The organism is Streptomyces sp. NPDC046308 (assembly GCF_055588065.1).
Window position 1 is genome coordinate 248,022 of sequence record NZ_JBVJFB010000008.1, and the last position, 55,228, is coordinate 303,249.

Sequence of the window (55,228 nt, forward strand, 5' to 3'; positions counted from 1 at the left end):
TGCTCACCGTGTTCCTGACGGGCTGCGGGGCGTCCGGGACGCGCGTGGACGGTGCCCGCGATGCCGGCCGCGCCTTCGAGCAGGCGCTCGCCTCCCGGAACTACGGGGCAGCGTGCGACCTGCTGGCCCCTGAGACCCGCACGCAGGTGGAAGAGGACGAGAAGCAAGCGTGCGGGAAGGCGCTGGAGGGGCAGGACCTCCCGGCCTCGGCAGCGGTGAACGGCGCCGAGGTCTACGGGCGGCAGGCTCTCGTCCACGCCGGCGGCGAGACGCTGTTCCTGTCGCAGTTCACCGGCGGATGGCGGGTCGTGGCGGCAGGCTGCACCCCGCAGGAGGACAAGCCCTACCAGTGCGTCGTGAAGGGCGGATGAGCGTGCGAGGACTTTTCGTTGCCTGCCTGGTCGTGATCCTGGGCGGGCTCGGCTACTTCATCGCGATCGGAGCGATGCAGCGATGAGCGGAAGCCGACAGGGGAGCCGGCAGGACGGGAGCTTCTGGAGGGACAACAGCCTCACTCTCGCCTTCGGTTCGGCGTTCCTGCTGGTCCTGCTCGGACAGGCGCTGGCCGGACACGCCGACTTCAACGCCCAGCTCGCCGACGACGGCCTCCAGCAGATCAGTCTGGGCGAGTACATGACGTCCTCGGACTTCGCCGTGGACGTCACGGAGAACTGGCAGTCGGAGTTCCTGCAGTTCTTCCTGTTCATCTTCGGCACCGTCTGGCTCGTGCAGCGGGGCTCACCGGAATCGAAGGAGCTCCACAAGATCGGTTCCGAGTCCGATCACGAGCAGCGGGTGGGCGATCACGCCGGGAAGGACTCGCCGCGCTGGGCCGGCACCAAGGACTGGCGGCAGCTGGTGTACTCCCGCTCGCTGGGCCTCGTCATGGGCGCTCTGTTCGTCCTGTCCTGGCTGGCCCAGTCCATCACGGGAGTGGCCGCCTACGACGAGCAGCAGCTACGCCAACTCCAGGACCCCATCGGCTGGGGCGCCTACCTGATCGCACCGGACTTCTGGAGCAGGACGCTGCAGAACTGGCAGTCGGAACTCCTGGCCGTGGCCGCCATGGTCATCCTGTCCGTCTACCTGCGCCAGCGGGGATCGCCGGAGTCCAAGCCGGTGGGCGCCGCCCACACCTCCACCGGCGTGGAAGGCTGAGGGCCCGAACGGGCCACGCGCAACCGCCTCGGCCGGCCGGACCCGGGCAGGCCGCGAAGGGCGACCGGCTGGTCGGGGTGGCCTCCTTCTCCCCTTCGCGCACGCTACGGAAGATGCGCTGGACCACCACCTTGGTCAGGACCCTGTCACCGCGGATCCCGACGAGCGCGTGATCTCCGGGACGGGAGCCCGCCGTTCGAGGACGGTGGCCAGCGCCTCGACCACCTGGCCGACGGTGATGCGCAGGAGCCGGGCATCGGGCAGCGACGCGTGTGCGTCGCCCGGCCGCAAGGGGTCCTCGCCCGCGCGGGGACACCACAGCACCCGGTGCTTCGGGTGAGGGGGCGGGCCCCACAGGCAGGGGGCCACCGGGCCGAAGAGGACGACGGACGGGGTACCCAGGGCCGTCGCGAGGTGTGCCAGACCCGTGTCGCCGACCAGGACACAGCGCGCACCGGCCACCAGCGCGCAGAGCTCGTGGAAGGGCACGTCCCCGGAGCCGCCGAACACCGCCTCCTGTGGCAGGCCGGCCTCCCTCGCCACCCGCCGCGCCAGCGCCCCCTCCCCCGCGCCCGCTGTGACGACCACGTCCTCGCCCGCTCGGCGCAGGGCCCGTACGACCGCCGCGAACCGTTCCGGGGGCCACCGGCGCGAGCCGGCGTCCGCGCCGGGGTGGACGACGACCGCGCCCGGGGCGGGCGAGGCGCAGGCCGGGGCGGCGATCGAGAGGTCCGCGGGGTCGGCCTCGATGCCGTACCAGCGCAGCAGACGGCACCAGCGTTCCCGCTCGTGCTCGTCGTCGCGCCACTCGGGTCCGATGATGTCGGGGGTCTCGGCGTGCCGGTAGGCGAGGAGACGGCGCGGCCGCAGCCGCTGGAGGAGCAGGTGGCTGGGTGGCCCGTTCCCGTGCAGGTCCACGGCCAGCTCCGGCGGCGGTCCCTGCCAGCCCAGTTCGGCGGGCACGCCGCGTCCGCGCGCGGTCGTGGGCAGGACACGGTCGACGAGGCCGGTGGCGACCGCGACGGTGGCCAGCCGGCCGGGGGCGGCCAGGACGATGTCGCGGTCCGGCATGCTCCGGCGCAGCGCCCGCAGGCAGGGCACCGCCGTCAGCAGGTCGCCGAGGCCCAAGGCCCGCAGGACCAGTACCCGGGGGCGGCCGCCCGCCGACACCTGGTCGGCCGGAGCGTGGCCTGCCCGCTTGTGCGCACTCATGCCCTCCACTGTCCCGAGGACGGTCCCGGGGGGCACGCCGGGTTGCGCCGCACGGTGTTCGGCCTGTTGCGGGCAGCCGCTGTGAGCAAACACACCGGCTGCCCCGTCGGCCTTGGCGGGCCAGGGCCGAGGGCCCTGTCGGCGGGCCGGCGGGCGCCTCGGGTCACCGATCCGGCCGGGAGGTTCTGCCACCATGGACGGGGCCGTTCCTCCCCCCTTCTACCGCCGGACGTCGCCGTGCGCGTCGGCGGTGCGGAGCGCCCGCTCCCGCCCGCCTGCCGCCTCTCGCGCTTCGCGCTCCGTCCTGGGTCCTTCCTGTGTCTGCCACTGTCTCCGCGCCCTCTTCCGCCCCGACCCCCGACCGCTCTCCGTGGCGGTCCCTCCGCTACCCCAGCATGCGCTGGTGGGCCGTCGCCAACTTCGTGTCCAACGCGGGCACGTGGATGCAGCTGACGGTGCAGAACCTCATGGTCCTCCAGATCACGGGATCGGCAGCCGCCACCGGTTTGTCCGTGTCCATCCAGATGGCGCCCGGTCTGCTCCTGGGTCTGGTGGGCGGCGCGGCCGTCGATCGCCTGCCCCGCAAGCTGACCGCCGCCGTCGCACAGGCCCTGCTGGGTGCCGTGGCCCTGGTCACGGCCGTGCTGGTCGCGCTGGACGGCCTCAACCTCCCGGTGCTGCTCGCGCTGGCGGCGGTGACCGGTCTGATCGCCACCGTCGACGGGCCCGCGTGCGCGCTGCTCGGCAACGATCTCGTCCGCGCCCCGGACGTACCCTCCGCCATCGGAGTGGGCTCGCTCGTGCACAGCGCCGGGCGGCTCGCGGGTGCCGCCCTCGCCGGCGTGGCCGTCGGCTTCCTGGGCACGGCGGCGGCCTACGCCGCCAACGGCCTGTCGTTCCTGTTCGTGGCCGGCGTGATCCCGTTCCTGAAGGCAGCCGACCCCTCCCCGGAAACCCGCCGGGCATCCGCTCCCGCTGTGCGGCCGGCGCCCGAACCGGCCGCGGTGAAGAGCACGAGCGCCCGGGAGGGACTCGCTTTCTTCATGCGGCGCCCGCGGCTGGTCGCCCTCGCCGCCCTCAACGGGGTGAGTGCGCTGTTCGGCCGCAACTACTCCCTCACCCTGGTGGTCCTGGTCACCGGGCCCCTCGCCGGTGACGCCGCTTCCTTCAGCAAGGTCTCCACGGTCCTGGCCGTCGGCGGGATCGTCGGCGCGGTCCTGGGCGCCCGGCTGCGCAGGCCGGGCGTGCGCGTGGTGGCCGCCCTGACCCTGGCCGGGGCCCTCCTGCAGGTCCTCGCCGGGCTGGCCCCCTCCCTCCTGGTGCTCCTGGTCCTCGTCCTGCCCATGGCGGTGGCGGAATCCGTCGGGGACACCGCCCAGTCCACCGTGCTCCAGACCGACCCGCCCGCCCACATGAGGGGCCGGGTGCTCGGTGCCTGGTCCAGCATCCGCACCGTCTGGGGCCTGGCGGCGCCGCCCATGCTCGGAGTGTTCATGGAGCTGGCCGGGGTACGGGTCACGCTGATCGTGGGCGGGCTGGCCATCGCGACGTTCGTGACCACGGGGTACCTGCTGAAGGGCCGGGGGCCCCGCAGCGCGGCGCTCGTCCCGGTGCGCGAGGTGGCCCTGCCCGCCCGGGCCCGGCTGAGCACCGCCGCCTGATCGGCGCGGGCGGGTTACGACACACGCATCGCGTCCCGGTCGCGGCCGCGGCACCCCGCGCACCGGCTTGGTCCGGTCACGGCGAGGGCCGGGCACTCGAGGCCGCCCGGGCGGCGCGACCGGCCAGGCCGGTCGTGGAGCGGCCGTCGAGGTAGGGCAGGACGACGGCCTGGCCGCCCCAGGCGCGCAGCGCCCGCGCTTCCGGGAGATCGTCGGCCGAGTAGTCGCCGCCCTTGACCCAGACGTCCGGTCGCAGCCGGCCCAGCAGGGTCTCCGGCGTGTCCTCCTCGAAGGCCACCACGGCGTCGACGCTGCCGAGCGCCGCCAGCACCCGTACGCGGTCCTCCAGCGGGTTCAGTGGGCGGCCCGGCCCCTTGAGCCGCCGCAGCGAGGCGTCCGAGTTCACGCAGACGATCAGGCAGTCACCGATCCGCCGGGCACTGTCCAGCAAGCCGACGTGCCCGGCGTGGAGCAGGTCGAAGCAGCCGCCCGTGGCGACCACCGTTCCGCCGCGAGCCCGAACGCTCTCAGCCGTCGCGAACGCGTCGCCACCCGCCGGCCGGGTGAAGTCGGGGGCGCGGGACGCCTCCCAGAGGGCGGGGTCGCAGGCGCCGCCCGCCGCCACGAAAGCCGCGGCGGCGGCCACCGCCAGCTGTACCGCCTCCTCCGGCAGGCTTCCGTCCGCGAGTGCGCAGGCCACCCCGGCGGCGAAGCAGTCGCCCGCTCCGCAGGGATCACCCACGGCCCGGTACGGGGACGGGACGAGCATCGGCGCTGCGGACAGCGGCCGGGTCAGCAGAACCCCCCGCTCCCCGAGGGTGACGGCCACCGCAGCGGCGCCCCAGCGCTCCGCCAGCTCCGCGCCGCGCCGGGCGTGCGCCGCCAGGGAGTCCCCCTCGTCGGGGCACAGCGCGGCCGCCTCCGCCGCGTTCGGTGTCACCAGACGGGCTCCGGGCACCGGTGGTCCGCCGCGCGGGTGCGGGTCCCACACCATCGGTACGCGGCGCGCGGTGTCGGCCAGCAGGGGCCGCAGCGCCTGCGCCGTTCCCCTGCCGTAGTCCGCTACCAGGACGGCGTGCGCACCGGAAAGCGCCCGGCACACGGCCGCGTCGGCGGGGCCGACCTCGCCGCCACCCCGGTCGATCCGCACCAGGGGACGTCCGTCCGCCAGGACCCGTGTCTTGACCGGGAGGGAGCCTTCCAGCGGGAGCTCCACCAACCGGACACGGCCGTCCAGCGCCTCCCGCACGCGGTTGCTCGCACGGTCCTCCCCCAATGCCGTGACCAGGACGACTTCCCGGCCGGAACGGGCGGCCAGCACGGCGGCCAATCCGGCGCCTCCGGGCCGTGAGAGGTCGTCCGTGACGTCGACGACGGGCGCCGGGGCGTCCGGAGCGAGACGGGACGCGACCCCGCGGATGTCCCGGTCCAGCAGCACGTCACCGACCACGACCAGCGGTTCGCGGCCGGTCACCTGGTCCTCCTGACAGCGGCGACGGCGGGTCGGGACGCCGGCCTGTTGAGGGCGGCGGCGGAGGCGCCGGAGGACGCGAGGGCCGCGTCGAAGGACTCGCACAGCAGGTGCACGGCCACCAGATGGGCCTCCTGCACGGTCGCCGTCGAGGCGGCATCGATGCACACGGCCTGGTCGGCGGCCTCCGCCAGCGGGTTGGGGGCGGCTCCGGTCAGGGCCCAGACCTCCACGCCCGCGGCGCGGGCCGTCATCGCGGCCGACAGCAGGTTGCCGCTGCGACCCGACGTCGACAGCAGGACCAGGACGTCACCGTCCCGGCCGTGCGCCGCGACCTGCCGTGCGAAGACCTGCTCGAATCCGTAGTCGTTGCCGATCGCGGTGACGCTCGAGGTGTCCGCGTGCAGGGCGATGGCCGAGTAGGCCGGTCGCTCCTCGCGGTAGCGGCCGACGAGCTCCGCGGTCAGGTGCTGTGCCTGGGCGGCGCTGCCGCCGTTGCCTGCGGCGAGGAGGCGCCCGCCGGCCGGCAGCACCGCGGCGAGCCGGTGACCCCAGTGGGTGAGCTGGTCCAGACCGTGGACGCGCAGCCGCCTCAGCGCGTCCTCCAGCGACCGGCAGTGCTCCTGGGCTCCTGTTGTTGCGGGAAATCGGCTCATGGCGTCGGTGCGGCCGCTCGGGGAAGAGGGCGCACCCCACCTCCTTCAGGCGATCGGTACTGAGCGGGGGCCGGCCCGGCCGGGCCGGCCGGAGGCGTGCGTCGGACGGAAGCCGTACGGAGCGATCAGCGCGGGGCTCACGTCCTCGCCCCGGCGGCCACGAGCCGCCCGGCGAGCACCGAACGGTAGGACCGTTCCGTCGCGGCGGCGACCTGGGCCCAGCCGTAACGGCTCAGGACCCGCCGCCGCCCGGCAGCCCCGTACGCCCGGCGTGCGGTGTCGTCGGCCAGCAGTTCGGCGGTGGCCTCCGCGAGGGCGAGCGCGTCTCCGGGCGGCACGAGACGTCCGGTCTCCCGGTCGGCGACGGTGTCCAGCTGACCGCCGACGGCGCTGGCCACGACCGGCCGGCCGCAGGCCATGGCCTCCAGCGGCACGATGCCGAACGGCTCGTAGTCCGCCGGGCAGAGCACGACGTCGGCGCTGCGCAGCAGGGCCGGCACGGCCTCGCAGGTCACCGCGCCGACGAAGCACACGCGGTCGAGGACGCCCGCCGCCCGGGCGACGGCGCGCAGCCGCCGCACCTCGGGGTCGGCGTCGAGGAGGTCGGGCGCGGGGCCGCCCGCGATCAGGAGCTCGGCCTCCGGCAGGTGGGCGAGAGCGGCGATGGACAGGGCCGCCCCCTTGCGCGGGACGAGCCGGCCCAGCTGGAGCAGCCGGTGGCGCCGGGCGGTCCCGCGCTCGGCGACCGGCCCGTCCGGCCGGAACCGCTCGGCGTCCACGCCGCACGGCACGACGTCGGCCTTGTCCTCCGGGATGCCCAACCGGACGAGTTCGGTGACCTCGTCACGGCAGGTCGCCACGATCCGGTCGCAGCCGAACCCCACCTCCCGCTCGCAGCCGATGCGTGAGGGCGGACTCGTGTCGTCGGCGCCCTGGAACCGCCGCTTGACGGTTCCCAGCGCGTGGTAGGTGTGCAGCATCGGCAGACCCAGCTCCTGCGCCGCGGCCAGCGAGGCGAGCCCGGACATCCAGTAGTGCGAGTGGAGCAGGTCGGGCGCACCGGTCTCCTGCCAGTGGCGCATCAGGTAGTACGCGAACTCCCGCATGTGCGGCAGCAGTTCGTCCTTGGGTAGCTGTTCGGCCGGTCCGGCCGGCACGTGGTGGACCGTCACGCCCGGCCGCAGTCGGCTGATCGTGGGCAGGTCCTGGGAATCCCTCCGCGTGTACACCGTGACGCGGTGACCGCGGTCGGCCAGGGCTCCGGCAAGGCAGGCCACGTGCACGTTCTGCCCGCCGGCGTCGACACCGCCGAGTGTCGCGAGGGGGCTCGCGTGCTCCGAGACCAGGGCCAGCGACAGGGGCCGGAGCCGGTTGGGCGACCGTATCGGGCGGGCGGTGGGGGGTGTCATGACCGTACCTCCGTCATCAGGCGCTCCCAGTCGTCCAGGAAGCGTTTGAGGCCGTACCGTTCGAGCGCGGCCTGCCGGGCCCGCCCGCCGTCCTCGGCAGCCGCCTCGGGTTCGTTGAGGTAGTGGACGAGCGCTCGGGCCAGCACCTCCGGCCGGGTGGAGAGGACCCCGGTGCCGGGCAGGACGGCCTCGACGGCCTCCGTGGCGGCCAGCGCCACGACGGGCATGCCCAGGTGCATGGCCTCCAGGAGCGACAGTCCCAGCGAGGTCCAGCGCACGGGGTGCAGGTACACGCGGCGCTCGGCCATCGCCCGGTGCAGCTCACGCTGGGGCAGCTCGTGGGCACGGCAGCGCTCTTCGGGCAGGCCCAAGTGCGCGGCGATGCCCTGGGTGCGCATGCCGAAGACGTCCAGCGGCGCCGCCCGGGCCAGCTCGGGCAGGAGGTCCGTTCCGGTGTGCCGGCCCCGCCTGATGGGTTCGTTCGTCACCACCGCCGCGCGGGGGAGCACGCCGGTGTAGAGGTGCCCGGGGTCCACGATGCCGTGTTCGATGACTTCGGTGCGGGTGGCACCGTTGTCCCAGAACAGCCGGTTGAAGTGGGTGACGTGGACGAGCGTCAGGTCCTCGCGGTCGGCGCAGGGGTGACGGGTGCGCGGTACGTCGCCGTCCGGTGCGTTGTGTTCCAGGTACACGGCGGGGACGTCGCGTCCGGGGCGGCGGCCCAGCCAGCGCTCGGCCAGCTCCAGTTCGTGGGGCCGCTGGAGCACGACGAGGTCCACCGGCGCGTCGGCCAGTTCGGCCGCAGTCACCTCCCGCACCGACTCGGGCCAGTCGAAGGTGCGGGCGCGGCCCAGTCCGTCGGGCCCCCGGTCCGGGGTGACCGGTACGAGGTAGGTGTGCGGCCCCTGGACGAACGCGGTGGTCCAGGAACCGTGCACGTGCCACAGCAGGATGTTCATACGGTCACTCCTCCGTCGGTCCGGCTCGGCTCGGGCGGTCGCGGTCTGCGGCCGCCCGGCGGGCCGGCCGTGAGGAGTGCGGCGACCGCCGCGAGCACCTGGTCGTCGTCCACCGAGTCCAGGCACGGATGCCCCTCGACGGGGCAGACCCTCGCCCTGCTGCCGGCGCACGAGGCCCGCTGATCGCCGAGCAGCACGTGCGGCACCCGGTACGGCCGCCACCGGCCGGCCGGCACCACGGGTGCGAACAGGCACACCACGGGCGTGCCCACGGCGGCGGCCAGATGGGCCGGACCGGTGTTGCCCGCGACCACGACCCGTGCGGCGGCCAGGACCCCGGCCAGCTCGTGCAGGTCGGCCGTGCCGCCGCCCAGGTCGAGCCCGTGACGGCCGGCCACCTCGGCGGTCAGTTCCTTCTCCGCGGGGCTGCCGGTGACCACCACCCGGTGCCCCGCCTCGTGCAGGGCGGCCGCGGCGCGCGTCGCCCTGGCCGGGCTCCAGGCTCGGGCGGCCACCGCGGCTCCGGGATGCAGCACCACGTACGGTTCGGGACCCGTCAACCGCGTCGTGTCGGGCGGGACGGACACGCGCAGGCTGCCGTCGTCGCCGTCGGGCAGCGCGAAACCGAAGTCGCGCACCAGGTCGAGGGCCGCTTCCGCCTCGTGGCGGTCCGGCAGCCGGTGGTGGCGCAGCGCGAGCAGGGATCCCGGGTATTCCTCGCAGTCGGCAGCGACCTGCTCCACTCCCGCGAGCGCGAGCAGCAGCGCCGCCGGCAACGGGCTCTGGTGGTGGGACACCAGGATCACGCCGCGGTCGAAGCGGCCGGCTGCCAGGGCGTCGACCAGCAGGCCGCACTCCTCGCGCGAGGTGCGGCCCGGCTCCAGCCCCACCCAGGGGGCCTCGTACACCAGCACCTGGTCCACGCCGGGCAGCAGCCGCGCCGCGGCAACGCCCTGGGGCCCGCAGAGCAGCGTGGTGTGCGACGAGCCGGCCGCCACCGCGCGCACGGCGGGACCGGCCAGCAGTACGTCCCCGGCGCTGTCGAGGCGTACGACGAGACTGCGCGGGGCGTTCATCCGGCACCGCCGACGCCGCGGAGGCTGCGCCCGCGCCCCCGCAGCGGTCCGGGTGGCGGCACGGTGTCGGGGCCGTCGGCCACAGGGCCGGCCACCGGGTACGAGACGAGCCGGACGGCGGTGAGGAGATCGCGTGCCGTCTCGCCGGCAGCCGCGACCTCCTCGGGACGGGTCACGGGCGTCGGCACCAGCACCCCGCGCGCGCCCGCGGCGAAGGCGGCCCGCACGTCGGCTCCGATGTCCCCGACGACGACGGTGCGTGCGGGGGCGGCGCCCAGCCGCCGGCACGCGGCGAGGATCAGGCCCGGAGCGGGCTTGCGGCACCCGCAGCCGTCCCCAGGGCCGTGGGGGCACACGGCCCACACGTCGAACGGACCGAACAGGTCGTCCACGCGTCGGCGTACCGCCTCCACTTGCTCCTGTGTCAGGAGCCCGCGGGCGACGCCCGACTGGTTGCTCACGACGCCGACCGGAACCCCGAGCTCGCGCAGCGCGGTCACCGCGGCCCGCGCGGTGGGCATGGGAGAGACCCGGGCGGGGTCGCCGTTGTACGGGACGTCGACGACGAGCGTGCCGTCACGGTCGAAGAGGACCGCATCCGGGAGCCGGCCGGCCGGCCCCGGCCGGTGCGGGGTCCTGGCCGCACCGGGGCGGTCCCACAGCCAGGGGACGGCTGCGGACGGGGCCCCGGCGCGGGACGTGCCGGCGACGGGACGGGGCCTCACGACCGCACCTGCTCGCGGGGAGCCGCCTCGGCGGCCGCCGGGAGCCTCCCGGGAGGCTCCGCCGGATCGGCCCGGCGGACGCGGCGGTGTACGACCGTCCCGCGCAGCCAGTGCCAGACCGCCACCGCGGGGATGACCGCACTCGTGACCGCCATGGTGACGGCCTCGTCCCGGGTGCGCGGCCCGGGTGCGATCCGGGCCGCGGCGAATTCGGCGGCGCCCGCCACCCAGCCGGCCGCGCACCACGCGGCGGCGCCCCTCCTGCCCGCGAGCGCACAGCCCACGGCCGCGGCCCCGGCCGCGGTCACCGCGGCATGGCGCGGCAGGCGTCCGCGAGGGGCGCCCGCCCTGCCCCACCAGTCGTGTCCGTGCAGTCGGCCCATGAGGACGTCGTCGGCGTTGCCCGCCTGGAGCCGGACGGAGATCCAGCGATCGGCGGGGCGGACCGGATGAGTGGTGCGGCGGCTTCCGGGGGCCAGCACCCAGCCGCCCCCGATCAGGCGCAGGGCCAGCTCGGCGTCCTCGCGGAAGGCGCGCCGAAAGCGCTCGTCGAAGCCGCCGGCGGCGTCCAACGCCTCCCTGCGGAAGGCCATGTCCGCGGTGATCCAGCGGGCGGTGGCCAGACCGGCGGTGTTGCGCTCCCAGTCCGTGGGACGGCGGCCGGGCGGGAGGGGCACCTCGATCCGGGCCGTGACGGCCGCGGTGTCCCGGGACGCCGAGGCCAGATCACGCGCCAGGTCCTCTCCCCAGTCCTGTCCCGGCACCACGTCGTCGTCGAGGAAGACGATCCAGGGCACCTGACCCGCCGCCCGCGTTCCCGTGTTGCGGGCGGCAGCGGGGCCCCGGGCCCGGCCGGCCACGACGGTGGTGATCGGCCGGAGCGCCGGGGGGACGTCCAGAGCCGGTGGGGTTCCGTCGGGGCCGGGACGGTCGTGTACGAGGACGATCCGTGCGGGGCCGCACCCGGAGGCCGTCGCGGCGGCCACGGCGTCCAGGCAGGCCCTGAGGCTGGGTCGGCCGAGGGTGGGGACGACGATCGCGTACGAAGGCGAGGGCACGGACGCGTGGAGCATCATGGTCAACCTTCCTCGGCGGCCCGGAAGATGGCGCCGCGGCGCACGGCGTACGGCCCGATGGCCAGCAGGTCCACGGGCGACGAGCCGAAGCACTCCAGGGCGTCCCGGGGGTCGTCGACCATCGGCCGGCCGGCGGTGTTCAGGCTGGTGTTGACGACGACCGGCAGTCCGGTGCGCCGTTCGAACTCGGTGAGCATCCGCGCCACCAGCGGCTCACGCTCCGGATCCACGGTCTGGATGCGGGCCGTGCCGTCGACGTGGACCACCGCCGGGATGCGCTCGCGCCATGCGGCGGCCACGTCGTGCACGAACAGCATGTACGGGCTCGGCAGCGGCCCGTCGAAGATCTCGGACGCCCGCTCGGCGATCACCATGGGGGCCACGGGGCGGAACTGTTCACGGCCCTTCACGTCGTTGAGGCGTTCCAGGTTCCCCGCGTGCCCCGGATGCGCCAGCAGCGAGCGGTGCCCCAGGGCCCGCGGCCCGAACTCCGAACGCCCCTGGAACCAGGCCACGATGGCGTTGTCGGCGAGCGCCTCGGCGACGGTGGCCGCGATGTCCGGGGACCGTTCGAAGGGGACTCCCGCCGTCTTGAGCCAGGCGCCCAGTTCCGCGTCCGACCAGTCACGGCCCAGATCCGCGCCGCCCATGGGCTCGGGGGTGTCCCCGGCCCCGGCGGCGAGGAGCAGCGCGGAACCCAGCGCGGTTCCCGCGTCTCCGGCGGCCGGCTGGACCCATACCCGGGAGAAGGGACCCTCGCGCGCGATGCGGGAGTTGGCCACGCAGTTCAACGCGACGCCTCCGGCCAGGGTGAGGACGTCGTCGTGGGTACGGCCGTGGAGCCAGCGGACCAGGTCCAGCAGCGTCTCTTCCAGGACGGCCTGGGCACTGGCGGCGAGATCGGCGTGGGCCCCGGTCCAGGGCTCGTCCGGGCCGCGGGGCGGGCAGAACTCGCTCCAGGGGACGCCGGTGGCGTGGAAGCCGCCGTCACCCGTGGGGTACACGTAGCGGCGCAGCTCGGCCAGCATCCGCGGACTCCCGTAGGAGGCGAGGGCCATCACCTTGAACTCGTCGGAGGACCTCAGGAACCCCAGGTGCTCGGTGAGTTCCTCGTAGACGAGTCCGAGCGAGTGCGGAAGGTCCTGCGCGTACAGCGGCTCCAGCCTGTCGCCGATCCGGCGCGCCGCCAGGTGCGAAGCGCGCTCTCCGCGTCCGTCCAGCACCAGGACGGAACTGCGGTCCGCGCCGTCCGCCGCGAACGCGCCGGACGCGGCATGGGCCATGTGGTGTGCGACGAAGCGCACGAGAGCGGGGTCGAGGCCGGGCAGGGCGGTCGCCAGGAACCCCGGCGCCTCACGCGCGTACGTCTGACGAAGGTGGTCCCACGGGTCGTCCAGACCCATGGCGTCGGCCGGCCGCGCCAGAGCGGGGTCATAGGCGTACGCCACGGCGTCGAGGTCCTGCGGACGCAGGCCGGCACGCTTCAGGCACCAGGCCGCGGCCTGTTCCGGCAGCTCCCAGGCGGAGAAGGGCACCGGCCGCTTGCCGTGCTTGCGGCGGGAGAACCGTTCCTCCTCGGCGGCGGCGACCGTACGGCCGTCGATGACGAGGGCGGCGGACGGGTCGTGGAAGAGCGCGTTGATTCCGAGAATGCGCATCGGGGAAGTGCCCTTTCGGCTGGGGGAACCGGGCGGGAGCGAGCGGGGGCGCGGCCGCCGGTGGAGCACGAGGGAGCCGAAGGGGTCAGCCGTCGCGCTCCGCGCGGAACCAGGCGATCGTGCGGCGCAGCCCGTCCTCGGCCGCCACGCGCGGCTCCCACTGGAGCTTGTCCCGCGCCAGCGTGATGTCGGGGCAGCGCACGGTCGGGTCGTCGGTCGGCCGCTCGATGAAGGTGATCTCCGAGGAGGAACCGGTCAGTTCGACGATCCAGCGGGCCAGCTCGAGCATGGTGAGCTCGTCGGGGTTGCCGAGGTTGACCGGCCCCCGCATCCCGTGGTCGGCCGCCGCGAGGATGCCGGCGACGGTGTCCTCGACGTAGCACAGCGAACGGGTCTGGAGGCCGTCGCCGGTGACGGTCAGCGGGGCACCCGCCAGCGCCTGGCGGATGAAGGTGGGAACGGCGCGACCGTCGTAGCCCCGCATGCGCGGACCGTAGGTGTTGAACAGCCGCACGATGCACACGTCCGTGCCCAGGGCCGAGGCGTGGGCGCTGCTCAGCGCCTCGCCGAAGCGTTTGGCCTCGTCGTAGACGCTACGCGGGCCGACGGGGTTGACGTGCCCCCAGTACCGCTCGCTCTGCGGGTGCTCCTGCGGATCCCCGTAGACCTCGGACGTGGAGGCGAGGACGAAGCGGGCCCCGCTGCGGTGTGCCAGCTCCAGGGCGTTGCGCGTGCCGAGGCTCCCCGCCTCCAGCGTGTGGATCGGCAGCCGGAGGTAATCGGCGGGGGAAGCCGGGGAGGCGAGGTGCAGGACGAGGTCCGGGTCCCGTCCGACGCTGAAGGGCCGCGAGACGTTCGTCTCCAGCAGGGTGAATCGGGGGTGGCCCACCAGTTCCGATATGTTCTCGGACCGCCCCGTGCTGAAGTCGTCGACGCAGGTGACGGCGGTCCCCGCAGCCAGCAGGGCGGAGCACAGGTGCGATCCGACGAAGCCCGCACCGCCGGTGACGACGGCGTGCTCCCAACGGGGCGCATGCGATGAGGCCACGATGATCTCCTCGTGGGGCAAGGACGGCGCGGGACGCAGCAACCGGGAGGGGCGGCGAAAGGCCCCCGCTCGCCCCGGGGAGAAGCCCGCAGGTACGGCCCCAGCCTGCTGGAGCCGCAGGAGCGCGGCACGTGGGAGCAGGCAGTCGGGTGACGGCGGCCGTGTTCAGACCAGGACGACGCAGGCGGCGGCCGGGACGTCCAGCCGGCCCGCGGGGCGCAGGCGTCCGGTCTCCGGATCGACGGCGAACCAGGTCACGTCGCCGGACCACTCGTTGGACACGTACAGATGACGACCCGACGCGTCGGCCGCCAGATGCCGCGGCCACTGACCGCCGCAGCTCGCCGCATCCGTGATCCGCGGCTTCTCGGGCCCGTCGGACAGCGACAGGGTCGTGATGAGGTTGCTGCCCCGGACCGCCGCCCAGACGAAGCGGCCGTCCGCCGAGACGAGCGCGACCGACGGGTACTCCCTGGTGCCCGCCGCCGCGTCGCCCGAGCCCAGCGCGACCTCACCGGTGGGGTACAGGCGCCCGGAGCCGGCGTCCCACCGGCAGACGGTCACCTGCGGTTCCAGCTCGTGGATCACGTACGCCACGTCACCGCGAGGGTGGAAGGCCACCTCCCGGGGACCGCTCCCGGCACGCAGCGGCGTCTCGGCCCGTACACGGAGGGGCCCGCCGGCCGGATCGGGCTCGCACACGCGTACCGAGTCGGTGCCGAGGTCCACGCTGAGCACCCAGCGGCCGCTCGGATCAGGCGTCACGTGGTGGGCGTGCGGGCCCGCCTGTCGCTCGGGGTCGGGCCCGCGGCCGCTGTGGCCAAGGACGGCGGCGGGGCCCTCGGGCCTGCCGTCGGCCGCGATCGGGAGGCTGCTCACGTCGCCGGACGTGTAATTGGCGATCAGCAGCCGGTCCCCGACGACGCTCGCGTGCGCGGGACCGAGGCCGTCGACAGGGACGGGACCGCCCAGCGGAGCCAGACCGTCCGCGGTGATCCGGTACGCGGCCGCCAGCCCGTGATCGGGCCCACCGGCGGCGTAGAGCACCTGCCTGTCGGCGGACAGCGCCAGACACGAGGCGTCCCCCGCGCTCTCGACGACGCCCAGGACGGTGAGCGCGCCCGTGCCGGGGTCCACGGCCGCCGTGGTGATCCCGCGGCCTCCGCCGGAGGTGAACGAACCGATGTGGGCGCGCTGTCCGGCGTCCCGGTACGTGCTTCCCCCGCCGCCCATGGGGTGGTCCTTCCGCCGTCGGTCCGCTGCCACCGGGGGAAACTAACAGCCCGCCGCCGAGCACCCGCCCCGACCGGGCCGGTACGGGACCGCGGGTTGGGCCATCCGGGGAGGTGCGGACCGGTAGGGCGTCCGAAGCCCGGGACCGGTCGCTCAGGGCCGGCGCCACCGGTCGTGGTCCATGTGCGACCCGGCCATGGGACCCATCCGCAGCATGCCCCCGTCCACCACCCAGGAGGCACCCGTGACGTAGGAAGCCGAGGGTCCGGCCAGGAAGGCGATGACGGCGGCGACCTCGTGGGCGTCGCCCGGCCGGCCGGCGGGAACGCCCGGCCGGGGTTGCGCACGCACGTCCTCGTCCTCCTGGCCGGTCATGGGCGTGGCGATCTCCCCCGGCGCCACGGAATTCACGGTGATTCCGTGTGCGGCGAGTTCCAGCGCCATCACCTGCGTGAGGAGGCCCAATCCCCCCTTGGCGGCGCAGTACGGGCCGGCGCCGACCCGTGGCTGGTGTTCGTGGACCGAGGTGACGTTGACGATCCGGCCGCCGGCGCCCTGCCGGATCATGTGCCGGGCCGCCCGCTGACCGCACAGCAGCGGGCCCACGAGGTCGACGTCGAGGACCCGGCGGACGGTGGTCAGGTCCAGGTCCAGGAAGGGCGTGGCGGTTCCGGTGCCCGCGTTGTTCACGAGCACGTCGATGCGCCCGAGTTCGTCGGCGAGTCGGTCGATGACGTCGGCGGCGGCGGGCAGGTCGGTGAGGTCGAGCCGGGCGAGCACGGCACGCCGGCCGCGTGCCCGGACCTCCCGGGCCGTGCGCTCGGCCCCCTCCTCGTCCTCGTGCCAGGTGATGCCGACGTCCAGTCCGGCCGTGGCCAGCTGTACGGCGACGGCACGGCCGATGCCGGAGTCGGAGCCGGTGACCACCGCCGTGGTGGGGGAGAAGTCCAGAGGGCTGATCATGGTCGAGCCTTCCGTCAGGGCCAGGAGGGTTCCCGGCGGGGCACCACGACGAGTTCGCCGACCACGCTCCCGGCGGGTACGGACAGCGCGTACATGACCGTGTCGGCGACGATCTCCGGGCTCTGGAGCAGAGCGGTGTCGGCGTCCGGGAACCGGTCCATGATGAAGGCGGTCTCCATCCCGCCGGCGATGATCCCGGTGACGCCGATCCCGGTGCAGTCCCGCTGCGCCTCCTTGAACAGGGTGTGCGTGAACGCCCGCAGCCCGGACTTGCTCGCCGCGTAGGGGCCCGCTTCCGTCCAGGTCCGGTTGGCGGCGGTGGAGAGGATGTTGACGATGTGACCCCCGCCCGCGGCCACCATGCGCCGGTAGGTGTGCAGGCACAGGTACATCGGCCCGAGCAGGTTGGTGGTCACCACGTGCCTGACCTCCTCGGCGGTCAGGTGCTCGACGGACTTCGACACGTCGACCGCCGCGTTGTTGACCAGGACGTCCACCCGACCGCCGTCCGCCTCGACGTCCCCGAGGACGGCCGCGACCGCGGCGGGGTCGCACACGTCCATCTCGACGAAGCGGGCGCGGCCGCCCGCCACGACGAGGTCCGCGCAGAGCTCCTGAGCGAGGTCCTTGCGTACGTCGGCGACCAGGACGGAGGCGCCGGCCGCGGCGAGCCGCCGCGCGATGGCGGCGCCCAGCCCCCGGGCCCCGCCGGTGACCAAAGCCTGTTTGCCCGTCAGATCGACCTGTGCCGCGCTGTTCATGGTGTGCCTTGCCTTCCCTCGGTTCCGGCGCGCGACGCCAACCGCCCTCGAGGGGAGGGGGGCGGGCGCCGTCGCGTCTCGTGGGACCCACTCTGGGCAGGGACCGGGCACCCGGCGCGCGGGATTAGGCCACCAGGCGGCGCGCGCCCTTTTCGCGTGCTCGACGGCCCAGGCCGCGCCGGGGCGGCGAGGTACGCGCTCTCGTCACCCAGCCGCCCTGGTATCGACGGCCCGCACAGGGGTAGACGCACGGCATGAATGACATGAAGCAAGGGAAACCCCGTGAAATCGCGCCCCACAGCGGCATCCATGCGGGCGACTGAAGGGCTGCCGCCGTGCGCCTACGGACCAGCGACCCCCACGGCCGAGGATGCCGCCGGATACGTCAGGGGCGCGGCTTCCGCTACCTGGACGCGGACGGGCGGTGCCTGTCAGCCGAGGACCGGGACCGCGTGCGCGCGCTCGTGATCCCTCCGGCATGGCAGGACGTCTGGATCTGTCCCTGGCCGAACGGCCACATCCAGGCGGTGGGCACGGACGCCGCCGGCCGGCGCCAGTACCTCTACCACCCTGCTTTCCGCGACCAGCAGGACGCCGCCAAACACGAGCACGTCCAACGCGTGGCCCGCTCCCTCCCCCGACTGCGCGAGCACGTGGCGGACGACCTCCGCGGACGCGGACTGACCCGCTCCCGCGTGCTGGCCTGCATGACGCGGCTCCTGGACCTGGGGTTCCTGCGGATCGGCGGCGAACGTTACGCCCGGGACAACGGGAGCTACGGGCTCACGACCCTGCTGCGAGAACACGCGTCCTGCCGGAACGGCGAAATCCGACTGGACTTCCCCGCCAAGTCCGGCAGGACGGTGACGCGCACGTTCCTGGACGAGCACGCCCATGCCGTGGTCCGGGCGCTGCTCCGGCGCAAGGACGACGGACCGGGACTCTTCGCCTACCGGGAGCACGGAACGTGGCACGAGGTCCACGCCCAAGACCTGAACGCCTACCTGCGCGACCGCTCGCGGCAGGACGTCACGGCGAAGGACTTCCGGACCTGGTACGCCACCGTCCTGGCGGCGGTCGCCCTGGCCGTGTCCGCGAACACCGCCGGCACGACCCGCGCCCGGCGCGCGAGGGTCGTGGCGCGCGCCGTGCGCGAGGTCAGCGACTACCTCGGCAACACTCCCGCCGTCTGCCGGGCGTCCTACATCGATCCCCGCGTCATCGAGCTCTACGAGAACGGCGAGACCATCGCCCCCGCTCTCGGCAAGCTGGGCGAGGACGGCCCCGTCGGGCGTCCGTCCACGCAGGGTGGCGTCGAGCGCGCGGTCCTGGCACTCCTGAGAGCGGGCCGGACATGACGAGCGGCCCGGGTTCCCGGGCCGGCCGGCCCTCGGCTACGCCTTGCGGCGGGTGGGCGGTTCGCCGGCCGACAGTTCGTCGAGGAACCGGGCCAGCGCGCTGACTCCGAGTCGAAGCGCCTGGATCTCGACCCGCTCGTCCGGGCCGTGCCAGCGGTCTCCGGGAAGTCCGGTCCCGAAGAACAGCACCGGCGCGTCGCAGGCGTCGGCGAGCTGCGCGCCGGGAGCCGCACCGCCATTGCCGATGTGCCGGGCCGGAGCCCCGTAGGCATGACTGACGGCCCGGGTGAGAGCGGCGAGCGCCGGGGCGTCGGGGGGCGTCCGGTAGGGGTCCGAGATGGTGGAGGAGATCTCCAGGTCGTAGGTGAAACCCGGCCTCCGGTGCCGGGCCAGCCAGGCGCGCAACTGGTCGGCGACCTGGTCGGCTCGCTGATCGGGTACGAGCCGGAAGAGCAGGTCGGCACTGGCCTCCGCCGGAATGAGGCCGAGTGCGGGTGCGTCGGTGCGGCCGGCCGTGAGACGGGCGACCTCGGCGGAGGGGCGGGTCCACAGGCGCTCGGGAACCGTGAATCCCGCCTCACCGGGGGCGTCGAACGTACCGGTCTCAGCCTGCCAGTCCGTCAGGTCGAAGGGGACGGAGCCGACGCCGGTGCGCAACTTCGGGCCCGGGGCGGTCACCGCGGCGTAGAAGTCGGGCAGGGCGACGCGGCCCGACGCGTCACCGAGCAGGCCCACCATGCGGCACATCTCGACCGCCGCGTTCGCGGCGGCGCCGGAGACGGCGCCGCTGTGGAGGTCGCGTTCGGCCCCGCGGACGGCGAGGGTGGCGGTGACCGACCCGCGCACCGCGGCGCACACGGTGGGCTCGTCCAGGGACCAGAGCATCGAGTCGGACACCATCACGACGTCGGCGTTCAGGTCATCGGCGTGCTCCGACAGCAGGTCGGCCAGGTGTACCGAGCCGACTTCCTCCTCGCCTTCGATCAGGTACTTCACCGTCACCGCCGGGGCGGTGCGCTGCGCGAGGTGCGTGCGCAGGGCCCACAGGTGGCTCATGATCTGGCCCTTGGCGTCCGACGCGCCGCGACCGTGGAGCCGGCCGTCCCGCAGGAGCGGGGAGAACGGCTGGGTGACCTGCCATTCGGAAGGATCGACGACATGCACGTCGTGGTGGCTGTAGACCAGCAGGACCGGGGCGCCCGGATCAGCCGCCGGCCAGGAGGCGTAGACGGCGGGGAGGGCGTCCGTTTCCCAGACTTCGGCGCGCGGGAAGCCGGTGCGGCGCAGTGCCTCGACGAGCCAGCCGGCGGACCGGCGGACGTCATCGGCCCGGTCCGGGTCGCAGGAGACGGACGCGATGCGCACCCACTCCCCCAGTTCGGTGAGCGCGTCCTTTCCCGGCAGGGCGCCGGGTGGGGTGGCGGTCGACGGGAGGCTCATGGCCGGTGTCCGCCGCGGCCCCGGTCCCGGCCGCGGTGGGCACGCCGACCGTCCGGGAGTCGGCTCCCGCCCTCCAGCCCGCTGACCGCCGCTGGAGGACAGCCCTCCAGAAGGTCGAACATCTGGTCGAGGACTCGTTCGAGGTCTTCCCACGGCGTCACCCGGTCGTCCTGACGGGCGGCGGGCGCCTCACCGCGACGAGCCCTGGGCTTTCTCCACTCCATTGCGGCCACCGCCGTTCCTCACCCCGTTCTGCCCTGTCCGACGCCTGTCCGCGTACCGGGACCGGGACCGGGGGTGCTCAGCGGGCGTCTTCCCAGGTGCCGATCGTTCATGCGGAGGTGCTGCGGGCGCCGCGGGCGGTCTCGACGGCCGTCTGGTTCACGACGCCGATCGGGCGTCGAAGGCGATGTCCTTCACCGGGCAGATCTCGGCGGACATGTTGGTGCGCATCATCCGCAGGGCCGCCGCGGCCAGCTCCGGGTCGATGTGGGCGACCCCGTCCTGCGCGACGACGACGTCGAAGTGCCGGATGTGGGCGTCCAGAGCCGAGTACAGCACGCACTGCTCGGTCACCTGGCCGCACAGGACCAGGCGCTCGGTTCCGAGCTGGTTCAGCAGGTACGCCAGAGGGGTTTCGAAGAAGATCGAGTGCCGCGCCTTGACCACGAAGAGGGACGTGTCGTCGGGCGCCACCGGCTCCACCAGGTCGGCGTGCCGGCCGGCGAGGGCGGCCTGCAGGATCTCCCCGTGGTGGGAGCGCCATTCGCCGAAGTTGTCGTTCACGTACACGACCGGCGACGCACTCGCCCGCGCGTGCTCGAGGAGCGTCGTGATCGCGGGCAGGACCTCGCGGACCGACGGGACCAGGGCCTCGGCGTCCTCGTGGTCATAGGTGTTGAGCATGTCGATCACGATCAGCGCCGTACCGGGCATGGGAGTCGCCACTTCTACTCGTCCTGCTCCCCTCACGAGACGGGGCCGGGCCTGGCCGAGCGCGATGCGCGCGTACCACGGCCCGCCAGCGGCACCCTTGAGCACCAGTGTGCCCCCCGGGCGCGCATCCCGCCTCGCCGGCCGGGCCAGGAGGAGACGCATCGGGTCCGGTTACCTGGGCAGCCGCAGGTTATGAACCGACTTCCCGACAGCGGACGGTCCTACTGGATGCGGACCGCGGCCTTTCCGTCCTTCGCCCCTCTCTCCCAGCCCGCCGAAACGGATGTCGCGGTCATCGGCAGCGGCATCGCGGGCCTGAGCACGGCCTGGGAACTCGCCCGGGCGGGCCTCAGCGTCACCGTGCTGGAGGCGGACCGGCTCGCGAGCGGCGTCACGGGCCATACGACGGGGAAGCTCACCGCGCTGCACACGTCCGTTTACGAAACGCTCCGGAGCGAACACGGGGAGCAGGCCGCCCGCGACTACGCGGATTCCCAGAGCGCCGCCCTGCGACATGTGTCCGAGGTGGCCGCGGAACTGGGTGTCGACTGCGAGCTCGAGCCCCGCCCGGCCCTCACGTACTGCCAGCGACCCGACGGGGTCGAGGCTCTGCGCGCGGAGGCCGATGCGGCTCGGTCGGCGGGCCTCACCGCATCGTTCGTCACCGAGACCGGCCTCCCCTTCCCCGTCGCCGGCGCCGTCAGGGTCGAGGACCAGGCCCAGTTCCATCCGCTGAAGTACCTGCGCGGGCTCGTCGACGACATCGTCGCGCGCGGCGGCCGGATCCACGAGGGCACCCGTGTCACCCGCCTCGACACCGGTGATCCTTGCCGACTCACGACGGAGGCCGGGGTGACCGTCTCCGCCCGCCACGTCGTCGTGGCCACCCACCACCCCGTCTTCGACCACGCCGTGCTCGCCACCCGGCTCACCCAGCACCGCGACCTGGTGATCGCGGGCCCCCTGCCCGCCGATCGGGACCCCGAGGGGATGTACATCACCACGGAAGGCGGCAAACGCTCCGTTCGTACCTCTCCCCTCGCTGACGGAAACCGCCTGCTCATCGTCACCGGCGAGGCGTTCACCCCGGGCACGGGTGAAGACACCGAGGCGGGTTACGCCCGCCTGGAGGCCTGGACGGAGGAGCACTTCCCCGGGGTGCGGATCTCCCACCGGTGGGCGGCGCAGGACAACAGCTCCACGGACACCGTGCCGCTGGTGGGCAGGCTTCCCACCGCCGGCGAGAACGTGTACGTCGCGACCGGCTTCGCCGGCTGGGGGATGACCGGCGGAGTCATGGCCGGGGCGCTCATCGCCTCCCTCGTCGGCGCCACGCCCCAACGGTGGGCCGGCCTCTACGATCCCGGTCGTTTCGGCTCCGCCGTGCAATCCGCACCGGCGTTCCTCAAGGCGCAGTGGGACACCGGGAAACACTTCGTCAAGGACCGCCTCGACACGTTCGGCGACGGCACGACGGGCCCCGTCCGGGACCTGCGGCCGGGTGAAGGAACCGTGGTCCGGGCGGATGGCAAACCCTGCGCCGTGCACCGCGACGACCAGGGCGAACTGCATGCCGTGTCCGCCGTCTGCACCCACATGGGATGCATCGTGGCCTTCAACAACGCCGAACGCACATGGGAGTGCCCGTGCCACGGGTCCCGCTTCGGCATTGACGGCGAGGTCGTGCAGGGCCCGGCACTGCGCCCTCTGGAGCGACGGGACCCCGAAGAGCTGTGAGGGGATGCCCTCAGGGCCCTCCCGTTGGACCGCTGGTTGTGCGGGCATGAGCCCACACGTTTGGGGAATTAGCCCGATATGAACCGATTCGCCTCACCGATGGTGCAGCCCCTCAGCCGTTGCTCATCCGAGTACCTGCTCGCGGTAGCCACCGAACTCGGACGGGACCTGGGACGCTGGGAAGCACGCCTGGGGGATGGCGCCTCGCACGGGGCAGGGCCCACGTGCGTGCCCCTGTTCACGGATGACCGGTTCACCGCCTGGGCCATCGCCTGGAACGACGACGGCTACGACACGGGATTCCGCGCCCACCGCGAGCCCGAGGGCGTCTACGTCGCCCGAGGCAGCATCCGTCACGCATGGTTGGCCGACGAACCGATGGAGCGGTGTGTGCATGCCGGGCAGGGCTTCTCCCTGGACACGGAAACCCTGCACCGCATGCGCCGCGAACCGGGGTCGGGGCTCACCGTGACCGTCCACGCGTACGCGCAGGACTCCGACCGCGGATCGTACGGCCCCTTCGCCGACAGGTCCGCACACCGCCAACCGCCCGTCGCAGGGGGGCTCTTCGGGATGCCGTGAGGGCAGCGCATGAACCAGGAACCGTCGTGGGCGTGCAAGGCGATCGGATTCCGCGGGACACCGGCGGGGGACATACCGCTCCTGGTGTTCACCGATGAGGACCGCGACGACCGGTCGGTCTACGAGCAGCTCACGGACATGGGACTCGCGCCCTTCACCGGCGTCGTCGAGGACCTCCTACGGCCCGTCACTTCCTGGTCGGCGGCCGTCAGGAACGGCGTGGTGGTCGTCACCCACCGCGGAGCCGAGTTCTACCGATCTCCTCCCGGTCTCGTGCCGGACTCGTGGACGGAGATGGCGCTCGCGACCGGCCGCGTCGTCCTGGTCTGGCTTCCCGGGCCGCACCGGCCTGACGACGAGCAGGTTCTCCTCCTGCTGCGTCAGGGAGCGGGCCTGTGGGGGACGGCCGCCCTGCTCGGGCCGTGAGTACGGCCGCCGCGCCGGCGGTGGCCGTGCCAGTCCAGGCAGAGCACCGTGGCGTCGTCCTTGGGGGGCCGGCCGTCGTAGGCGTCGGTGACCGCCCCGACCAGGGCGCGCACCACTTCGCGCGGGTGCTCGGCCGCGGTCTTGCGCAGGAGTACGGGCAGGTCGACCGTCGCCGCATCCCGCTCCTGCATGCCGTCTGTGTGCAGTAGCAGGCGGTCACCGGGGCGCAGGTCGAGGTCTTGCACCTGGTAGGCGCCCTGCTCGACCATGCCGAAGGGCATGTCCACAGCCAGGCGCAGTTCGTCGACCGCGCCGTCGCGCACGCGCAGCGGCCAGGGATGGCCGGCATTGACGAGGTGGGCGCTGGTTCCGTCCAGAGCGAGCCGCAGGAGCTGGCCGGTGGCCAGGGTGTGGCGACCGTGGTCGAGGAGGGCTCGGTGGGTCTGGCGGGCCTGCTCGGCGAGGTCGCACCCGGCGCGACGGGCGCCGCGTGAGGCGTTGACCAGGAGCGTCGCCATGAGGGAGGCACTGACGTCGTGGCCCATCGCATCGGTGATCGACAGGTGCAGCCAGTCGGAGTCGAGGCAGTAGTCGTAGGTGTCACCGGCGATGGTGGAGGCCGGGACCAGGGCCCCCGCGACGGTGAACTGGGGTGCTTCGCAGGAAGAAGCCGAGGGCAGGAGCTGCCGCTGGATCTCCGCTGACAGACCGACCGTGGTGGTGCGGTTTCCCCAGTGGTACAGGTCGGTGAAGCGGCGATCGGTGACGATGATGTACGCGAGCGCGTGGGCGGCCTCCTCGACCTGTTCCAAGATCAATCCAGTGACCAGGGGCAGGTGCAGCTCCAGGACACCGATGGTGTCGCCACGATTGGTCACCGGTGTCAGGACCCGCTGCCCCCGCCCCCCGTCCCCTGTCAGCACCTGCCGCTGGCCGCGCAGGACCTCGTCGTACCCGCCGTAGCCGGAGAGGGGGACCTCCACGGCGCGCTCCCGCCGGTGTACGGCCGCGGTGTCATGGACTCGCAGGAGGCGCCGGCCCACGACGTCGACGAACAGGAACGACACGTACCGAGCGTCGAACCGCTCGCGCAGATTGCGCGCCACGACATCGAGGGAGTCCACGGGCGCGGCCGCCTCCGCGGCTGCCAGGACCTCTGCCAGTCCGATCCGATCAGGCGCCACATGTTCCTCCTGAGGACGTCGGCTACTCCGCACGACAGGAGCGCGGCCTCGTTCGTTCGCCGCCGCGCCGGCCGCGGGGGTACGGACCGCCCGCGGCCACGGCTGCGACGAGCGTCTGGCGTCTCAGCGGGTTCCTGACATGGGACGGCGTGTACCAGGGTCGTGCCGGCTGGCGTCGTCGCGGGCCGCGGAGGCGGCGGCGAGGGCGAGGAGGGTTGCGATCGCGCCCGTGATGAGGTTGCTGGTGATGGAGCGGGTGTGCGCGACGTCACCGGCGACGACCCAGGGGGCTACACAGGTCCAGATGCCGATGGCGGCTGCGGCCCAGGCCATGGAATGGGTGCGCTCGTACGAGTTGCCGATGCCGCCCATGCACAGCATGTAGGCGATGCCCGCGATGAGGTTGGTGACGGCCAGCGTGGTGAAGCCGTTGAAACCGGCTATCCAGGGAGATGCCGCGAGGTAGAGCCCCGTGATCAGGGCGAGGGCCTCGACCATCTGAGCGCGGGGGGTGGCTGCCACACGGTCGTGCCGGGCGTGCAGGTCCATGAGGTCGGGGTGCTCTTCGATGGGTGCGCGGTGGGTTGACGCCATGATGACCTCCGAAGAAGGAGTGATGACGGGCGTATACCCATAAAACGACCATAAACATAGATTCAGGGCCGCGAGTACGAACATCCGCAGCCCTGAAGCGCGCTCCACACCGAGCAGGAGCCGGACCGCACGGCCCACACGCCGCAGCGCCCCCGCCCCCGCGCCCAGCGACGGCGGAACGGCCCGTTTCCCCCGGTCAGGCGGCCTTCGCGATGGGTTCGAGGATCGCGACGCACTCCACGCGGTGCTGTACCGCAGCCGCGGCCGTGCCCGCCTGATGAACAGCCCCGCCCGGAGCGATGGCCCGCGCTCGCGCCCCAGCCCGCTTGGGCGCGTCGGTGCCGGGGTACGCCTGAACGCGCTCAGCCGTGTACAGGGACGAACGTGCTCAGTTGGTGATGCGCCGACCACGGGTTCTCGCCAGTCCGCGATGGACGGTCGACGGCGTCAGGCGGCTGGGCACTTCTCATGCCACCTGGATGACGACCTTCCCCGAGGCGTGACCGTTCTCGACAGCGGCGAGGGCGGCCGGGGCTTCGGAGAGCGGACGGACCGCGGTGATCACGGGTGCGAGGACTCCTTCAAGGGCCAGCCGGGCCGACCGCTCCAGGTTCTCGCGGTCGACGCGACGCTCGACGAACCGCCCACCGAGATCGGGCACAGACGTATCACCCACAGCGATGACGTTGCGGGGATCCCGGGCCAGCGGAGCGACCGTCCGCAGCGAGGTGCCTCCGACCAGGTCGACGATCCCGTCGAAGCCGCCCGGAACCAGCTCGCGTGCCGCGGCGGCGACGTCCTCGGCGGTGTAGTCGATGAACCGCACCCCGATGCCCTCGGCGTGCTCGCGTTTGGCAGTACTCCCCGTGCCGATCACGCGCAGCTCGCGCCCGATGGCCAGCCGGGCGACTGCCAGGCCGACCCCACCCCCGACCCCGTTGACCAGGACCGTAGCGCCGGCGGGGAGTCCGAGCTGGTCGAGCACGTCCACCGCGGTCGTCCCGGCCACCGGCAGCGTTGCCGCCACGGTCGCGGACAGACCCGCCGGGATGCGCGCGGCGTTCGGCGCGGACAGCACCGTGGTCTCGGCGTAGGTGCCGCCGCCGGTCAGTGCGAAGCCGAAGACGGCGTCGCCCACCTCGAGCCCGTGGACGTCCTCGCCACGGGCAAGAACGGTTCCGGCTGCCTCCATGCCCAGCACGCGGGGAAACGGACGCCCTCCGTCGAGCCCGTCGACCAGACCTGAGCGCAGAAGGTGGTCGAGGGGATTCACGCCGGCGACGTCGACCCGGATCAGCACCTCACCGCGACCGGGTACCGGATCGGGGCGATCGAAGAACTCCTGCACCTCGGGCCCGCCATACCTGCCAAAACCCCATGCCTGCCCCATCTTCGGCCGCCTCTCATATGACCCACCCGGTGACTCCGGGCGCTGTCGCCATCCTCACCGCTGACATTGATGTCAGGGGCAACCGGCTGAGGCGCAGATCACAGCATCAGGTCGAGTGCGGCGCCGGTTCCGGGGCCCGCGGACAGCTCCGCCCGATGCCGGCTGTTGGCACTGATCAGCGCGTCGAGTGCATTCCGGGTCTCGATCAGGTGCGCGATGTCGGCGTCGATCCGATCGCGTTCGCGCACCATCGCTGTGAACGTCTCCTCGGCGACGCCCAGGTCACTCGGGATGTCCACACACGGCAGCACTGTCGCGATCACCCGGCTGGACATCCCCGCGTCGAACAGCTGTCGGATGAGCGACACGCGCTGGGCCGCAGCATCGGAATAGTGACGCTGCCCCGCGTTGGAGCGTGTGCTGCTCAGCAGTCCCTGGTCTTCGTAGTACCGCAGTGAGCGCGGACTCACGCCCGTGCGCTTTGACAACTCGCCTATCCGCATTCTTGAGAGCCTACGTTCGCGGCCTCCAGGTTCAGACAGCCGATGAGTCGGCGGCCAGCGGGATCAGCCGGGCGGTGTCGAGTTCGGCGGTGGTGATCAGCCGGTCCGTGGCGGCCTGCGCCTCCTCGGAAATGCGTCCGCGCAGGAGCCCGGTGGCGCCCCGCTACGCAAGGGGGCGCCATCCCATCGTGACCCTCGCGACGATCGGCCCGAACGGGCCGAGGGGACAGTTCATCGACCGATCCGGGAACCTGCCGTGGTGAACCCGCCCTGAGCACAGGATCGGTCGACCCGCCGCCTGCGACGCCAGCGGCGTCCCGCTGGGGATCGTCTCCGAGGGGGCACACAGGCATGACTCGCCCCTGCTCGGACTGACCCTGGACGCCGTGCAGGAGCAGGTTGGCATGCTGCCGGGCACTGTGAACGTCAACCTCGACCGGGACTACGACAGCATCAAGTTCGTGCGCAGACAGCCGAGTTGGGGTTCCCTGCCCGAGATCGCCCGCAAGGGTGTGCCCGCCCCGATCCAGGCTGGCAAGCGCCGGCCCGTCGAGCGTATGCATGCGTGGATGAACGGCTACGGCAAGCTTCGGCGCCGCACCGAGAGGAACGGCGGGGTCGTGGACTTCTACCTCTACCTCGCCGCTACCCTCGTCACACTTCGCATGCTGATCCGGCAGGCACGCGGCCGCCACCGTTGGGATGGCCGACCCACCGGCCGCCGCCTCAAGTGATCCATTTGCCGGTCGGTCTTAGTTCTCGCGGGCCGGACTGCGCCCGGTTGCGAGGCGTTTCCGCCCCTCGGGCATGGGCAGGACCGCCAGTGCGGTGTCTGCGATGTTCCGCAGCGTCTGCGGGTCCAGGCCGGCCTTGCCCACCGCCTCGATACCGCGGACCACCGTCAACAGCAGTGCCGCCAACCGCTCCGGATCCGCAGCGCCATCGATGTCGCCGTGGCGCTGGGCGGCGCTGATCTCCGTCCGCAGCAGGCTCAGCAGTGCCGTCATGGTCTCGGCCGACCGTCCGGCGACCGTCGGATCGTGCTGCGCCAGTTCCGCCGCGCCCTTGGCCAACAGACACCCGCGGCGCTCGGTGTCCGAGGCGGTGTTCTCCGCCATGAGGTGCACGTATCCCGACAGCCGGGCCAAGGCCTCTGCGTCCGGGCCACCTGCCAGCCGCCCTTCGGCCACCTCAACGACTGCGGTGCACCAGTCGCCGAACACGCGGTGGAACAGCTTGCCCTTGTCGCCGAACGCGCCGTACAGGCTGCCCTTGCCCAGGCCGGTCGCCTGGGCGATGTCGTCCATCCGGACAAGCACGCCGGCTGACACCCGTGCCTCCCGTAACGCGAGCGCGCACAGCTGCGCGTGCGCGTTGACCATGTCGGCGATCGCCTCGTTCACCAGCGCGGTTGAGAGCGCCGGTTCGCCGTGTACGACAGCGCGTGCCCCGGCGGGGGCGCCTCACAGGCCGCACACCTTGCAGGTCAGGCGCTCTTGGCGATGGGCTCCAGAATCGCCACGCACTCCACGTGGTGCGTCATCGGGAAGAGGTCGAAGACGCGCAGGGTGCGGACCCGGTAGCCGGCTTCCTTGAAGTAGCCCAGGTCGCGGGCCAGGGCTGCCGGGTCGCACGCCACGTACGCGACGCGGCGGGCCGAGAGGCCCGCGATGTGGCGGACCGTCTGCTTGCCCGCGCCCGCGCGGGGCGGGTCCAGGACGACCAGGTCGCACTCCGTGATGCCGGTCTTCGGGAGGATCTGCTCGACCTTGCCCTGCTCCACGCGGACCCGCGGGAAGTCCGCCAGGTTGTGCCGGGCGTCCTCGACCGCGCGCTTCGTCGACTCGATGCCGAGGACCGCGCCCGTCTCGCCCAGGCGTTCGGCGAGGGCGCCCGCGAAGATGCCGACGCCGCAGTACAGGTCGAGGGCCATCTCGCCCTTGCGCGGCATCAGGCCCTGCATGACGGCCTTGATCAGGGTGTCGGCGGCCTGCGGGTGGACCTGCCAGAAGCCGCCCATGCCCACGCGGTACGTCCGGCCGTCCGCGCGCTCGCGTACGAAGGGGCGGCCGTGGACGCGGTGCACGCCGCCGTCCTTCTCCTCGACGCGCAGGACCGACACCGGCTTGTCCAGCTCGACGAGCGGGAGGCGGCCGCCGGGACGGGGGGTGAGGACGACCTGGCGGTCCTGGGAGCCGGTCGCCGCGATGGCCTCGACCGTGGCCATCTGCGGCCAGTCCTGCTGCTCGATGCCCAGCTCGGTGACGCCCGGCGCCGCGATCATGCACTGGTCGATCAGCTCGATGTCGTGCGAGCGGTGCTTGCGCAGGCCCACGCGCCCGTCCTCGTCGATCGCGAACTGCACGCGGGTGCGCCACTGCGGCACCTGACCGGCCGGCAGCTTGTCGCCCTCGGCGGGCATGACGGTGCCGTCCCAGCCGGCTTCCTCCGGGGTGAGTCCGGCGAGCCGCTTCAGCTGCTCGGCGACGACCTCGCCCTTGAGCCGGCGCTGGGCGCCGGGCTTGGCGTGCTGCCAGTCGCAGCCGCCGCACTTGCCGGGGCCCGCGTACGGACAGGGGGCCTCGACCCGGTCCTTGGAGGCGTCGAGCACGGTGATCGCGTCGGCGCGCAGGTAGCGGGAGTCGACGTCGCCCTCGGTGACCTTCGCGACGACCTTCTCGCCGGGCAGGGTGTGGCGGACGAACAGGACGCGACCGTCCTCGGTCCGGGCGATGCAGTGCCCGCCGTGCGCGACGGGGCCGACCTCGACCTCGTACTCCTCCCCCACCAGTGACTGCTTCTCGTTCTGCTCGGCGCTCGTCATGGTGGGAAGACTCCAAAAACCTGAAACGGGGAACGGCCGGACGACCGACCCACCAGTTTACGTGGATCTCGTCCGGCCGTTCACCAACCGGTTCAGCGCTTCGAGGCGGACTCCTTCGGGGGCCGCGGGCTGTCCACCGGGCCGCGGCGCACGGCGCCCGGGGCGTTCCAGTCCTGGCGCTTCTTCGCCCGCTTCTTGGCGAGCTCCGAGGACTCCAGCTGGTAGGGCACCGAGGTGACCATCACGCCGGGCGTGAAGAGCAGCCGGCCCTTGAGGCGCAGGGCGCTCTGGTTGTGGAGCAGGTGCTCGTACCAGCGACCGACGACGTACTCGGGGATGTAGACGCTGACGGCGTCGCGCGGGTTCTCGCTGCGCAGGCCCTTCACGTACTCGACCACGGGGCGGGTGATCTCCCGGTACGGCGAGTCGAGGATCTTGAGCGGAACGTTGATCCCGCGCCGGTCCCACTCGTCGCGCAGCGCCTTGGTCTCGGCCGGGTCCACGCTGATGCTGAGCGCTTCCAGGGTGTCCGAGCGGGTCAGCTTGGCGAAGGCCAGGGCCCGCAGCGTGGGCTTGTGCACCTTGGAGACCAGGACGATGGAGTGGACCCGGGAGGGCCGCACGCTGTCGTCGCTGGGGCCCTCGGCGGCGGCGATCTCCGCGGCGACGCGGTCGTAGTGCTTCCGGATCGCGCTCATGGTGCCGTAGAAGATCAGCATGCCGAGCAGAGCCACCCACGCACCGTGGGTGAACTTGGTGGCGAGGACGATGACCAGCACCATGCCGGTGAAGAAGGCGCCGAAGGCGTTGATCGCCCGGGAGCGGTGCATCCGGCGGCGGGCGGCGGTGTCGCGCTCCGTCTTCAGGTGGCGGTTCCAGTGCCGGACCATGCCGATCTGGCTGAGCGTGAAGGAGACGAACACGCCGACGATGTACAGCTGGATCAGCTTGGTCGAGTCCGCTTCGTAGATCCAGACGAGCAGGATCGCGGCGCCGGCGAGGAGCACGATGCCGTTGGAGAAGGCGAGCCGGTCGCCCCGGGTGTGCAGCTGGCGGGGCAGGTAGCGGTCCTGCGCGAGGATCGAACCGAGCAGCGGGAAGCCGTTGTACGCGGTGTTCGCGGCCAGGAAGAGCACCAGCGCGGTGGCCGCGGCCAGCAGGACGAAGAGGAAGCTGCCGTCACCGAACACGGCTTCGGCCACCTGCGAGATCACCGGGTTCTGGATGTACTCGGGGCCGACAGGGACGCCGTTCGCCAGCAGGTCCTCGGCGGGGTTCTCGGCCATCCGCACGTCGCTGGCCATGGCCAGGCCGATGATCCCGCAGAACATGGTGACCGCCAGGCCGCCCATGTAGGCGAGGGTGGACGCGGCGTTCTTGCTCTTCGGCTTGCGGAAGGCGGGTACGCCGTTGCTGATGGCCTCGACGCCGGTCAGGGCCGCACAGCCGGACGAGAAGGCCCGCAGCAGCAGGAAGACCATCGCGAAGCCGGCCAGTCCCTGTTGTTCGGGTCTGATCTCGAGGTCGGCGGTCGGCGCCGTCAGGGTCTCGCCGAGGACGATGCCCTTCCAGGCACCCCAGCCGATCATGACGAATACGGCGGCGACGAAGACATAGGTCGGGATCGCGAAGAGCTTGCCGGATTCCTTCACGCCGCGCAGGTTCATCAGCGTGAGCAGAAGGATCATGACGGTCGCCGAGAGCACCTTGTGCTCGATGACGAAATGCACGGCGGAGCCGAGGTTCTCGACTCCGGAGGAGATCGACACGGCGACGGTCAGGACGTAGTCGACGAGCAGGGCGCTCGCGACGGTGAGACCGGCCCTGGGTCCGAGGTTGGTGTTGGCCACCTCGTAGTCCCCGCCACCGCTCGGGTAGGCGTGGACGTTCTGGCGGTAGGACGCGACGACCGTGAACATCAGCACGACGACCGCGAGCGCGATCCAGGGGCTGTACTGGTACGCCGACACGCCCGCGATCGACAGGACCAGCAGGACCTCGCCAGGGGCATATGCCACCGAGGAGAGCGGGTCGGACGCGAAGACAGGAAGGGCGATCCGCTTGGGAAGGAGTGTTTCTCCGAGGCGGTCGCTGCGTAGCGCCCGGCCGATCAGGATCCGTTTGGGCACGTCGGTCAGTTTGGACACGCAGAGGATCGTAAGCGTTCGAAATCAGACTGACGAACCCCCACCCCCTCATACCGCAATCCCGCCGCAATTCCTCCCCACCCGCAGCACGACTGCGGCGCAAGAGGCCCCACCGGTGACCGCCCGTGTGTAGCTTGGGCCATGGTCTGAGACCCTGTTAAACCAGAGCATGCAATGAGGCTGGGACCAGCGAGTCGCTGACAGCCGGAAGGACGGCCGTGCACATCGTCATCATGGGCTGCGGAAGAGTGGGCTCCGCCCTCGCGCAAACCCTGGAACAGCAGGGACATACGGTCGCCGTCGTCGACCAGGACCCCACCGCATTCCGTCGGCTCGGCGCCGGATTCGGCGGTCGCCGCGTCACCGGGGTCGGCTTCGACCAGGACACCCTGAGGGAGGCGGGAATCGAGGACGCGGGCGCCTTCGCCGCCGTCAGCAGTGGTGACAATTCCAACATCATCGCCGCCCGCGTGGCCCGGGAGATGTTCGGCGTCGAGAACGTCGCCGCCCGCATCTACGACCCCAAGCGCGCCGAGGTCTACCAGCGCCTCGGCATCCCCACCGTCGCCACCGTGCGGTGGACCGCCGACCAGATGCTGCGCCGGCTGCTGCCGTCGGGTGCCGAGCCGCTGTGGCGCGACCCGAGCGGAGGTGTGCAGCTCGCCGAGGTGCACACCTCCGCCGCCTGGATCGGGCACAAGGTCAGCAGGCTCCAGGAGGAGACCGGCGTCCGTGTCGCCTTCCTCACCCGCCTGGGCGAGGCCATGCTGCCCACGTCGGCGACCGTCCTCCAGGAGGGCGACCTCGTCCACGTGATGATGCGCACGGACGAGATCGACAAGGTCGAGGCGGCGTTCGCCGAAGGTCCTGAGGAGGCACACGCATGAGGGTCGCGATCGCCGGGGCGGGCGCGGTGGGCCGCTCCATCGCGGGTGAACTGCTGGAGAACGGCCACGAGGTGCTCCTGGTCGACAAGGCGCCGACCGCCATCTCGGTGGAGCGGGTGCCGCAGGCCGAGTGGCTGCTGGCCGACGCCTGCGAGATCACCTCGCTCGACGAGGCCGCGCTCCAGCGCTGCAACGTGGTCATCGCGGCGACCGGCGACGACAAGGTCAACCTCGTCGTCTCGCTGCTCGCCAAGACCGAGTACGGGGTGCCGCGCGTGGTGGCCCGTGTGAACAACCCGAAGAACGAGTGGCTCTTCAACGAGTCCTGGGGCGTCGACGTGGCCGTCTCCACGCCGCGCCTCATGTCGGCCCTGGTCGAGGAGGCCGTCAGCGTCGGCGACCTGGTACGGCTGCTGCGCTTCAGCCACGGCGACGCCAATCTCGTCGAGCTGACCCTGCCGGCCGACTCCTCGGTCGCGGGCACCCAGATCAGCGAGATCACCTGGCCCGAGGACACCTCGCTGGTCACGATCATCCGCGGCAACCGGGTCCTCACCCCGCACGGTGAGGAGACCCTGGAGCCGGGCGACGAGCTCCTCTTCGTGGCCGCCCAGGCCCGTGAGGAGCAGCTGGAGGACCTCCTCCAGGCCCGCGGCTAGCCCAGGCGGCGGTGAGCCGGACGCGAAGGGGCGGGGGTGACCGGATGGTCACCCCCGCCCCTTTCACGTCCGGCTCAGGACCCCTGCTTCTCCGCAGCGGCCTCCTTGGCCTCCCACTCCGCGATCACGTCGATCGGCGGCGGCGCCTTCGCCAGGAAGACCCAGGTGAAGTACACCGCGAGCACCATCGGCGGCAGCTTCAGCGCGATCAGCACCCAGCCCAGCTGCGTCGCGTCACCCCACCAGTACAGCGGGAAGAGGATCGCGTACTTGGCGAGGAAGATCAGGCCCCAGGCCAGGCTGGCCTTGGTGTACGCCTTCTTGCGCCCGGGATTGCGGGTGCGCCAGGACAGGTTCTCCTTGAACACCGGGCCCAGGATCACGCCCAGCAGCGGGAAGCCCACGAGCGCGGACAGCGTGAAGGCCACCCCGAGCCCGGCCCCGTAGATCATGCCCGGCAGGTAGAAGCCCTTCGGGCTGCCCGTGAAGAGGGCGAAGGCCACGCCCACGCCCACGCCGAAGACCCCGCTGAAGGCGTGCTTCACCGTGTCCTTGCGCAGCAGCCGGACGATCACCAGGAGCACCGCGACGGCGCCCGCGGCGAAGGCGGACCACTTCAGGTCCTTGTTGATCGTGTAGATCATGACGAAGAGCAGCCCGGGGAGCATCGTCTCCACGGTGCCCCGGATGCCTCCGAAGGCGTCGAACAGCGCCGCCTGCGTCACCGCGCTCTGGTCCTCGGACGGCGTGGCGGCGGGTTCCGGGGTGGTCGGTTTGTCGAATGACGTCACCGGTCAGTGCTCCTGTCCGAGCGGTCGGAGTTCGTACTTCGGGTTGAAGAGCACCCGACGGCCATGACTCATCGAGATGCGCCCGGAAGCGATCATGCGTCGTCCCGGCTCGATTCCCACGATCGAGCGACGCCCGAGCCAGACCACGTCCAGGGCGGCGGAGCCGTCGAAGAGCTCCGCTTCCAGCGCGGGGACGCCCGCCCGCGGCCGCAGGGTGACGGTACGCAGGGTTCCGGTGACCTTGACTATCTGGCGGTCGTGGCAGTCGCAGATCCGCGTGCACCCCGCGGCTTCGGCGTCCTCCTGCAGCTCCGCCGAATGCAGCTCCTCCTGTGAGGTGGACAGCCGCTCGATCATCCGGCGGAACCGGCCCGCCGGCCGGGCCGGCTTCGCGAGCTTCTCGGGACGCGGTTCAGCACTCATACAAAGAAGCCTACCGGCGTGCCCACTACCTCTCGAAGCGGTATCCCATGCCCGGTTCGGTGATGAAGTGCCGCGGGTGCGAGGGGTCCGCCTCCAGCTTGCGCCGCAGTTGGGCCATGTAGACCCGCAGATAGTTGGTCTCGGTGCCGTACGACGGCCCCCAGACCTCCTGGAGCAGCTGCCTCTGGCTGACCAGCTTGCCGCGGTTGCGGACCAGCACCTCCAGCAGGTGCCACTCGGTCGGCGTCAGGCGTACGTCGCGCCCCTCGCGCACGGCCTTCTTCGCGGCCAGGTCCACCGTGAAGCCGTCGGTCTCCACGATCACCTCGTCCTCGCCGGAACCGGCCGGGGGTTCGGCGCGGCGGACGGCTGCGCGCAGCCGGGCCAGCAGCTCGTCCATGCCGAAGGGCTTGGTGACGTAGTCGTCGGCCCCGGCGTCCAGCGCCTCGACCTTCTCGTCGGAGGTGTGGCGGGCGGAGAGGACCAGGATCGGCACCCGGGTCCAGCCGCGCAGCCCCTTGATCACCTCGATGCCATCCATGTCGGGCAGTCCGAGGTCGAGGACGACCGCGTCGGGGTGGCGGGCCGCCGCGAGCTCCAGCGCACTCGCGCCGTCGGCGGCGGCGTCGACCTCGTACTTGCGTGCCTTCAGGTTGATCACGAGGGCGCGGACGATCTGCGGCTCGTCTTCCACCACGAGCACCCGGGTCATTGAGGTCCTGCCTTCTGTCGCGTCATCCGATCACTGCCGTGATCACGTTCCGTGGGTTCCATCGGTTCGGGCGGTCCTTCCGGCACCGGTCCGGGGGGCACCGCCCGCAGGGTGAGCACCATCGTCAGCCCTCCGCCGGGGGTGTCCTCCGCCGCCAGGGTGCCGGCCATGGCCTCGGCGAACCCGCGGGCGACCGCGAGCCCGAGGCCCACTCCGGACCCGCGCGGGGCGTCACCGTACCGCTGGAAGGGGGCGAAGATCCGGTCCCTGGCCTCCTCGGGAACCCCCGGCCCGCGGTCGACGACCCGTACCTCGACGCGGTCGCCGAGGCAGCTGGCCGCCACCAGCACCGGTTGCCCGGGCGGGCTGTACTTGACGGCGTTCTCCACCACGTTGGCCACGGACCGCTCCAGCAGCCCCGGGTCCACCGCCACCATGGGCAGCGTCTCGGGCACGTCCAGCAGCACGCTGTCCTCCGGTACGCCGCCCAGCGCCATCGGGACCACCTCGTCGAGGTAGATCTCCCGGATGAGCGGGGTGACGGTGCCGGTCTGCAGCCGGGACATGTCGAGCAGGTTGCCCACGAGGTGGTCGAGGCGGTCGGCGCCCTCCTCGATGCCTTCCAGGAGCTCGGCCCGGTCCTCCTCGGACCACTCCACGTCGTCGGAGCGCAAGGAGCTCACGGAGGCCTTGATGGAGGCGAGCGGCGTACGGAGGTCGTGGCTGACGGCGGCCAGCAGAGCGGTCCGGATCCGGTTTCCCTCGGCCAGCCGGCGGGCCTCCTCGGCCTCGCCGACCAGCCGCTGGCGGTCCAGGACCACGGCCGCCTGGGCCGCGAAGGCGCCCAGCACCCGGCGGTCCTCGGCGGGCAGGACCCGTCCGGACAGGGCCAGCGCCATGTGGTCGCCGATGGGCATGTCCACGTCGGCGTCCTCGGGCCGCTCGGCGGGGCTCGGGCCGACGCTGCCGGCCGGCTTCCAGGGGTCCGTGTCGTCCTCCCGCTCCAGCAGGGCCACGCACTCCATCGCGAAGGTCTCGCGCACCCGCTCCAGCAGCGCGTCCAGCGTGGTCTCGCCGCGCAGCACGCTGCCGGCCAGGAAGGAGAGGATCTCCGACTCGGCGCGCAGCCGGGCCGCCTGGTGGGTGCGCCGCGCGGCCAGGTCGACCACGGACGCCACGGAGACGGCCACCCCGACGAAGACGGCGATGGCGACGATGTTCCGGGCGTCGGAGACGGCGAACCGGTGCAGCGGCGGGGCGAAGTAGTAGTTCAGCAGCAGCGAGCCGACGGCGGCGGAGGCGAGGGCCGGCCAGAGGCCGCCGAGCAGCGCCGCCGCGACCGTCAGCGCCAGGAAGAGCAGCATGTCGTTGGCGAGGCCGGGGTCCCACGCGACATGCGTCAGCAGCAGGCACAGCAGCGGCGGGAAGACCACGCCCACCAGCCAGCCGGCGAGGATCCGGGGCCGCCCGAGCCGGGCCGCCGAGCGGACCCCGGGCAGGCCGCGCCCCTTGGCGACCTCCTCGTGCGTGACGATGTGCACGTCGAGGTCGGGTCCCGAGTCACGGGCCACGCTCGCGCCGACGCCGGGGCCGAAGACGTACTGCCACGAGCGGCGGCGGCTGGAGCCGAGCACGATCTGGGTGGCGTTGACCCCGCGCGCGAATTCCAGCAGCGCGTCCGGGATGTTGTCGCCGATCACATGGTGAAACGTTCCGCCCAGGTCCTCGACCAGGGTCCGCTGGACCGCGAGCTCCTTCGGCGAGGCCGCGGTCAGCCCGTCGCTGCGGGCGATGTAGACGGCGAGGATCTCGCTGCCCGAGCCCTTGGCCGCCATCCGCGAGGCGCGCCGGATGAGCGTGCGCCCCTCCGGCCCGCCGGTCAGCCCGACGACGATCCGCTCGCGCGCCTGCCAGGTCGAGCGGATGCCGTGCTCGCCCCGGTACTGCTGGAGGTACTCGTCCGCCCGGTCGGCGACCCACAGCAGCGCGAGCTCGCGCAGGGCGGTGAGGTTGCCGGGCCGGAAGTAGTTGGACAGGGCCGCGTCGACCTTTTCGGGCTTGTATATGTTCCCGTGCGCCATCCGCCGGCGCAGCGCCTGCGGGGACATGTCGACCAGCTCGATCTGGTCGGCCCGGCGGACCACCTCGTCGGGCAGGGTCTCCCGCTGCCGCACCCCGGTGATCGACTCGACCACGTCCCCCAGGGACTCCAGGTGCTGGATGTTGACGGTGGACACGACGTCGATCCCGGCCCGCAGCAGCTCCTCCACATCCTGCCAGCGCTTGGCGTTGCGCGAGCCGGGCACGTTGGTGTGCGCGAGTTCGTCGACGAGCGCGACGGCGGGCCTGCGGGCGAGCAGCGCGTCCACGTCCATCTCGGTGAAGGAGGCTCCGCGGTGGGTGAGGGCCTTGCGCTCCACCCGTTCGAGACCGTGCAGCATGACCTCCGTGCGCGGCCGCCCGTGGTGCTCGACGAAGCCGACGACGAGGTCCGCGCCCCGCTCCACCCTGCGGTGGGCCTCGGAGAGCATCGCGTAGGTCTTGCCCACACCGGGTGCCGCGCCGAGATAGATCCTGAGCTTGCCGCGTCCCATGCGCCCATTCTCGGGGACGTCCCGGACGTCGACGTACCGATCACCGCCCCGGCGCCGATCCCTGACGGATCCCTGACGCCCCCGGCCGGGGTCCTCGCGCGGCGGGCGCGGGCGGGCACTGGGAAGGCCGGTGGACCCCACCCCGAAGGAGTGGGGCCCACCGGCCGAAAACATGCGACGGCCCCCTGTGCGCACGGGGCCGTCCGAGGTCAGCGGACCTCGGTGATCTCCGGGCCGCGCTCCAGCTGGCCCATGCCGCCGCCGAAGCGGGAGCCTTCCTGCTCCTCCGTCTGCACGCCGTCCGGCACCATCTGGGCGTCGTTCGGCAGCTTCAGGACGATCGGGTCGCGGGGGGCCATCGGGCCGTCGCCGCGGACGACGACGGTGTCCCGGAAAATCTGCTCCAGCACGCCCGCCGACTCGGGGCGCACCGCGCCCTGGCCGGAGATGACGCCGCGCAGGAACCAGCGCGGACCGTCGACGCCGACGAAGCGGACCAGCTGGGCGCCGGTCTGTCCGTCCGGGAGCGGTACGGGCACCTGTGCGCGCAGCTCCCAGCCCAGCGGACCCTGGGCCTCGTCGATGATGCCGCCCTGCTGGGTGATGCCCGCGGCGATCTCCTCGCGGACCTCGCCCCAGATGCCTTCCTTCTTGGGCGCGGCGAAGGCCTGCAGCTGCACGGCGCTGTCGCCCAGGACCACGGTCGCGGCCACGATCGCGTCACCCGCGACCTCGACGCGCAGTTCCATGCCCTCGACACCGGGTACGAGGATGCCGCCCAGGTCGACCCGGCCGTCGGCCGGGTTCCCGAGCACCTCGGAGACGTCCCACGGGCCGTCGGGCCGCGGGGCGGGGGGCAGGTTCACCCGGCGCGGTGTGGCAGCGCCGTCCTGCTCGCCCGCGTCGTCCGGCTCACCGGATCCGACGCCGTCTACGACCTGCTCGGCCGCGCCGCCGTCCTTGGCGGAGTCGTTCTTCTTGCGACGTCCGAACACGTCACTGTCCTTCCCGGTCGGTTACGACCGAAGCGTAGCCATTCCCACCCTGCTGACCAGCCCCGGATCCGGCCACGGCCGCATGACCGCCGGTGGAGCCGAAGCCCCCCTCGGCCCGGGCGGAGCCGGGAAGTTCCGCCACCTCGTGGAAGCGCACCTTCTCGACCCGCTGGACAACCAGCTGGGCAATGCGGTCGAAACGCTCGAACCGGACGCTCTCGCGAGGGTCGAGATTGACCACGATCACCTTGATCTCCCCACGGTACCCGGCATCCACCGTCCCCGGGGCATTCACCAGGGCGAGCCCGCAGCGTGCGGCCAGGCCGGACCTGGGGTGCACGAAGGCCGCGTACCCGTCGGGCAGGGCGATGGACACTCCGGTGGGCAGCACGGTCCGCTCGCCGGGCGCCAGCTCCGCGGCCCGGGTCGTCACCAGGTCGCAGCCGGCGTCGCCGGGGTGGCCGTACGCGGGGATGGGGACCTCAGGATCGACGCGGCGGATCAGCACGTCGACCTCATGGCGGGGTCCGTTGTGGTTCAGGGACATCAGGGGTTCACCTCGAAGGCGCGTGCGCGCCTGACCTGGTCCGGGTCGGCCATCGCCGCCCGGATCTCCTCGGGCCGTCCGTTGTCGATGAAGTGGTCGACCTTCACCTCGATGAACAGGGCGTCGGCGCGCACGGCGACCGGGCCCTGCGGACCGCCTATCCGGCCGACGGCGGTGCAGTAGATCTTGCGCCCGGCGACGGCGGTGACCTCGGCCTCGAGGTAGAGCACGGTGTCCACGGGCACGGGCCGTACGAAGTCGGTCTCCAGCCGCCCCGTCACGGCGATGACGCGCAGCAGCCAGTTCAGGGAGCCGAGCGTCTCGTCGAGCGCGGTGGCGAGCACCCCGCCGTGGGCGAGGCCGGGAGCACCCTGGTGCGCGGCCTTGACGGTGAACTCGGCGGTGATGCGTACGCCCTCACCCGCGCGGGCCTCCAGGTGGAGGCCGTGCGGCTGGCCCCCGCCGCAGCCGAAACAGTGCTCGTAGTGCGCACCGAGGAGCTCGCCGGGTGCCGGGGCATCGGGGTGCCGGACCGGCGCCGTGGCATCGGCCGGGGGCGTCAACGCTGTGTTTCGTCCACTCACAGCCGCAGACCTTACCCGCGCGGCTACCCACCGGTCGCCCCGTGGCAGGCTTGAGGTCATGCAGCCCTCCCCCGCGCACCACGACGAACGCCTGACCGCCCCCCGCTCCTGGTGGGGCATCGCCGTACTGACCGGTCTCGCGTGCGCGCTGATGCTGCTGCCGCTGGGCACGATGCCGCTGCTGGCCGGCCTGGTCGGGGGCACCGCGCTGAGCGGGCTGCTGGTGAGTTCGTACGGTTCCGCGCGTGTGCGCGTGGTGAACGGGGCGCTGGCCGTCGGCGACGCGCGGATCCCGGTGACCGCGCTGGGTGAGCCCGAGGTGCTGGACGCCGAGGAGGCGCGCGCCTGGCGCACGTACAAGGCGGACACGCGCGCCTTCATGCTGCTGCGCAGCTACGTCCCGACCGCGGTCCGCGTCGAGGTGACCGACCCGGTGGACCCGACCCCGTACGTCTACGTCTCCACCCGCGAGCCGGCGGCCCTGGTCGCGGCGATCCGCGCGGCGAAGGCCCGGGCCGTCGCGGTCGAATAGCGCCCGCCTCGCCCGGCGGCGGCCGGTCTCAGCCGTGGGTGCCGGGATCGCCACCCTCGAGTGCGGCCCTGGTGGCCTCGGGAAGGGGCTGGGTGGGCTGCTCAAGGGGCGGCAGGGCGGGCAGGGCATCCCACGCCACGGCCCTGCCGCGCAGGTCCGCACGGACCTTCTCGGCGAGTTTGCGGGTGTCGCGCCGGTTCATGACCGCGCCGACGGCGGCGCCCACCATGAACGGCATCAGGTTCGGCAGGTTGCGGAACATCCGCTTCATGATCTGCTGGCGCAATTCGCGCTTCATCTGCCCGCCGAGCGCCGCGTTCAGCGTGGTCGGCTTGGTCAGGTCGACCCCGCGCTCCTCCGTCCAGGAGGTCAGGTAGGCGTAGCTGCGCTGTGCGAGGCTGCCGGGCGCGCGGAGCCCGTAGACCTCGTGGAGTTCGGCGATGAGCTTCAGCTCGATCGCGGCGACCCCGGTGATCTCCGCCGCCAGCTCCGCCGGCATCGCGGGCGGGACGGGGAGCATGGCCGCCGCGCCGATCCCGGCGCCGACGGTCGAGGTGGCGTTGGCGGCGCCCGAGATCAGCTTGTCGGCAAGCTGCTCGGGGCCCAGGCCCGGGAACTGCGCGCGCAGGGTCGCGAGGTCCCGAACCGGAACGCGCGGTGCGTTCTCGATGACCCTCTCGGTGATGTAAAGGGCGGCGTGCCTTACACCCTCGCCGCCCTTGCGTACACCCTTCTTGACGGCTTGCAGCCGACGGGCCCCGGGCCTGGGCCGGGCCCCCTCGCCGGGCTCTGTGACCGACGGCACCGCCGGGGCGGTGTCGGAGGGCACGGCGATCGCTTCACTGGCGGAGCCGCCGGGGGCTCCGGAACCCGTTTCCGGGTCCGGGGGTGCCACCTGCGCCTCCGCCGGATCACCAGACTTCCGGAAGCGTCGCTTCCGAAAGGGTGTCGAGCCAGCCACGGCCGACGCCTCTCAGTCGCAGTCGCGACAGATCGGCTGACCGTTCTTCTCACGCGCCAGCTGGCTGCGGTGGTGCACCAGGAAGCAGCTCATGCAGGTGAACTCATCGGCCTGCTTGGGCAGGACCCGGACGGCCAGCTCCTCGTTGGAGAGGTCCGCACCGGGAAGCTCCAGGCTCTCGGCCGAGTCGAATTCGTCCATGTCCGAGGCCGAGGACGACTTGTCGTTACGTCGGGCCTTCAGCTCTTCAATGCTGTCGTTGTCGACGTCGTCGTCGGTCTTGCGCGGGGTGTCGTAGTCCGTTGCCATTGTTCGCTCTCCCCCTCTGGGTGTTAGCGGTGTCTCAGCGCACGTAACGCACGAGAGGCCGGACTTGTGCCCGACCTGAGGCGGAGATTTTGCCTCACATCAAGGTCTGTTACTCAATCGACACCCAGCCGCCCACCTGAAGGGGCGATTGGCTGGGATGACGACCGGGACCGTACACGGTCCGGGGGCCGTCTTGCACAAACGCCACCCCGTGTATTTCCCGCCATACGGGGGGCCGGAAACCCGGACTTCCCGGGCTTTCCGGCCGCCCCAGGGTCACTGAACGCACATGCGCCGACACTCGCAACTGTGATCGATCACACAGGAGCAATTGCTTTTAGAGGGCAAGCGTTCAGCCAACAGCGAACACGGGGTGCCGGGCTCACAAGGGAAGAGTGACACGCATCACGAGGCCACCGCCTTCCCGGGGGGTCGCCGCGATCCTTCCGCCGTGGGCACGCGCCACGGAGCGCGCGATCGAGAGACCGAGCCCGACACCCTTGTCACTGCCCGTGCGCTCCGTACGCAGCCGCCTGAAGGGCTCGAAGAGGTTGTCCACCTCGTACGCGGGAACAACGGGACCCGTGTTCGATACCAGGAGGACCGCCTGACCGTGCTGGACCTCGGTGGTGACCTCCACCCAGCCGTCCTCCGGCACGTTGTACCGGACGGCGTTCTGCACCAGGTTGAGGGCGATCCGCTCCAGCAGCACGCCGTTGCCCTGGACCACGGCCGGCGCGCGCTCGCCGCGGATCTCCACGCCCTTCGCCTCGGCCTCGCCCCGCACCTGGTCGACGGCGCGCGAGGCGACCTCCGCCAGGTCCACGGGCTTGCGCTCCACTATCTGGTTCTCGCTCCGGGCCAGCAGCAGCAGGCCCTCGACCAGCTGCTCGCTGCGCTCGTTCGTGGCGAGCAGGGTCTTCCCCAGCTGCTGGAGCTCCACCGGGGCCCCCGGATCGGAGAGGTGCACCTCCAGCAGGGTCCGGTTGATCGCGAGCGGCGTGCGCAGCTCGTGCGAGGCGTTCGCGACGAACCTCTGCTGCGCCGTGAACGCCCGCTCCAGCCGGTCCAGCATCTCGTCGAAGGTGTCGGCGAGCTCCTTGAGCTCGTCGTCCGGCCCGTCCAGCTCGATCCGCCGGGTCAGGTCGGTGCCGACCACCCGGCGTGCGGTCCGGGTGATCTTGCCCAGCGGCGAGAGCACCCGGCCGGCCATCGCGTAGCCGAAGGCGAAGGCGATGATGCTCAGCCCCAGCAGGGCCATGAGCGACCGGCTCAGCAGGTCGTCCAGGGCGTGCCGGCGCTGTTCCAGCGCACAGGCCTTCATCGCGGTGTTGAACTGTTCGAGCTGGTTGATCCTCGACACCGGGCACGTCGTGCTGGTGACCTGGACGTTCTGGCCGTCGACGATCTCGTACATGAGGGCGTTGCCCTGCCGCAGCGCCTGCGCCGCCAGCAGGTAGATGATCGACAGCAGCAGGATGCCCGCGATCAGGAACATCCCGCCGTAGAGCAGCGTGAGGCGTATCCGGATCGTCGGGCGCAGCCACGGGAAGGGACCCTCGGGCTGGCCGGGGTCCCAGGTCGGTTTCGGTGGCGCCGCCGGTGGCGCCGGGCTGGTTGCCACGCGGTCAGATCCGGTATCCGGAACCGGGCACGGTGACGATGACCGGCGGCTCCCCGAGCTTGCGCCGCAGGGTCATGACGGTCACCCGTACGACGTTGGTGAACGGGTCGGTGTTCTCGTCCCAGGCCTTCTCCAGCAGCTGCTCGGCGGAGACGACGGTCCCCTCGCTGCGCATGAGGACCTCCAGCACCGCGAACTCCTTCGGCGCCAGCTGCACCTCCTTGCCCTCGCGGAACACCTCGCGCCGATTCGGGTCCAGCTTGATCCCGGCACGCTCCAGTACGGGCGGCAGCGCGACCGTGGTGCGCCGGCCGAGGGCCCGCACGCGTGCGGTCAGCTCGGTGAAGGCGAAGGGCTTGGGCAGGTAGTCGTCCGCCCCGAGCTCCAGGCCCTCCACCCGGTCGCTGACATCACCCGAGGCGGTCAGCATGAGCACGCGGGTGGGCATGCCGAGCTCGACGATCTTCCGGCACACGTCGTCGCCGTGTACGAGCGGGAGGTCCCGGTCGAGCACGACCACGTCGTAGTCGTTCACGCCGACCCGCTCCAGGGCGGCGGCGCCGTCGTACACGACGTCCACGGCCATGGCCTCCCGGCGCAGTCCGGTGGCCACCGCATCGGCGAGCAGCTGCTCGTCCTCGACGACGAGTACGCGCACGTCGTTTCCTTCCTCCGAGCCCAGCAGGGCACACGTGTATTGCGTCGCCCATCCTGCACGTTTCGGCCGTAAACCGGCTGTAAGGCGGCTCGTGGAGGGGCTGACGGTACGGAAGTGAGGGATTCCCCGGCCTTGAGAGGTTTCTGGGCCCAGAGCGCCGGGGAGGACGTCAGCACACCCCATCCACTCCCTGACGGCGGACAGCCACGTGCCGCCGCCGACCCACGAAGAGGGGGCGAACCCATCATGGACGCATTCACCGCGGGTCTCCTGCAGCGCATCAGGGCGACGCAGTCGGACCTCATGCACGCCCGCGAGACGGGCGACGACTTCCTCGCGGAAGTGGAACAGGCGGAGCTGGAAGACCTCCAGCGGCTCGCCGCCGAGCACGGGGTGCCGGTCACGGCCGCCGTGCCCGCCTGCTGACCCCGGCCTTGCCGACCCGACCCGAGCCGACCTGCTGATCCCTCACGGCTCCCGCACGACGCGAACCCCGGCCGCCCACTCGGGCGGCCGGGGTTCGCGTGCTTCCGGCGACCTCGGCCCGCCCCGACGGGGCCGGGGCGGGGCGCCGCGGGACCCGGTCAGTCGTGCCAGGCCCCGAACTCCTCCAGCAGCGGCTGCATCGAGGCGAACACCGCGGGGGTGGCGGCCAGGGTCAGCTCCCCCGAGGCCCGCTCCCCCGGTCGGCCGCCCGTCAGGGCGCCCGCCTCGCGCGCGATTAGGTCGCCGGCGGCCAGGTCCCAGGGGTTCAGCCCCCGCTCGTAGTACCCGTCCAGCCGCCCGGCGGCCACGTCGCACAGGTCCAGCGCCGCCGACCCGCCCCGCCGGACGTCCCGTACCAGCGGGATGATCCGGGCCGCGACCTCGGCTTGGTGGGCCCGTCGGGTCTGCACGTACGCGAAGCCCGTGCCGAGCAGTGCCTGGTCCAGCGGCGCCGCCGGCCGGCACGCGAGGCGCGCCGTGCCCAGCCAGGCACCGCCGCCCAGCACCGCGTGGTACGTCTCCCCGCGCATGGGCGCCGCCACGACGCCCACCACGGTCTCGCCCTCGTACTCGGCGGCGACGGACACCCCCCAGCTCGGGAGCCCGTAGAGGTAGTTCACGGTGCCGTCGAGCGGGTCGACGACCCAGCGCACCCCACTGGTTCCGGGGGTGTCCGCGCCCTCCTCGCCCAGCAGTCCGTCCTCGGGGCGCCGTTCGGCGAGGATGCCGGTGATCAGCTTCTCCGCCGCGATGTCCATCTCGGTCACCACGTCGATCGGGCTGCTCTTGGTGGCCGCCACCGCCAGATCGGCCGGCCGGCCGTCGCGCAGCAGAGCCCCGGCCTGGCGGGCGGCCTCCAGGCCCACGTCCAGCAGTTCGGCCTTCAGCTCTTCGGAGATCACGGTTCCTCTTCCTACGCGTACGGACTGTCGGCGCCCGCGGCCGCCGGCCGGGGGCTGCGCGCCGGGCAGCAGCCCACCGCGCACAGGTCGTGGCTCTGCCCCAGCGTGCCCACCCAGCACTCCGCGGCCCGCTCCCCGCGCTCCTTGGCGGCCCGCTCCAGCACCAGCTCCCGTACGGCCCCGGCGAACAGCGGATCGGCGCCGACGGTCGCGGAGCGCGCGACGGGCAGACCCAGTTCGGCCGCCTTGGCGGTGGCCTCGGTGTCCAGGTCGTACAGGACTTCCATGTGGTCGGAGACGAAGCCGATGGGCACCATCACGACGGCGGGGGCGCCCTCGGCGTGCAGGGCCTCCAGGTGGTCGCAGATGTCCGGTTCCAGCCACGGGATGTGCGGGGCGCCGCTGCGGGACTGGTAGACGAGCTGCCAGGGCCGCGCGGTCCCGGTCCGCGCGGCCACCTCGTCCGCGATCACCCGGGCGACGTCGAGGTGCTGCTTGACGTAGGCACCGCCCTCGCCGCCCCCGGTGTGGTCCTCCACGGGGCCGGAGGCGTCCGCGGCGGCCGTCGGGATGGAGTGCGTGGTGAAGGCGAGGTGGGCTCCGTCCCGGACCTCCTCGGGGAGCGCGGCGAGCGAGGCCAGCACCCCGTCGATCATGGGCTGCACGAAGCCGGGGTGGTTGAAGTAGTGCCGCAGCTTGTCGACCCGCGGCAGCTCCAGCCCCTCGTCGGCGAGGGTGGCCAGCGCGTCGGCGAGGTTCTCGCGGTACTGCCGGCAGCCCGAGTACGAGGCGTACGCGCTGGTCGCGAGCACCGCGATCCGGCGCCGGCCGTCGGCGACCATCTCCCGCATCACGTCGGTCAGGTACGGGGCCCAGTTCCGGTTGCCCCAGTAGACCGGCAGGTCCAGCCCGTGCTCGGCGAAGTCCTTGCGCAGCGCGTCCAGCAGCGCGCGGTTCTGCCCGTTGATCGGGCTGACCCCGCCGAAGCCGAAGTAGTGCTGCCCGACCTCCTTGAGGCGCTCGCGGGGGATGCCGCGACCGCGCGTGACGTTCTCCAGGAACGGCACGACGTCGTCGGGCCCCTCGGGGCCGCCGAAGGACAGCAGCAGGATGGCGTCGTACGGGGCGGCGGGCCCGCCGGCGGGCGGGAGGAGCTGGTCTGACATGCCCCGAATCCTGCCACCCGGCGTCCCCGCGGGAGAAGCGGCCCGGCCGGGAGCAGCCCGGCAGCGAAGGTAAGGTAAGCCTTAGTTCCGAGCGCGGAACCTTCCCCGTGCGGGTGCCCCGTAGGCGGTCGTAACCTGTATGGGCGCACGACGTCCCTTACGGAGGGCCCTTGCCCAGTCCCTATCGCGCCATTTTCTCGGCCCCCGGCACCCGGGGGTTCAGCGCCGCCGGCCTCATAGGCCGACTGCCGATATCCATGGTCGGCGTGGGCATCCTCACGATGATCTCCGAGCTCACCGGTCGCTACGCCATGGCCAGCGCGCTCACCGGCACGCTGGCGCTCGCCGCCGCGGTCATCGGCCCCCAGGTCTCCCGGCTCGTGGACCAGTACGGCCAACGGCGCGTCCTGCGCCCCGCGACCCTGATCTCCGTCGCGGCGGTCACCGGACTGCTGCTGGCCGCGGCGCACGGCCTGCCGGACTGGACGCTCTTCGTCTGCGCCGCGGTCGCCGGCTGCGTGCCCAGCGTGGGCTCGATGATCCGCGCCCGCTGGACGGTCATCTACCGGGACTCCCCGCGCGAGCTGCACACCGCGTACTCCTTCGAGTCGGTGGTGGACGAGGTCTGCTTCATCTTCGGCCCGATCCTCGCCATCGGACTGTCCACCACCTGGTTCCCGGAGGCCGGGCCGCTGATCGCCGCCGTCTGCCTGATGGTCGGCGTGTGGCTGCTCACCGCCCAGACCTCCACCGAGCCCGCCCCGCACCCGCACGACAAGAGCGCGGAACGCGTCTCGGCCCTGCGCTCACCCGGCCTGCAGGTGCTGACGGCCACCTTCGTGGCGACGGGCGCGATCTTCGGCTCCATCGACGTGGCCACCCTGGCCTTCGCGGAGGAGCAGGGCAGCAAGTCCTCGGCGAGCTTCATCCTGGCCGTCTGGGCCCTCGGTTCCTGCCTGGCCGGCATCGTCTTCGGCCTGCTGCATCTCAAAGGCCGGACCGAACGCCGTTGGATACTGGGCGTATGTGCGATGGCCGTGAGTATGATCCCCCTCCTACTGGCCGGGAACCTTCCGTTTCTGGCCGTGGCGCTCTTCGTCTCGGGCCTCGCCATCGCTCCCACGATGATCACCACGATGGCCCTGATCGAGGCGCACGTACCACACGCGAAGCTGACCGAGGGCATGACCTGGATCAGCACCGGCCTCGCGGTCGGCATCGCGCTCGGGTCCTCCGTGACCGGCTGGGTCGTGGACGCGGCCGGCGCGCGGACCGGGTACGTCGTCTCCATCTCGGCGGGGGTGGCCGCGGCGGCGGTTGCGTTCGCGGGATACCGCCGGCTGACGAGGCCGGCGCAAGGGGAGGAGCCCTCTAGCGATGGCGACGGCGACAGCGGGGACAGCAGGGAACAGCAGGCAGGCCACCACCTGGCGTAACTGGGCGGGCAACGTCACCGCCACGCCCGCCCGCGTGGTGACCCCGGCCTCGGTCGGGGAGCTCCAGGAGGCGGTCCGCCGGGCCGCCGAAGAGGGACTGCGGGTGAAGGCGGTCGGCACCGGCCACTCCTTCACCGCGGCCGCCGCGACCGACGGGGTGCTCGTACGCCCCCAGGCCCTGGCCGGGATCCGGGCCGTCGACCGGACCGCCGGCACCGTCACGGTGGAGGCGGGCACGACCCTCAGGGATCTGAACCGGGCCCTCGCCCGGGAGGGCCTGTCGCTCACCAACATGGGCGACATCATGGAGCAGACGGTCTCCGGCGCCACCAGCACCGGCACCCACGGCACCGGCCGCGACTCGGCCTCCATCGCCGCCCAGATCCGCGGCCTGGAACTGGTCACCGCCGACGGCCGGCTGCTCGTCTGCTCCGAGAAGGAGAACCCGGAGGTCTTCGCGGCGGCCCGGATCGGCATCGGCGCGCTCGGCATCGTCACCGCGATCACCTTCGCCGTCGAGCCGCTCTTCTTCCTGACCGCCCGTGAGGAGCCCATGGGCTTCGACCGGGTGACCTCGGAGTTCGAGGAGCACTTCGCGGAGAACGAGCACTTCGAGTTCTACTGGTTTCCGCACACCGGCAACTGCAACACCAAGCGCAACAACCGCAGCCAGGGCCCCGCCGCCCCGCCCGGACCGGTGAGCGCCTGGGTCGAGGACGAGCTCCTCTCCAACGGCCTCTTCCAGGTGGTGAACTCGCTGGGCCGCGCGGTGCCCGCCACCATCCCCTCCATCGCCCGCGTGGCCAGCCGCGCCCTGTCGGCGCGCACCTACACGGACATCCCCTACAAGGTGTTCACGAGCCCGCGGCGGGTGCGGTTCGTGGAGATGGAGTACGCCCTCCCGCGCGAGCGGGTGGTCGAGGCGCTGCGTGAGCTGCGCGCGACGGTCGACCGCTCGGGGCTGCGGATCAGCTTCCCCGTGGAGGTGCGGACGGCTCCGGCGGACGACATCGCGCTGTCGACGGCCTCGGGGCGCGAGACGGCGTACGTCGCGGTCCACATGTACAAGGGCACCCCGTACCAGGCCTACTTCACAGCGGCCGAGCGCATCTTCACCGCGCACGGCGGCCGGCCGCACTGGGGCAAGGTGCACACGCGGGACGCGGAGTACTTCGCGCAGGTCTATCCGCGGTTCGGCGAGTTCACCGCGCTGCGGGACCGGCTCGACCCGGACCGGGTCTTCGGCAACGACTACCTGCGGCGCGTCCTGGGCGACTGAGGTCCGCCCCGAGCGCCACTCGGCACCGCCCGGCGGCACGTGGTGTGCAGCCCGTCATGGAGCGCTCTGCCGCGCCGCCGGTGTCGACGCGTCGGGGTTCGGCGGCGGGGTGGGGGGCGCGTGGGTCGGGGTGGGCGTCGGGGTGGGCGTCCGCTCCGAGGGGGAGGGGCCGGGTGTCGGGTCCCCCGATCCGGAGGCGTCGGGCTCGGGGCGTGGACTGCCGCTCGCGTCGTGGCCCGTGCTCGGGCCGCCGGGCGTGGGCGAGGAGTCGGGAGTGGCCCCCGGGCCGGGGGTCCTGCCGCCCTTCCCGTCGCCCGCCGGGTCTTCCCCGGGGGCCGGGGGCCGGTGCTCACCGGCCTTGCGGGTGCCCCCCGAGAAGAGCGTGCCGCCGCCGCTGCTGACGGAGGTGCCGGCCATCGCCTCGTAGGTGCCGAGGCCGCCGATGGCGAGGACGAAGGCGGCGGCGGAGGCCACCGCGGTGCGTTTCCAGCCCCGTATCCGGGTGCCGTGCACGGTGGCCTCGCCGAACTCCCCGCCGAACTCCCCGGCGGGCCCGCTCGTGTGCGGCGCCGTCAGGGCACCGTCCTGCCGCCGCTCCTCACGGGGCGGCGGCACCCGGCGGGTCCCGGTCCGGGTGCTCTCGCGCAGCTGGTCGCCGGTGCGCCGGAAGAAGTGCTGGATGACGGGCCCGCCGGCGGTGGCGACGACGCTGACCACGCCGGCCCCGAGGATGGTCCCGTAGACGCCCAGCTTCGAGGCGAGCAGGGCCGCCGCGACAGTGGCGAGGGAGGAGCCCGCGACCTGGGCCGCGCTCAGGTCGAGCTGCTTCTCCTCCGGTGCGTCCTCGGTGTCCTGCGTCCTCTTGCGACCCGTCGGCATCCCGTGTGTGTCCCGCCTCTCACGCTTCTCCTCTTCCAGCAGTTACTGACCGCTGAGCGAAGCGGATAGTTCCGTTTCGGGTGATTCTGTGAAGCAGGACACCCGAAATCGGACGCCGGGTGCAGGTGGGACCCGAAGGAGGGCAGCCCAACTCCCGCCGTCCGGGGAAAGTTCGGCGGCGCGGCGGTCCACCCAGGTGGCCCGAATGGAGTACTGTGGCGAGCCCTGGGGCCGTCCTTCCTTTCGGATGTCCGGACTCGGGAGAGGGGGCCGACTGATGGAGAACGGCACTCAAGACCGGTGATGCCGCGGTATTGCACGGGCTCCTGCTGCGCACAGTAACCGTTCGGTCACTGTGCGTGCCCAACAGGTAACCGTGCCATAACGGCGATCAAGGGCGCATGCCCGACACGCCGGTTTAACTCGGCAAGGTTGTGGCAGGCTGCACCCGGGCAGGCCACACTCGACTAGCGGAAGCAGCGACGCACGTGACGTCGGCAGGCACCACCCGGGAGGTCCCCATGCCCGAACTGCGTGTCGTGGCCGTCTCAAATGACGGCACACGACTGGTGCTCAAGGCTGGGGACAGCACGGAGTACACGCTTCCGATCGACGAACGGCTGCGGGCCGCCGTGCGCAACGACCGCGCGCGCCTGAACCAGATCGAGATCGAGGTCGAGAGCCACCTCCGCCCCCGCGACATCCAGGCCCGCATACGGGCCGGTGCCTCCGCGGAGGAGGTCGCTCAACTCGCCGGCATCCCCGTCGACCGCGTACGCCGCTTCGAGGGCCCCGTGCTCGCCGAGCGCGCCTTCATGGCCGAGCGGGCCCGCAAGACCCCCGTGCGCCGTCCGGGCGAGAACACCGGGCCGCAGCTCGGCGAGGCCGTGCAGGAGCGGCTGACCCTGCGCGGGGCCGAGAAGGAATCCGTGCAGTGGGACTCCTGGCGCCGCGACGACGGCACCTGGGAGGTCCTCCTCGTCTACCGGGTCGCGGGCGAGCCGCACTCGGCGAGCTGGACCTACGACCCGCCCCGCCGGCTGGTCGTGGCCGTGGACGACGAGGCCCGTTCCCTGATCGGCGAGTCCGAGGACCTGCCGGCGACGCCGGAGCCGAGCTTCCCCTTCGTGCCGAGGATCGCGCGGCTGCCCCGCGACCGTCCGCTGGACCGTGCCCTGGACCGGCAGCTGGAGCGGCCGGACAACAGGCCGGCGCCCGCGCCGGACCCGGAGGAGGAGCGGGACACCCTGACGAGCCTGCTGGAGGCCGTACCGAGCTTCCGCGGCGACATGGTGGTCCCCGAGCGCACCGACCCCCCGGCGACGGAACCGGAAGCGGAAGAGCCGCCGGCCCCGGCCGCCTCCGCGGGCGCGGGCTCCGCGTACGCCGACGTCCTGATGCCCCGCACGGTGGCGGGCCACCGCGACCGCCTGACCGGCACCACCGACCGCCAGGCGGAGGCCGACGGGGTCCGCCCCGGGCGGCGCGCGGCGGTGCCGAGCTGGGACGAGATCGTCTTCGGCACCCGCCGCAAGAAGCAGGAGTAGCACCGCCGCCGGGTCGGCCCGGCGGCGGTTCGCCCCGCTGCGGGCCCCGCTACTGGGGGTCGGGGCCCGTGGCCACCGGACGGGCGGGGTCCGAGGACCACTCCGACCAGCTGCCCGCGTAGAGGTCGGAGGCGATGCCGGCCACCTCCAGCGCGAGGACCTCGTGGGCTCCGGAGACGCCCGAGCCGCAGTACACGCCCACCGGGCCGCCCCCGGAGGCGCCGAGCCCCTCGAACCGGGCCCGCAGCTCGTCCGCGGGCAGGAAGCGCCCGTCCTCGCCCACGTTCTCCGTGGTCGGCGCCGACAGCGCGCCCGGGATGTGGCCGCCGACCGGGTCGATCGGCTCGACCTCGCCCCGGTAGCGCTCCCCCGCCCGGGCGTCGAGGAGTACCCCTTCGCGCGCCCGTACGGCCGCCGCGTCCGCGTCCAGCAGCCCCACCGCCCCCGGTGTTGGCTTGAAATCGCCCTCCTCGGGAGTCACCCGGTCGGCCGTCACTGCGCCTCCGGCCGCCGTCCACGCGTCCAATCCGCCGTCCAGGACCCGCACGTTCGGGTGACCCGTCCAGCGCAGCAGCCACCACGCCCGGGCGGCCGCCCAGCCCTGGCCGCCGTCGTACACGACGACCGGCACGTCCGCCGAGACGCCGGCCCGGCGCATCACCGCCCCGAAGGCCTCCGGGTCGGGCAGCGGGTGCCGCCCGCCGGCCCCGGGCGGACCCGCCAGTTCGCGGTCGAGGTCGACGTACACCGCGCCGGGCAGGTGTCCTTCCTCGTAGGCGGGCCGCTGGTCGGGGCCGCCGAGCTGCCAGCGGACGTCCAGCAGCACCGGCGGCCGGGGCCCCGCCAGTTCGTTCCTCAGTTCGGCGGCGGAGAGGATCACACGTTTCGCAGTCATGCCGGCCATCTTCCTCCCCACCCGGAACCGGCGTGACAACCCCGTCATCGGCGGGGCGCACCGATCCGGTCAACTCCGTGCCGGCACCCCGCGATGCGGCGCGGTCGGGGCGCGCCGGGTCCTCCGGAGTGGAAGCATCAGCACCGGTAAGCGGCGCGACGGAGGAGACGGCTGACATGACCGAGGCAGCGGAAGCAACCCGGCGCACGCCCGGTACCCCGTGCTGGGTGAGCCTCATGGTGCACGGGCTCGGGACCACCGAGGACTTCTACGCCGACCTGTTCGGATGGGAGTACGTACCGGGACCCGAGCAGCTCGGCCCGTACGTACGCGCCGTGCTGAACGGCCGGGAGGTGGCCGGGATCGGCGAGATGCCGCCCGACCGGCATCTTCCGGTGGCCTGGACGACGTACCTCGCCACGGACGACGCCGACGCGACCGCCGAGTCGGTGCGTTCGTGCGGCGGCACGGTCGCGGTGGGCCCGCTGGACGCGGGCATCGCGGGGCGGGTGGCGATCTGTTCCGACCCGCTCGGCGCGATCTTCGGGCTGTGGCAGGCGCAGAGCCGCATGGGCACCGGGCTGCCCGCCGGACCGGGCACACCCGTCTGGAACGAGCTGGTCACCCAGGACACCTCGACGGTCGGGAAGTTCTACGAGCACGTCTTCGGCCACGAGGCGCTGACGCACGGCACGGCCTCCGAGGACTTCGACTACCTGACCCTCAATCTGGAGGGCCGGCCGGTGGCCGCGGTGCACGGCGTGGGCCGCTCGCTGCCGCACGACCGCGGCCCGCACTGGATGGCGTACTTCGAGGTGGCGGACCCCGACGCGGCCGCGGCCCGCGTCGCCGACCTCGGCGGCCGCGTCATCGACCCGCCCCGCGAGGGCCCGCGCGGCCGCCAGGCCACGGTCGCGGACCCGGAGGGCGCGACCTTCACGCTCGTCCGGCCCCGAGGCTAGGCGGGGTTGACGGGGAGGACATCCGGGGAGAGGGCGCCCGCGTGGGCGGCGGCCGAGGTCATGCGACGGCGGTGGTGACGGCGGCAGAGGACCTCGTAGCCGATCTCCCCCGCCGGCCGGTTCACGTCGCCGACGACGACCTGGGCGCCCTCGACGACCATCTCACCGTCTATCGTCCGGGCGTTGTGGGTCGCGCGGGCCCCGCACCAGCACAGCGCCTCGACCTGGAGCTGCTCGATCCGGTCCGCCAGCTCGATCAGGCGCTGCGAACCCGGGAAGAGCTTCGTGCGGAAGTCCGTCGTGATGCCGAAGGCGAAGACGTCCATGTCCAGGTCGTCGACGATGCGGGCGAGCTGGTCGATCTGCTCGGGGGCCAGGAACTGGGCCTCGTCCACGATCACGTAGTCGGCCTTGCCGCCCTGGGAGAGCTGCGCGACCAGGTACGCGTACAGGTCCATGCCCTCCGGCGCCTCGACCGCCTCCGTCACCAGGCCCAGCCGGGACGACAGCTTGCCCTCGCCCGCCCGGTCGTCGCGGGTGAAGATCACGCCCTGCAGCCCCCGCGCGTCGCGGTTGTGGGCGATCTGGAGAGCCAGCGTGCTCTTTCCGCAGTCCATCGTTCCGGAGAAGAACACCAGCTCGGGCATGGGAAGTACGGGACCTTTCGGGTCGGAGGTGGGCGGTGCGGGAGGAGGGGAAGGGAGGGGACGGACGGGAGCGAAGGGTCAGGAGCGGATCTCCAGCAGCGGGACCAGCTGCTCCGCCGCCGTCATGGAGCCGTGCATGCCGACGAGCGCGGACTCGTTCGGCTCGTTGCGCGAAGCCGTGATCGCGACATCGGCCTGGGCTGCCGCGACCACGTCGCCGATGCGGCCCAGCACGCGCTCGTCGCACTCCCCCGGAGCGCCGAACCAGCCCAGTTCCAGGGCCTCTTCGCGGCTCGCGATCCAGAACCGGTCGCCCAGCACCTCGCGCCACACGGTCAGTACGTCGTTCTGCGCGCCCGGCACCGCGTACACGTGCCGGGCGCGGCCCTCGCCACCCAGCAGTGCCACGCCGGCGCCGAGTTCCCAGTCCTCGTCGAAGTCGATCCGCGCGTCCTCGTCGAAGGGGACGTCGACCATGCCGTGGTCCGCGGTCACGTACAGCGCTGTGCGCGGCGGCAGCTGCTCGGCGAGGCGCTGCACGAGCCGGTCGACGAGCATCAGCTGGC

At 72.6% G+C, this 55,228-nt stretch carries 54 protein-coding genes and 1 pseudogene (2 of these 55 only partly in view); 16 read left to right on the plus strand and 39 right to left on the minus strand.

The window, feature by feature from the left end; translation table 11 throughout:
- Both ACZ6JT_RS29005 and ACZ6JT_RS29010 read left to right on the plus strand, forming a co-directional pair.
- On the plus strand, nt 1–371 hold the 3' portion of the coding sequence (locus ACZ6JT_RS29005) for a hypothetical protein (RefSeq protein WP_469214187.1). It extends 1 nt beyond the left edge of the window; only the last 371 of its 372 coding nucleotides appear in the window; its start codon straddles the left edge of the window (only 2 of its three bases are visible, at nt 1–2); the stop codon is at nt 369–371.
- Between the two features lie 82 nt (nt 372–453).
- Nucleotides 454–1,158, plus strand: coding sequence for a DUF6766 family protein (locus ACZ6JT_RS29010; protein ID WP_469214188.1), 705 nt, complete (start codon nt 454–456; stop codon nt 1,156–1,158).
- A 135-nt stretch (nt 1,159–1,293) separates the two neighbouring features.
- On the opposite strand, the gene ACZ6JT_RS29015 is transcribed toward ACZ6JT_RS29010, so the two are convergent.
- Entirely contained in the window at nt 1,294–2,370 is a 1,077-nt protein-coding gene (locus ACZ6JT_RS29015) for a glycosyltransferase family 9 protein (protein ID WP_469214190.1), read from the minus strand.
- A 395-nt stretch (nt 2,371–2,765) separates the two neighbouring features.
- Between ACZ6JT_RS29015 and ACZ6JT_RS29020 the strand changes: the two genes are divergently transcribed.
- On the plus strand, nt 2,766–4,031 hold the full coding sequence (locus ACZ6JT_RS29020; RefSeq protein ID WP_469214192.1) for an MFS transporter: 1,266 nt from the start codon (nt 2,766–2,768) through the stop codon (nt 4,029–4,031).
- A 76-nt stretch (nt 4,032–4,107) separates the two neighbouring features.
- On the opposite strand, the gene rfaE2 is transcribed toward ACZ6JT_RS29020, so the two are convergent.
- The 12 genes from rfaE2 to ACZ6JT_RS29080 form a co-directional block, all read right to left on the minus strand.
- Nucleotides 4,108–5,505: a D-glycero-beta-D-manno-heptose 1-phosphate adenylyltransferase gene (rfaE2, locus tag ACZ6JT_RS29025; protein ID WP_469214194.1), complete on the minus strand. Its 1,398-nt coding sequence runs from the start codon at nt 5,503–5,505 to the stop codon at nt 4,108–4,110.
- Entirely contained in the window at nt 5,502–6,158 is a 657-nt protein-coding gene (locus tag ACZ6JT_RS29030) for a D-sedoheptulose-7-phosphate isomerase (protein ID WP_469214196.1), read from the minus strand. The genes rfaE2 and ACZ6JT_RS29030 overlap by 4 nt, the downstream gene beginning before the upstream one ends.
- 137 nt (nt 6,159–6,295) lie before the next feature.
- Nucleotides 6,296–7,567: a glycosyltransferase gene (locus ACZ6JT_RS29035; protein WP_469214198.1), complete on the minus strand. Its 1,272-nt coding sequence runs from the start codon at nt 7,565–7,567 to the stop codon at nt 6,296–6,298.
- Nucleotides 7,564–8,526 (minus strand): glycosyltransferase, encoded by a 963-nt coding sequence (locus ACZ6JT_RS29040; RefSeq protein ID WP_469214199.1) that lies wholly within the window; start codon nt 8,524–8,526, stop codon nt 7,564–7,566. Before ACZ6JT_RS29040 ends, ACZ6JT_RS29035 begins: the two co-directional genes overlap by 4 nt.
- Entirely contained in the window at nt 8,523–9,602 is a 1,080-nt protein-coding gene (locus ACZ6JT_RS29045; RefSeq protein WP_469214200.1) for a glycosyltransferase family 9 protein, read from the minus strand. The genes ACZ6JT_RS29040 and ACZ6JT_RS29045 overlap by 4 nt, the downstream gene beginning before the upstream one ends.
- Nucleotides 9,599–10,327, minus strand: coding sequence for a D-glycero-alpha-D-manno-heptose-1,7-bisphosphate 7-phosphatase (locus tag ACZ6JT_RS29050; protein ID WP_469214201.1), 729 nt, complete (start codon nt 10,325–10,327; stop codon nt 9,599–9,601). Before ACZ6JT_RS29050 ends, ACZ6JT_RS29045 begins: the two co-directional genes overlap by 4 nt.
- Nucleotides 10,324–11,400 carry a glycosyltransferase family 2 protein gene (locus ACZ6JT_RS29055; RefSeq protein ID WP_469214445.1) on the minus strand — a complete coding sequence of 359 codons (1,077 nt, stop codon included), beginning with the start codon at nt 11,398–11,400 and terminating at the stop codon, nt 10,324–10,326. Before ACZ6JT_RS29055 ends, ACZ6JT_RS29050 begins: the two co-directional genes overlap by 4 nt.
- 5 nt (nt 11,401–11,405) lie before the next feature.
- Nucleotides 11,406–13,061, minus strand: coding sequence for a carbamoyltransferase family protein (locus ACZ6JT_RS29060; RefSeq protein ID WP_469214203.1), 1,656 nt, complete (start codon nt 13,059–13,061; stop codon nt 11,406–11,408).
- Nucleotides 13,062–13,146: 85 nt separating this feature from the next.
- On the minus strand, nt 13,147–14,109 hold the full coding sequence (locus ACZ6JT_RS29065; RefSeq protein ID WP_469214205.1) for a UDP-glucuronic acid decarboxylase family protein: 963 nt from the start codon (nt 14,107–14,109) through the stop codon (nt 13,147–13,149).
- 165 nt (nt 14,110–14,274) lie between these two features.
- Nucleotides 14,275–15,375: a lactonase family protein gene (locus ACZ6JT_RS29070; protein WP_469214207.1), complete on the minus strand. Its 1,101-nt coding sequence runs from the start codon at nt 15,373–15,375 to the stop codon at nt 14,275–14,277.
- Nucleotides 15,376–15,495: 120 nt separating this feature from the next.
- On the minus strand, nt 15,496–16,305 hold the full coding sequence (locus tag ACZ6JT_RS29075; protein ID WP_469214208.1) for an SDR family oxidoreductase: 810 nt from the start codon (nt 16,303–16,305) through the stop codon (nt 15,496–15,498).
- A gap of 14 nt (nt 16,306–16,319) precedes the next feature.
- Entirely contained in the window at nt 16,320–17,066 is a 747-nt protein-coding gene (locus ACZ6JT_RS29080; RefSeq protein ID WP_469214210.1) for an SDR family oxidoreductase, read from the minus strand.
- 335 nt (nt 17,067–17,401) lie between these two features.
- On the opposite strand from ACZ6JT_RS29080, the gene ACZ6JT_RS29085 reads away from it, so the two are divergent.
- Nucleotides 17,402–18,424 (plus strand): DNA topoisomerase IB, encoded by a 1,023-nt coding sequence (locus ACZ6JT_RS29085; protein ID WP_469214211.1) that lies wholly within the window; start codon nt 17,402–17,404, stop codon nt 18,422–18,424.
- A 36-nt stretch (nt 18,425–18,460) separates the two neighbouring features.
- Here the strand turns inward: ACZ6JT_RS29085 and ACZ6JT_RS29090 are convergent, their stop codons facing one another.
- Both ACZ6JT_RS29090 and ACZ6JT_RS29095 read right to left on the minus strand, forming a co-directional pair.
- Nucleotides 18,461–19,864, minus strand: a complete 1,404-nt coding sequence (locus ACZ6JT_RS29090) for a M20/M25/M40 family metallo-hydrolase (protein ID WP_469214213.1) — start codon at nt 19,862–19,864, stop codon at nt 18,461–18,463.
- A gap of 381 nt (nt 19,865–20,245) precedes the next feature.
- Nucleotides 20,246–20,800, minus strand: coding sequence for a cysteine hydrolase family protein (locus ACZ6JT_RS29095; RefSeq protein ID WP_469214447.1), 555 nt, complete (start codon nt 20,798–20,800; stop codon nt 20,246–20,248).
- A 192-nt stretch (nt 20,801–20,992) separates the two neighbouring features.
- On the opposite strand from ACZ6JT_RS29095, the gene ACZ6JT_RS29100 reads away from it, so the two are divergent.
- From ACZ6JT_RS29100 to ACZ6JT_RS29110, 3 genes are all read left to right on the plus strand, one after another.
- The gene (locus tag ACZ6JT_RS29100) at nt 20,993–22,537 is read left to right on the plus strand and encodes an FAD-dependent oxidoreductase (protein WP_469214215.1); all 1,545 of its coding nucleotides are present in this window, start codon (nt 20,993–20,995) and stop codon (nt 22,535–22,537) included.
- 228 nt (nt 22,538–22,765) lie between these two features.
- Nucleotides 22,766–23,119, plus strand: coding sequence for a cupin domain-containing protein (locus ACZ6JT_RS29105; protein ID WP_469214216.1), 354 nt, complete (start codon nt 22,766–22,768; stop codon nt 23,117–23,119).
- Between the two features lie 9 nt (nt 23,120–23,128).
- Complete coding sequence (locus ACZ6JT_RS29110; protein ID WP_469214218.1) at nt 23,129–23,545, plus strand: hypothetical protein; 417 nt, start codon at nt 23,129–23,131, stop codon at nt 23,543–23,545.
- Here ACZ6JT_RS29110 and ACZ6JT_RS29115 read toward each other — a convergent pair.
- The 4 genes from ACZ6JT_RS29115 to ACZ6JT_RS29130 form a co-directional block, all read right to left on the minus strand.
- On the minus strand, nt 23,500–24,729 hold the full coding sequence (locus tag ACZ6JT_RS29115; protein ID WP_469214220.1) for a PP2C family protein-serine/threonine phosphatase: 1,230 nt from the start codon (nt 24,727–24,729) through the stop codon (nt 23,500–23,502). The two genes, ACZ6JT_RS29110 and ACZ6JT_RS29115, sit on opposite strands and share 46 nt — an antisense overlap.
- 123 nt (nt 24,730–24,852) lie before the next feature.
- On the minus strand, nt 24,853–25,323 hold the full coding sequence (locus ACZ6JT_RS29120) for an SPW repeat protein (RefSeq protein ID WP_469214221.1): 471 nt from the start codon (nt 25,321–25,323) through the stop codon (nt 24,853–24,855).
- A gap of 466 nt (nt 25,324–25,789) precedes the next feature.
- The gene (locus tag ACZ6JT_RS29125) at nt 25,790–26,671 is read right to left on the minus strand and encodes an NADP-dependent oxidoreductase (protein ID WP_469214222.1); all 882 of its coding nucleotides are present in this window, start codon (nt 26,669–26,671) and stop codon (nt 25,790–25,792) included.
- Between the two features lie 140 nt (nt 26,672–26,811).
- Nucleotides 26,812–27,216, minus strand: a complete 405-nt coding sequence (locus ACZ6JT_RS29130) for a MerR family transcriptional regulator (RefSeq protein WP_469214224.1) — start codon at nt 27,214–27,216, stop codon at nt 26,812–26,814.
- 491 nt (nt 27,217–27,707) lie between these two features.
- Between ACZ6JT_RS29130 and ACZ6JT_RS29135 the strand changes: the two are divergent.
- Nucleotides 27,708–27,950, plus strand: a pseudogene (locus ACZ6JT_RS29135) (IS5/IS1182 family transposase); the annotation flags it as partial.
- 18 nt (nt 27,951–27,968) lie between these two features.
- Here ACZ6JT_RS29135 and ACZ6JT_RS29140 read toward each other — a convergent pair.
- The 3 genes from ACZ6JT_RS29140 to ACZ6JT_RS29150 form a co-directional block, all read right to left on the minus strand.
- Nucleotides 27,969–28,619 carry a TetR/AcrR family transcriptional regulator gene (locus tag ACZ6JT_RS29140; RefSeq protein WP_469214226.1) on the minus strand — a complete coding sequence of 217 codons (651 nt, stop codon included), beginning with the start codon at nt 28,617–28,619 and terminating at the stop codon, nt 27,969–27,971.
- An 83-nt stretch (nt 28,620–28,702) separates the two neighbouring features.
- Nucleotides 28,703–30,040, minus strand: a complete 1,338-nt coding sequence (locus ACZ6JT_RS29145) for a class I SAM-dependent RNA methyltransferase (protein WP_469214228.1) — start codon at nt 30,038–30,040, stop codon at nt 28,703–28,705.
- A gap of 92 nt (nt 30,041–30,132) precedes the next feature.
- On the minus strand, nt 30,133–32,187 hold the full coding sequence (locus tag ACZ6JT_RS29150; protein ID WP_469214230.1) for an APC family permease: 2,055 nt from the start codon (nt 32,185–32,187) through the stop codon (nt 30,133–30,135).
- A 218-nt stretch (nt 32,188–32,405) separates the two neighbouring features.
- Between ACZ6JT_RS29150 and ACZ6JT_RS29155 the strand changes: the two genes are divergently transcribed.
- Entirely contained in the window at nt 32,406–33,074 is a 669-nt protein-coding gene (locus ACZ6JT_RS29155; protein ID WP_398673666.1) for a potassium channel family protein, read from the plus strand.
- A complete protein-coding gene (locus ACZ6JT_RS29160) occupies nt 33,071–33,733 on the plus strand; it encodes a potassium channel family protein (RefSeq protein WP_030709508.1) in 663 nt (220 codons plus the stop codon). Before ACZ6JT_RS29155 ends, ACZ6JT_RS29160 begins: the two co-directional genes overlap by 4 nt.
- A gap of 74 nt (nt 33,734–33,807) precedes the next feature.
- Here the strand turns inward: ACZ6JT_RS29160 and ACZ6JT_RS29165 are convergent, their stop codons facing one another.
- The 7 genes from ACZ6JT_RS29165 to ACZ6JT_RS29195 all read right to left on the minus strand — a co-directional run bounded on the left by ACZ6JT_RS29165 (nt 33,808) and on the right by ACZ6JT_RS29195 (nt 40,379).
- On the minus strand, nt 33,808–34,524 hold the full coding sequence (locus ACZ6JT_RS29165) for a DUF3159 domain-containing protein (RefSeq protein WP_351584564.1): 717 nt from the start codon (nt 34,522–34,524) through the stop codon (nt 33,808–33,810).
- Between the two features lie 3 nt (nt 34,525–34,527).
- Nucleotides 34,528–34,947, minus strand: a complete 420-nt coding sequence (locus ACZ6JT_RS29170) for an OB-fold nucleic acid binding domain-containing protein (protein ID WP_078892815.1) — start codon at nt 34,945–34,947, stop codon at nt 34,528–34,530.
- Between the two features lie 25 nt (nt 34,948–34,972).
- Entirely contained in the window at nt 34,973–35,659 is a 687-nt protein-coding gene (locus tag ACZ6JT_RS29175) for a response regulator (RefSeq protein WP_469214233.1), read from the minus strand.
- Complete coding sequence (locus tag ACZ6JT_RS29180; RefSeq protein WP_469214235.1) at nt 35,656–38,253, minus strand: DUF4118 domain-containing protein; 2,598 nt, start codon at nt 38,251–38,253, stop codon at nt 35,656–35,658. Before ACZ6JT_RS29180 ends, ACZ6JT_RS29175 begins: the two co-directional genes overlap by 4 nt.
- A gap of 209 nt (nt 38,254–38,462) precedes the next feature.
- Nucleotides 38,463–39,248 (minus strand): DUF3710 domain-containing protein, encoded by a 786-nt coding sequence (locus ACZ6JT_RS29185; protein WP_469214237.1) that lies wholly within the window; start codon nt 39,246–39,248, stop codon nt 38,463–38,465.
- A gap of 1 nt (nt 39,249) precedes the next feature.
- Nucleotides 39,250–39,795 (minus strand): dUTP diphosphatase, encoded by a 546-nt coding sequence (dut, locus tag ACZ6JT_RS29190; RefSeq protein ID WP_469214238.1) that lies wholly within the window; start codon nt 39,793–39,795, stop codon nt 39,250–39,252.
- Complete coding sequence (locus tag ACZ6JT_RS29195) at nt 39,795–40,379, minus strand: PaaI family thioesterase (RefSeq protein WP_469214240.1); 585 nt, start codon at nt 40,377–40,379, stop codon at nt 39,795–39,797. The genes dut and ACZ6JT_RS29195 overlap by 1 nt, the downstream gene beginning before the upstream one ends.
- Nucleotides 40,380–40,437: 58 nt before the next feature.
- Here ACZ6JT_RS29195 and ACZ6JT_RS29200 point away from each other — a divergent pair, with 58 nt between their 5' ends.
- Entirely contained in the window at nt 40,438–40,911 is a 474-nt protein-coding gene (locus ACZ6JT_RS29200) for a DUF3093 domain-containing protein (RefSeq protein ID WP_469214243.1), read from the plus strand.
- A 28-nt stretch (nt 40,912–40,939) separates the two neighbouring features.
- On the opposite strand, the gene ACZ6JT_RS29205 is transcribed toward ACZ6JT_RS29200, so the two are convergent.
- The 4 genes from ACZ6JT_RS29205 to ACZ6JT_RS29220 form a co-directional block, all read right to left on the minus strand.
- Complete coding sequence (locus ACZ6JT_RS29205; RefSeq protein ID WP_469214245.1) at nt 40,940–41,872, minus strand: hypothetical protein; 933 nt, start codon at nt 41,870–41,872, stop codon at nt 40,940–40,942.
- A 12-nt stretch (nt 41,873–41,884) separates the two neighbouring features.
- The gene (locus tag ACZ6JT_RS29210) at nt 41,885–42,181 is read right to left on the minus strand and encodes a DUF4193 domain-containing protein (RefSeq protein WP_267723728.1); all 297 of its coding nucleotides are present in this window, start codon (nt 42,179–42,181) and stop codon (nt 41,885–41,887) included.
- A 382-nt stretch (nt 42,182–42,563) separates the two neighbouring features.
- On the minus strand, nt 42,564–43,805 hold the full coding sequence (locus ACZ6JT_RS29215; protein WP_469214247.1) for a sensor histidine kinase: 1,242 nt from the start codon (nt 43,803–43,805) through the stop codon (nt 42,564–42,566).
- A gap of 4 nt (nt 43,806–43,809) precedes the next feature.
- On the minus strand, nt 43,810–44,463 hold the full coding sequence (locus ACZ6JT_RS29220) for a response regulator transcription factor (protein ID WP_030008767.1): 654 nt from the start codon (nt 44,461–44,463) through the stop codon (nt 43,810–43,812).
- A gap of 246 nt (nt 44,464–44,709) precedes the next feature.
- Here ACZ6JT_RS29220 and ACZ6JT_RS29225 point away from each other — a divergent pair, with 246 nt between their 5' ends.
- A complete protein-coding gene (locus tag ACZ6JT_RS29225; RefSeq protein WP_469214249.1) occupies nt 44,710–44,889 on the plus strand; it encodes a hypothetical protein in 180 nt (59 codons plus the stop codon).
- 158 nt (nt 44,890–45,047) lie between these two features.
- On the opposite strand, the gene ACZ6JT_RS29230 is transcribed toward ACZ6JT_RS29225, so the two are convergent.
- Nucleotides 45,048–45,851: an inositol monophosphatase family protein gene (locus tag ACZ6JT_RS29230; protein WP_469214251.1), complete on the minus strand. Its 804-nt coding sequence runs from the start codon at nt 45,849–45,851 to the stop codon at nt 45,048–45,050.
- A gap of 11 nt (nt 45,852–45,862) precedes the next feature.
- Nucleotides 45,863–47,017 carry a ferrochelatase gene (locus ACZ6JT_RS29235; protein WP_469214253.1) on the minus strand — a complete coding sequence of 385 codons (1,155 nt, stop codon included), beginning with the start codon at nt 47,015–47,017 and terminating at the stop codon, nt 45,863–45,865.
- Nucleotides 47,018–47,187: 170 nt separating this feature from the next.
- Here ACZ6JT_RS29235 and ACZ6JT_RS29240 point away from each other — a divergent pair, with 170 nt between their 5' ends.
- Nucleotides 47,188–48,453 (plus strand): MFS transporter, encoded by a 1,266-nt coding sequence (locus ACZ6JT_RS29240; protein WP_469214255.1) that lies wholly within the window; start codon nt 47,188–47,190, stop codon nt 48,451–48,453.
- Complete coding sequence (locus ACZ6JT_RS29245) at nt 48,395–49,732, plus strand: D-arabinono-1,4-lactone oxidase (RefSeq protein WP_469214257.1); 1,338 nt, start codon at nt 48,395–48,397, stop codon at nt 49,730–49,732. Before ACZ6JT_RS29240 ends, ACZ6JT_RS29245 begins: the two co-directional genes overlap by 59 nt.
- 54 nt (nt 49,733–49,786) lie before the next feature.
- Here the strand turns inward: ACZ6JT_RS29245 and ACZ6JT_RS29250 are convergent, their stop codons facing one another.
- Nucleotides 49,787–50,611, minus strand: a complete 825-nt coding sequence (locus ACZ6JT_RS29250; RefSeq protein ID WP_469214259.1) for a hypothetical protein — start codon at nt 50,609–50,611, stop codon at nt 49,787–49,789.
- Nucleotides 50,612–51,099: 488 nt separating this feature from the next.
- Here ACZ6JT_RS29250 and sepH point away from each other — a divergent pair, with 488 nt between their 5' ends.
- Complete coding sequence (sepH, locus tag ACZ6JT_RS29255; protein ID WP_469214261.1) at nt 51,100–52,158, plus strand: septation protein SepH; 1,059 nt, start codon at nt 51,100–51,102, stop codon at nt 52,156–52,158.
- A gap of 49 nt (nt 52,159–52,207) precedes the next feature.
- On the opposite strand, the gene ACZ6JT_RS29260 is transcribed toward sepH, so the two are convergent.
- Nucleotides 52,208–53,053 (minus strand): sulfurtransferase, encoded by an 846-nt coding sequence (locus ACZ6JT_RS29260; protein WP_469214263.1) that lies wholly within the window; start codon nt 53,051–53,053, stop codon nt 52,208–52,210.
- A 176-nt stretch (nt 53,054–53,229) separates the two neighbouring features.
- On the opposite strand from ACZ6JT_RS29260, the gene ACZ6JT_RS29265 reads away from it, so the two are divergent.
- The gene (locus ACZ6JT_RS29265; protein WP_469214265.1) at nt 53,230–54,015 is read left to right on the plus strand and encodes a VOC family protein; all 786 of its coding nucleotides are present in this window, start codon (nt 53,230–53,232) and stop codon (nt 54,013–54,015) included.
- Here ACZ6JT_RS29265 and ACZ6JT_RS29270 read toward each other — a convergent pair.
- Both ACZ6JT_RS29270 and ACZ6JT_RS29275 read right to left on the minus strand, forming a co-directional pair.
- Nucleotides 54,012–54,662, minus strand: coding sequence for a thymidine kinase (locus tag ACZ6JT_RS29270; RefSeq protein WP_365472193.1), 651 nt, complete (start codon nt 54,660–54,662; stop codon nt 54,012–54,014). The two genes, ACZ6JT_RS29265 and ACZ6JT_RS29270, sit on opposite strands and share 4 nt — an antisense overlap.
- 78 nt (nt 54,663–54,740) lie before the next feature.
- Nucleotides 54,741–55,228, minus strand: the end of a protein-coding gene (locus ACZ6JT_RS29275) for an alkaline phosphatase family protein (RefSeq protein ID WP_469214267.1). The gene runs 715 nt beyond the window's last position; 488 of the gene's 1,203 nt are visible here — the last part of the coding sequence; its start codon lies beyond the right edge, outside the window — the gene reads right to left on this strand; its stop codon occupies nt 54,741–54,743.

Bases quoted from the DNA above. Each gene is read 5' to 3' on its own strand.
- ACZ6JT_RS29170 (WP_078892815.1), bottom strand. From the start codon at position 34,947: ATGAGTGCTGAACCGCGTCCCGAGAAGCTCGCGAAGCCGGCCCGGCCG.
- ACZ6JT_RS29095 (WP_469214447.1), bottom strand. From the start codon at position 20,800: ATGCCCGGTACGGCGCTGATCGTGATCGACATGCTCAACACCTATGAC.
- ACZ6JT_RS29015 (WP_469214190.1), bottom strand. From the start codon at position 2,370: ATGAGTGCGCACAAGCGGGCAGGCCACGCTCCGGCCGACCAGGTGTCG.
- ACZ6JT_RS29055 (WP_469214445.1), bottom strand. From the start codon at position 11,400: ATGCTCCACGCGTCCGTGCCCTCGCCTTCGTACGCGATCGTCGTCCCC.
- ACZ6JT_RS29040 (WP_469214199.1), bottom strand. From the start codon at position 8,526: ATGAACATCCTGCTGTGGCACGTGCACGGTTCCTGGACCACCGCGTTC.
- ACZ6JT_RS29130 (WP_469214224.1), bottom strand. From the start codon at position 27,216: ATGCGGATAGGCGAGTTGTCAAAGCGCACGGGCGTGAGTCCGCGCTCA.
- ACZ6JT_RS29200 (WP_469214243.1), top strand. From the start codon at position 40,438: ATGCAGCCCTCCCCCGCGCACCACGACGAACGCCTGACCGCCCCCCGC.
- ACZ6JT_RS29100 (WP_469214215.1), top strand. From the start codon at position 20,993: ATGAACCGACTTCCCGACAGCGGACGGTCCTACTGGATGCGGACCGCG.
- ACZ6JT_RS29180 (WP_469214235.1), bottom strand. From the start codon at position 38,253: ATGGGACGCGGCAAGCTCAGGATCTATCTCGGCGCGGCACCCGGTGTG.
- ACZ6JT_RS29245 (WP_469214257.1), top strand. From the start codon at position 48,395: ATGGCGACGGCGACAGCGGGGACAGCAGGGAACAGCAGGCAGGCCACC.
- ACZ6JT_RS29060 (WP_469214203.1), bottom strand. From the start codon at position 13,061: ATGCGCATTCTCGGAATCAACGCGCTCTTCCACGACCCGTCCGCCGCC.
- ACZ6JT_RS29045 (WP_469214200.1), bottom strand. From the start codon at position 9,602: ATGAACGCCCCGCGCAGTCTCGTCGTACGCCTCGACAGCGCCGGGGAC.
- ACZ6JT_RS29210 (WP_267723728.1), bottom strand. From the start codon at position 42,181: ATGGCAACGGACTACGACACCCCGCGCAAGACCGACGACGACGTCGAC.
- ACZ6JT_RS29035 (WP_469214198.1), bottom strand. From the start codon at position 7,567: ATGACACCCCCCACCGCCCGCCCGATACGGTCGCCCAACCGGCTCCGG.
- ACZ6JT_RS29265 (WP_469214265.1), top strand. From the start codon at position 53,230: ATGACCGAGGCAGCGGAAGCAACCCGGCGCACGCCCGGTACCCCGTGC.
- ACZ6JT_RS29145 (WP_469214228.1), bottom strand. From the start codon at position 30,040: ATGACGAGCGCCGAGCAGAACGAGAAGCAGTCACTGGTGGGGGAGGAG.
- ACZ6JT_RS29235 (WP_469214253.1), bottom strand. From the start codon at position 47,017: ATGTCAGACCAGCTCCTCCCGCCCGCCGGCGGGCCCGCCGCCCCGTAC.
- ACZ6JT_RS29225 (WP_469214249.1), top strand. From the start codon at position 44,710: ATGGACGCATTCACCGCGGGTCTCCTGCAGCGCATCAGGGCGACGCAG.
- ACZ6JT_RS29080 (WP_469214210.1), bottom strand. From the start codon at position 17,066: ATGAACAGCGCGGCACAGGTCGATCTGACGGGCAAACAGGCTTTGGTC.
- ACZ6JT_RS29120 (WP_469214221.1), bottom strand. From the start codon at position 25,323: ATGGCGTCAACCCACCGCGCACCCATCGAAGAGCACCCCGACCTCATG.
- ACZ6JT_RS29075 (WP_469214208.1), bottom strand. From the start codon at position 16,305: ATGATCAGCCCTCTGGACTTCTCCCCCACCACGGCGGTGGTCACCGGC.
- ACZ6JT_RS29175 (WP_469214233.1), bottom strand. From the start codon at position 35,659: ATGACCCGGGTGCTCGTGGTGGAAGACGAGCCGCAGATCGTCCGCGCC.
- ACZ6JT_RS29270 (WP_365472193.1), bottom strand. From the start codon at position 54,662: ATGCCCGAGCTGGTGTTCTTCTCCGGAACGATGGACTGCGGAAAGAGC.
- ACZ6JT_RS29020 (WP_469214192.1), top strand. From the start codon at position 2,766: ATGCGCTGGTGGGCCGTCGCCAACTTCGTGTCCAACGCGGGCACGTGG.
- ACZ6JT_RS29250 (WP_469214259.1), bottom strand. From the start codon at position 50,611: ATGCCGACGGGTCGCAAGAGGACGCAGGACACCGAGGACGCACCGGAG.
- ACZ6JT_RS29030 (WP_469214196.1), bottom strand. From the start codon at position 6,158: ATGAGCCGATTTCCCGCAACAACAGGAGCCCAGGAGCACTGCCGGTCG.
- ACZ6JT_RS29160 (WP_030709508.1), top strand. From the start codon at position 33,071: ATGAGGGTCGCGATCGCCGGGGCGGGCGCGGTGGGCCGCTCCATCGCG.
- ACZ6JT_RS29090 (WP_469214213.1), bottom strand. From the start codon at position 19,864: ATGAGCCTCCCGTCGACCGCCACCCCACCCGGCGCCCTGCCGGGAAAG.
- ACZ6JT_RS29260 (WP_469214263.1), bottom strand. From the start codon at position 53,053: ATGACTGCGAAACGTGTGATCCTCTCCGCCGCCGAACTGAGGAACGAA.
- ACZ6JT_RS29010 (WP_469214188.1), top strand. From the start codon at position 454: ATGAGCGGAAGCCGACAGGGGAGCCGGCAGGACGGGAGCTTCTGGAGG.
- ACZ6JT_RS29110 (WP_469214218.1), top strand. From the start codon at position 23,129: ATGAACCAGGAACCGTCGTGGGCGTGCAAGGCGATCGGATTCCGCGGG.
- dut (WP_469214238.1), bottom strand. From the start codon at position 39,795: ATGTCCCTGAACCACAACGGACCCCGCCATGAGGTCGACGTGCTGATC.